This is a genomic window from Mesorhizobium sp. M1342 (assembly GCF_040317955.1).
GTDB lineage: Bacteria > Pseudomonadota > Alphaproteobacteria > Rhizobiales > Rhizobiaceae > Mesorhizobium.
The window spans coordinates 1-57,671 of the sequence record NZ_JAMYLI010000029.1 but is presented as its reverse complement, the minus strand read 5'-3'; the positions used below and the strand labels follow the sequence as shown (position 1 = coordinate 57,671).

46 protein-coding genes (1 of these 46 running past the window's edge) are annotated in these 57,671 nt (G+C 63.3%); 14 read left to right on the top strand and 32 right to left on the bottom strand.

What is annotated here, in order from left to right; genetic code table 11:
- The 11 genes from NKH06_RS25890 to NKH06_RS25840 all read right to left on the bottom strand — a co-directional run.
- Positions 1-122, bottom strand: partial view of a hypothetical protein gene (locus tag NKH06_RS25890; RefSeq protein WP_128303451.1) — the beginning only. The gene continues 127 nt to the left of window position 1, outside the view; only the first 122 of its 249 coding nucleotides appear in the window; the start codon lies at positions 120-122; its stop codon lies off the left edge, out of view.
- Positions 123-181: 59 nt separating this feature from the next.
- Positions 182-943, bottom strand: coding sequence for a trehalose-phosphatase (gene otsB, locus NKH06_RS25885; protein WP_502895270.1), 762 nt, complete (start codon positions 941-943; stop codon positions 182-184).
- A 17-nt stretch (positions 944-960) separates the two neighbouring features.
- Positions 961-2,739 carry an alpha,alpha-trehalose-phosphate synthase (UDP-forming) gene (locus NKH06_RS25880; protein WP_352894547.1) on the bottom strand — a complete coding sequence of 593 codons (1,779 nt, stop codon included), beginning with the start codon at positions 2,737-2,739 and terminating at the stop codon, positions 961-963.
- Between the two features lie 141 nt (positions 2,740-2,880).
- Positions 2,881-5,043, bottom strand: coding sequence for an amylo-alpha-1,6-glucosidase (locus tag NKH06_RS25875; RefSeq protein ID WP_352443089.1), 2,163 nt, complete (start codon positions 5,041-5,043; stop codon positions 2,881-2,883).
- 50 nt (positions 5,044-5,093) lie between these two features.
- Positions 5,094-6,155: a glycosyltransferase family 4 protein gene (locus NKH06_RS25870; RefSeq protein WP_352894545.1), complete on the bottom strand. Its 1,062-nt coding sequence runs from the start codon at positions 6,153-6,155 to the stop codon at positions 5,094-5,096.
- 113 nt (positions 6,156-6,268) lie between these two features.
- Positions 6,269-6,646, bottom strand: coding sequence for a DoxX family protein (locus NKH06_RS25865; RefSeq protein ID WP_023813201.1), 378 nt, complete (start codon positions 6,644-6,646; stop codon positions 6,269-6,271).
- Between the two features lie 62 nt (positions 6,647-6,708).
- Positions 6,709-7,167, bottom strand: coding sequence for a carboxymuconolactone decarboxylase family protein (locus NKH06_RS25860; protein WP_023813202.1), 459 nt, complete (start codon positions 7,165-7,167; stop codon positions 6,709-6,711).
- A gap of 43 nt (positions 7,168-7,210) precedes the next feature.
- Positions 7,211-7,714, bottom strand: coding sequence for an RrF2 family transcriptional regulator (locus NKH06_RS25855; protein WP_023813203.1), 504 nt, complete (start codon positions 7,712-7,714; stop codon positions 7,211-7,213).
- A gap of 109 nt (positions 7,715-7,823) precedes the next feature.
- A complete protein-coding gene (gene preA / locus NKH06_RS25850) occupies positions 7,824-9,137 on the bottom strand; it encodes an NAD-dependent dihydropyrimidine dehydrogenase subunit PreA (protein ID WP_027035003.1) in 1,314 nt (437 codons plus the stop codon).
- 2 nt (positions 9,138-9,139) lie between these two features.
- Entirely contained in the window at positions 9,140-10,504 is a 1,365-nt protein-coding gene (locus NKH06_RS25845) for an NAD(P)-dependent oxidoreductase (protein WP_023813204.1), read from the bottom strand.
- Between the two features lie 142 nt (positions 10,505-10,646).
- Positions 10,647-11,363, bottom strand: a complete 717-nt coding sequence (locus NKH06_RS25840; protein ID WP_352894543.1) for a gamma-glutamylcyclotransferase — start codon at positions 11,361-11,363, stop codon at positions 10,647-10,649.
- Between the two features lie 166 nt (positions 11,364-11,529).
- Between NKH06_RS25840 and NKH06_RS25835 the strand changes: the two genes are divergently transcribed.
- Positions 11,530-12,306 (top strand): VOC family protein, encoded by a 777-nt coding sequence (locus tag NKH06_RS25835; RefSeq protein ID WP_352894541.1) that lies wholly within the window; start codon positions 11,530-11,532, stop codon positions 12,304-12,306.
- A gap of 97 nt (positions 12,307-12,403) precedes the next feature.
- Here the strand turns inward: NKH06_RS25835 and NKH06_RS25830 are convergent, their stop codons facing one another.
- Positions 12,404-12,892: a hypothetical protein gene (locus NKH06_RS25830; protein WP_206638022.1), complete on the bottom strand. Its 489-nt coding sequence runs from the start codon at positions 12,890-12,892 to the stop codon at positions 12,404-12,406.
- A 200-nt stretch (positions 12,893-13,092) separates the two neighbouring features.
- Between NKH06_RS25830 and NKH06_RS25825 the strand changes: the two genes are divergently transcribed.
- Positions 13,093-13,485 (top strand): DoxX family protein, encoded by a 393-nt coding sequence (locus NKH06_RS25825; RefSeq protein WP_352551715.1) that lies wholly within the window; start codon positions 13,093-13,095, stop codon positions 13,483-13,485.
- Positions 13,486-13,598: 113 nt separating this feature from the next.
- Here NKH06_RS25825 and NKH06_RS25820 read toward each other — a convergent pair whose 3' ends face one another.
- Together NKH06_RS25820 and NKH06_RS25815 are read right to left on the bottom strand one after the other, a co-directional pair.
- Positions 13,599-16,025, bottom strand: a complete 2,427-nt coding sequence (locus tag NKH06_RS25820; protein WP_352894537.1) for a GcvT family protein — start codon at positions 16,023-16,025, stop codon at positions 13,599-13,601.
- A gap of 57 nt (positions 16,026-16,082) precedes the next feature.
- Positions 16,083-17,621 (bottom strand): trimethylamine methyltransferase family protein, encoded by a 1,539-nt coding sequence (locus NKH06_RS25815; protein WP_352441156.1) that lies wholly within the window; start codon positions 17,619-17,621, stop codon positions 16,083-16,085.
- A 215-nt stretch (positions 17,622-17,836) separates the two neighbouring features.
- On the opposite strand from NKH06_RS25815, the gene NKH06_RS25810 reads away from it, so the two are divergent.
- On the top strand, positions 17,837-18,427 hold the full coding sequence (locus NKH06_RS25810) for a transglycosylase SLT domain-containing protein (protein ID WP_352441157.1): 591 nt from the start codon (positions 17,837-17,839) through the stop codon (positions 18,425-18,427).
- 87 nt (positions 18,428-18,514) lie between these two features.
- Here the strand turns inward: NKH06_RS25810 and NKH06_RS25805 are convergent, their stop codons facing one another.
- From NKH06_RS25805 to NKH06_RS25770, 8 genes are all read right to left on the bottom strand, one after another.
- Positions 18,515-18,952 carry a TA system VapC family ribonuclease toxin gene (locus NKH06_RS25805; RefSeq protein ID WP_023813212.1) on the bottom strand — a complete coding sequence of 146 codons (438 nt, stop codon included), beginning with the start codon at positions 18,950-18,952 and terminating at the stop codon, positions 18,515-18,517.
- Positions 18,949-19,176, bottom strand: a complete 228-nt coding sequence (locus NKH06_RS25800) for a ribbon-helix-helix domain-containing protein (protein ID WP_023813213.1) — start codon at positions 19,174-19,176, stop codon at positions 18,949-18,951. The genes NKH06_RS25805 and NKH06_RS25800 overlap by 4 nt, the downstream gene beginning before the upstream one ends.
- Before the next feature lie 118 nt (positions 19,177-19,294).
- Positions 19,295-21,643 (bottom strand): dipeptide ABC transporter ATP-binding protein, encoded by a 2,349-nt coding sequence (locus tag NKH06_RS25795; RefSeq protein ID WP_128303439.1) that lies wholly within the window; start codon positions 21,641-21,643, stop codon positions 19,295-19,297.
- 67 nt (positions 21,644-21,710) lie between these two features.
- Positions 21,711-22,868, bottom strand: coding sequence for an ABC transporter permease (locus tag NKH06_RS25790; protein WP_128303438.1), 1,158 nt, complete (start codon positions 22,866-22,868; stop codon positions 21,711-21,713).
- A gap of 12 nt (positions 22,869-22,880) precedes the next feature.
- The gene (locus NKH06_RS25785) at positions 22,881-23,915 is read right to left on the bottom strand and encodes an ABC transporter permease (RefSeq protein ID WP_023813216.1); all 1,035 of its coding nucleotides are present in this window, start codon (positions 23,913-23,915) and stop codon (positions 22,881-22,883) included.
- Positions 23,916-24,143: 228 nt separating this feature from the next.
- A complete protein-coding gene (locus NKH06_RS25780) occupies positions 24,144-25,796 on the bottom strand; it encodes an ABC transporter substrate-binding protein (RefSeq protein ID WP_352441159.1) in 1,653 nt (550 codons plus the stop codon).
- 266 nt (positions 25,797-26,062) lie between these two features.
- The gene (locus NKH06_RS25775; protein WP_352894533.1) at positions 26,063-32,116 is read right to left on the bottom strand and encodes a translocation/assembly module TamB domain-containing protein; all 6,054 of its coding nucleotides are present in this window, start codon (positions 32,114-32,116) and stop codon (positions 26,063-26,065) included.
- A 3-nt stretch (positions 32,117-32,119) separates the two neighbouring features.
- Positions 32,120-34,048, bottom strand: coding sequence for an autotransporter assembly complex protein TamA (locus NKH06_RS25770; RefSeq protein ID WP_352894532.1), 1,929 nt, complete (start codon positions 34,046-34,048; stop codon positions 32,120-32,122).
- Positions 34,049-34,320: 272 nt separating this feature from the next.
- Here NKH06_RS25770 and NKH06_RS25765 point away from each other — a divergent pair, with 272 nt between their 5' ends.
- From NKH06_RS25765 to NKH06_RS25735, 7 genes are all read left to right on the top strand, one after another.
- Positions 34,321-39,819, top strand: a complete 5,499-nt coding sequence (locus NKH06_RS25765; RefSeq protein ID WP_352894529.1) for an alpha-2-macroglobulin family protein — start codon at positions 34,321-34,323, stop codon at positions 39,817-39,819.
- Between the two features lie 174 nt (positions 39,820-39,993).
- Complete coding sequence (gene pbpC / locus NKH06_RS25760) at positions 39,994-42,075, top strand: penicillin-binding protein 1C (RefSeq protein ID WP_352722521.1); 2,082 nt, start codon at positions 39,994-39,996, stop codon at positions 42,073-42,075.
- Positions 42,076-42,383: 308 nt separating this feature from the next.
- On the top strand, positions 42,384-43,040 hold the full coding sequence (locus tag NKH06_RS25755; RefSeq protein WP_502895930.1) for a M15 family metallopeptidase: 657 nt from the start codon (positions 42,384-42,386) through the stop codon (positions 43,038-43,040).
- A gap of 220 nt (positions 43,041-43,260) precedes the next feature.
- Positions 43,261-44,286, top strand: coding sequence for a sulfate ABC transporter substrate-binding protein (locus NKH06_RS25750; RefSeq protein ID WP_127271865.1), 1,026 nt, complete (start codon positions 43,261-43,263; stop codon positions 44,284-44,286).
- Positions 44,287-44,307: 21 nt separating this feature from the next.
- Positions 44,308-45,159, top strand: coding sequence for a sulfate ABC transporter permease subunit CysT (cysT, locus tag NKH06_RS25745; protein WP_013530875.1), 852 nt, complete (start codon positions 44,308-44,310; stop codon positions 45,157-45,159).
- Entirely contained in the window at positions 45,152-46,036 is an 885-nt protein-coding gene (gene cysW, locus NKH06_RS25740; RefSeq protein ID WP_127270916.1) for a sulfate ABC transporter permease subunit CysW, read from the top strand. The genes cysT and cysW overlap by 8 nt, the downstream gene beginning before the upstream one ends.
- A gap of 13 nt (positions 46,037-46,049) precedes the next feature.
- Entirely contained in the window at positions 46,050-47,090 is a 1,041-nt protein-coding gene (locus NKH06_RS25735; protein WP_023813221.1) for a sulfate/molybdate ABC transporter ATP-binding protein, read from the top strand.
- Between the two features lie 15 nt (positions 47,091-47,105).
- On the opposite strand, the gene NKH06_RS25730 is transcribed toward NKH06_RS25735, so the two are convergent.
- From NKH06_RS25730 to NKH06_RS25715, 4 genes are all read right to left on the bottom strand, one after another.
- Positions 47,106-47,504: a type II toxin-antitoxin system VapC family toxin gene (locus NKH06_RS25730; protein ID WP_023813222.1), complete on the bottom strand. Its 399-nt coding sequence runs from the start codon at positions 47,502-47,504 to the stop codon at positions 47,106-47,108.
- Positions 47,505-47,777: an AbrB/MazE/SpoVT family DNA-binding domain-containing protein gene (locus NKH06_RS25725; RefSeq protein WP_023813223.1), complete on the bottom strand. Its 273-nt coding sequence runs from the start codon at positions 47,775-47,777 to the stop codon at positions 47,505-47,507.
- Between the two features lie 155 nt (positions 47,778-47,932).
- Positions 47,933-48,418, bottom strand: a complete 486-nt coding sequence (locus NKH06_RS25720; protein WP_128303536.1) for a GNAT family N-acetyltransferase — start codon at positions 48,416-48,418, stop codon at positions 47,933-47,935.
- Complete coding sequence (locus tag NKH06_RS25715; RefSeq protein WP_023813225.1) at positions 48,418-48,699, bottom strand: type II toxin-antitoxin system TacA family antitoxin; 282 nt, start codon at positions 48,697-48,699, stop codon at positions 48,418-48,420. Before NKH06_RS25715 ends, NKH06_RS25720 begins: the two co-directional genes overlap by 1 nt.
- Positions 48,700-48,952: 253 nt before the next feature.
- On the opposite strand from NKH06_RS25715, the gene NKH06_RS25710 reads away from it, so the two are divergent.
- Both NKH06_RS25710 and NKH06_RS25705 read left to right on the top strand, forming a co-directional pair.
- Positions 48,953-49,939 (top strand): sulfate ABC transporter substrate-binding protein, encoded by a 987-nt coding sequence (locus tag NKH06_RS25710; protein WP_023813226.1) that lies wholly within the window; start codon positions 48,953-48,955, stop codon positions 49,937-49,939.
- 256 nt (positions 49,940-50,195) lie between these two features.
- Positions 50,196-50,645 carry an RrF2 family transcriptional regulator gene (locus tag NKH06_RS25705; RefSeq protein WP_023813227.1) on the top strand — a complete coding sequence of 150 codons (450 nt, stop codon included), beginning with the start codon at positions 50,196-50,198 and terminating at the stop codon, positions 50,643-50,645.
- A gap of 120 nt (positions 50,646-50,765) precedes the next feature.
- Here NKH06_RS25705 and NKH06_RS25700 read toward each other — a convergent pair whose 3' ends face one another.
- Together NKH06_RS25700 and NKH06_RS25695 are read right to left on the bottom strand one after the other, a co-directional pair.
- Positions 50,766-51,635 carry an NmrA family NAD(P)-binding protein gene (locus NKH06_RS25700; RefSeq protein WP_023813228.1) on the bottom strand — a complete coding sequence of 290 codons (870 nt, stop codon included), beginning with the start codon at positions 51,633-51,635 and terminating at the stop codon, positions 50,766-50,768.
- A 43-nt stretch (positions 51,636-51,678) separates the two neighbouring features.
- Complete coding sequence (locus tag NKH06_RS25695) at positions 51,679-52,101, bottom strand: DoxX family protein (protein WP_023813229.1); 423 nt, start codon at positions 52,099-52,101, stop codon at positions 51,679-51,681.
- Positions 52,102-52,220: 119 nt separating this feature from the next.
- On the opposite strand from NKH06_RS25695, the gene NKH06_RS25690 reads away from it, so the two are divergent.
- Both NKH06_RS25690 and NKH06_RS25685 read left to right on the top strand, forming a co-directional pair.
- Positions 52,221-53,126, top strand: a complete 906-nt coding sequence (locus NKH06_RS25690; protein WP_023813230.1) for a LysR family transcriptional regulator — start codon at positions 52,221-52,223, stop codon at positions 53,124-53,126.
- Between the two features lie 113 nt (positions 53,127-53,239).
- Entirely contained in the window at positions 53,240-53,470 is a 231-nt protein-coding gene (locus tag NKH06_RS25685; RefSeq protein WP_023813231.1) for a hypothetical protein, read from the top strand.
- On the opposite strand, the gene NKH06_RS25680 is transcribed toward NKH06_RS25685, so the two are convergent.
- Genes NKH06_RS25680 through NKH06_RS25665 form a run of 4 tightly spaced genes read right to left on the bottom strand, consistent with a single transcriptional unit; the run spans position 53,465 to position 57,523 of the window.
- On the bottom strand, positions 53,465-54,013 hold the full coding sequence (locus tag NKH06_RS25680; protein WP_023813232.1) for a gluconokinase: 549 nt from the start codon (positions 54,011-54,013) through the stop codon (positions 53,465-53,467). The two genes, NKH06_RS25685 and NKH06_RS25680, sit on opposite strands and share 6 nt — an antisense overlap.
- A 2-nt stretch (positions 54,014-54,015) precedes the next feature.
- A complete protein-coding gene (locus tag NKH06_RS25675; RefSeq protein ID WP_023813233.1) occupies positions 54,016-55,002 on the bottom strand; it encodes an ABC transporter permease in 987 nt (328 codons plus the stop codon).
- Positions 54,999-55,979, bottom strand: coding sequence for an ABC transporter permease (locus NKH06_RS25670; RefSeq protein WP_023813234.1), 981 nt, complete (start codon positions 55,977-55,979; stop codon positions 54,999-55,001). Before NKH06_RS25670 ends, NKH06_RS25675 begins: the two co-directional genes overlap by 4 nt.
- Positions 55,976-57,523, bottom strand: a complete 1,548-nt coding sequence (locus tag NKH06_RS25665; protein ID WP_023813235.1) for a sugar ABC transporter ATP-binding protein — start codon at positions 57,521-57,523, stop codon at positions 55,976-55,978. Before NKH06_RS25665 ends, NKH06_RS25670 begins: the two co-directional genes overlap by 4 nt.
- Positions 57,524-57,671: the final 148 nt, after the last annotated feature.

Sequence of the window (57,671 nt, the reverse complement as noted above, 5' to 3'; positions counted from 1 at the left end):
ACCGCTTCTTGCCAGCTGAAATCCGCGTCCGACGGTGAAACGTCGGCAATCTCATGGCGGGAGGAGCGAGAGTGCAGCCAGTTCGGGGTGATCTCTCGGACCAATTGTGCAAAGCGTCCCATCGAAACCGTTCCTTTCCTTGTCTTTTCCAGGAGGCGCGATCGCGGTGCGTCAGCTGGACCTAAAGTTGACCTCTCAGCCAGGCTAGCGTCTCGGCAACGCCGACCAGCCCGTACTGCGCGGTGGTGTGCGCCGGTGGCTTGACCCGTATCGATATGCCGCCCGCATCATTGACGGTTTCGAAGCCGTTTTCGTCCGACGTGTCGTCGCCCAGGAAGACCGGGCGACGGCCCGTGAATGGCGCGATCTCCATGAAACGCCGGATCGCGGCGCCCTTGGCGGCCTCCAGCGGCAGCAATTCCACGCCGGCGTTGCCGGCAACCACCCGGTAGCCCTTTGGCAGCGTGGCCAGCGCCTGCTCGACAAGCTGCGTCGCGCGGGGAAGCAGATGGGGGGCGGCGCGCGTGTGGATGGCCAGCACCCTTCCCTTACGCTCGATATAGGCCCCACGACCGAGCTCGGCCTCGATCTCGTCGGCAAGGGCCGCGATATCCGCCGGCTCGTCCGCGACTTCGACGTCGTCGTCCGGGAGAAGCCGGTGCTCCAATCCATACAGCCCGGCCGCGCGCAGTTTCAAAGGCTGAAACAGATGGTCGACAGCCGCAACGGACCGGCCCGTGATGAACGCCAACGCCCCGTCCAGCTTGCGGTCCAGGCCTTGCAGCAAGGAGCGAAGCTCGTCGCTGACCGAGACGGCGTCCGGGTGTTCGGCATGTTCCAGCAGGGTGCCGTCGATGTCGAGGAACAACGCCCATTCGCCGGTCAGCACAGTCTGCGGTTTCGGCATGACGGCCTGCGGCTTTTGCGGGCTTTCGCTGATCATCTTTTGCAGGACCTCGTTCATGACATGACTACCCGTTTGCGCTCGAACATGGACACGACATTGTCGACGCTAGGCGGCCGCTCACCGACACCGGTTACCCGGTCGAGGTCACCGCGCTTGCGCAAACGCGCTGCATCCAGAAGCATGCTGCCGGCCCAGCGATAGACATTGTTGTTGCGGATCGTCTCGCGCATGGGCCGCATGCGCTCGCGCTGTTCGTCTGAAGTCATGATCAGCGCCTGCAGCAGCGCTTCGCTCATCATGGCGGCGTCGTAAGGGTTGACGATCAGCGCCTCCAGCAATTCGCGCGAGGCGCCGGCGAAGGTGCTGAGCATCAAGACGCCCTGTTCGTCGTCGCGCGCCGCGACGAACTCCTTGGCGACCAGGTTCATGCCGTCATGCAGGCTGGTGACCATGCATATGTCGGCGGCGCGATAGATCTCGTAGACCTGTTCCTGTGAGTGATGCTCGGCCACCATAACCACCGGCCGGTAACCCTCGCTGCCATAGCGTTGGTTGAGCTCCTCGGCATAGCGGTGGCATTCGTCGTGGAGCAGCTTGTAAGCCGGCAGCGTGCCGCGGCTGGGGGCCGCGACCTGCAGGAAAACCAGTTTTCCGATCCATTCAGGGTATCGCTTGAACAATTCGTCCAGCGCCTGAAACCGATCCAGAATGCCCTTGGTGTAATCGAGACGTTCGACTCCCACGGCCAGCTTCACATCCGCTTTCAGTCCGAACCTGTTGCGCAGACGGGCCCGGCAGTCATCGACGTCAGGCAATTTTGCCAACAGGTCCGCCGGCCATTCTATCGAGATGGGATAGGCGTGCACCAGCGTCGTCTGGCCACCGTAGGAGATCGCCGCATCGGCCCGCTCGATGCGGCTTTCCAGGAAGCGATCGACGCTTTCGGTGAAATTGTTGGCGTGGAACTGGGTGTGGAAGCCGATGATCGAACTGCCGAGCAGCCCCTCGAGGATGCGTTCACGCCAGGGACAGATGCTGTACACTTCCGAATTCGGCCACGGGATATGCCAGAAAGTGATGACGATCGCCTCCGGCAGGCGCTCGCGGATCATGCGCGGCAGCAGCGCGAAGTGGTAATCCTGGACCAGCACGATAGGCCGCTCGTTGCGCGCTTCGGCAACCACCGTGTCGGCGAACTTCCGGTTGACGGCCTCGTAGGCCCCCCAGTCCGAGGCGCGAAAAATCGGCCGGGTGAAGGCGATATGGCAAAGCGGCCAGAGGCCCTCATTGGCGAAGCCGAGATAGTAGCCCTGATGCTCTTGCTCCGTCAGCCAGACCCGGCGCAGCGTGTAGGACGGATGGCCGGGAGGCACCTGTACCCGGTCGTGGTCGTCGACGGTGAGGCGGTCCGCCGTTCCGCCGCCATAGGCGATCCAGGTGCCGCCACAGGCGCGGGTGATCGGCTCGAGCGCCGACACCAGCCCGCTGGCCGGCACCAGCAATTCGACGCCATCATCCCTGATGTTGTGGATATAGGGTTCCCGGTTGGACACCACGATGACCTGCGCATCGGGCAGATCGTCGGCGAGGATCTTGCGCAATGTCTCGGGCGACCACGTCACCAGCGCCGCATCGGCCGATTGGCCGTTCTTTTCGAACTCACGTATCACCTTGCGCGCCGCCTCCGCGGCCACGTCTTCGCCCGCTGTATGGGCAACCGCCGGAGGGTGGCTGCGGCGCTGCCGCGATAGGGAGAGGAATACGGCAAGAGCGGAAAAACCGAGGCTCGCGAAGATCAGAACCCAGAGCAGTTCCGCACCGTAGTTTGTCATTGAATGTCAACTCACCCGGCCGTCGGCGACCGTTTTTTCGTGTTTCCCGTTTGAAAAGGTCCGCCGACCACGTGGTCGGCGTTCGGACCCGTATTTTTGCAACGCACAAAGCTCGGATCGGTTCCGCCAATTTTGTTCGGATCATGTCCTTACGATGAGCGGCACCAGCCCTTCATGGCGGTCGGCAAGGAAAGCTACGACCCGATCGCCGACGCGCTGGAAGGTGAGATCGACGACCCGGTCGCCGACGCCCAGGTGCCGCAGTGTCAGCGTGTCGATGCCGATCGGCAGCCTCGGGCGGGTGACGCGGATTTCGCCATCCCAGCCGTCGATCTCCAGGCCAAGGCAGGCCTGCATCAGCATGAAGGCCGAGCCCGCCGACCACGCTTGCGGCAGGCAGGCGACAGGATAGGCGATGGGTGCTTCGCCCGGCGCGCGTGTAAAACCGCAGAACAGTTCGGGCAGCCGCATGTTGAAATGGACCGCGGATTCGAATGTGCCGCTCATCAGGCGAACCACGCTTTCACGCTCGCCATAGCGTGCCAGGCCGGCACCGCAGATGGCGGTGTCGTGCGGCCAGATCGAGCCATTGTGGTACGACATCGGGTTGAAGAACACCGCATCGTCGGCAAGCGTCCTCAGCCCCCAGCCGGAATGGAAGGAGGCGGAAAGCAGCTGGTCGGCGACCATCTGCGCCCGCGCCGGCTCAGGCAATCCGACAAAGAGCAGATGCCCAGCATTCGAGGTCCGCACCTTGCAGGGCTCGCCGGCACCGTCGATCGCGAGGGCGTAGAAGCCGAGATCGTCAAGCCAGAAATCGCGTTCCACCGCCACCCGCATCGCCTCGGCGCGGTCCTCCCAGTGATCGGCTTTGTCGTCTTCGCCACGGCGGCGGGCAAGCTTGGCCAGCCCCCGGAAAGCGGCAAAGACATAGCCTTGCACTTCGACCAGCGCGATCGGGCCCTTGGGAATGCGGCCATCGGCATGGAAGACCGAATCGAAACTGTCCTTCCATCCCTGGTTGGCGAGGCCGGACTCGGCCGCTCGCTGGTAAGTCACGAATCCGGTCTCCCGGCCTGCCTCCTCCGTCCATTCGGCCGCGGCGCACAGTGACGGCCACAGGCCGTCGATGAACGCCATGTCACCGGTACGATCGGCGTAGGCGCAAGCAAGATAGATGTAGAGCGGTGTCGTATCGACGCCACCGTAGTAGCGGCCGAAGGGAAGCTCCCGCAGCGCCACCATTTCGCCCTTGCGGGTCTCGTGCATGATCTTGCCCGGCTGCGAATCGCTGAACGGCGATGTCTCGGTCGCCTGGTGCTGGGCCAGAAAGGCCAACACGCCCCGCGCCAGGCCCGGATTGAGCCACAGCATCTGCAGTGCCGAGATGACGCCGTCACGACCGAACGCCGTCGAGAACCAGGGGATGCCGGCATAGGGATAGGGGCCGGTCGCCAGTTCGGTGGTCAGCAGCGCGACATCGGCGCGGGCGCGCTCGACCCAGTCGTTGAAGACGCGGCCCGAGCTGCGCACCGTCGCGCCATGGCGACGTTTGGCCCGCATGCCAAAGCGGGCGCGGGCGGCAGCGGCGCGAAACCGGTCGCGGTCGGGCTTATCGGCCACCTCGGGACCGACCTCGACATAAAGCACCTTCCTGCTGCGCTTGGTGACGGCGATCAGGAAATCGGCACGGGTGGCTGTCAGTTGGTCCGGCGCCTGCGAGAACGATATCGCAGAGAGGCGGGCCAGGCCGTCGAGCCCGTCATAGCGCAGCAGGACGGACGTCGCGTCTGTTTCGGCGGCATGGGCCAGCCCGCGCTTCAGCCGTGTCGAGCCGCGCACTTCGAACATGTCGCGGAAATCGGCGGAATAGTGCAGGGAAACGCTGATCGTCGAGTGTTCCCGGCTGTAATTGGAAAGGGTGATGCGTTCGAACAGCCTGTCCTGCCAAAGCAGCCTGACGCGTTCGATGTGAATGGCTCCCTGCGGGATGTCGCGTCCACCGGCGCTCTGTATCGGCAGATTGGTCAAATTGGTGGTGAACAGCACATTGTCTTGGCTGAGCGAGGCGCCGAGCAGCGATGTCTGCCTGCCGCCGACGGTCAGCCGGAACTCGGAAAGAACCCGTGTGTCGTCGCGAAAGAAACCGTCGCCGGCTCCGCGTATGTCGCCATAGGCGTCGGCAACCGCGAAGCAATCGCCCTGCTTGAGGGCAAACAACCGATGCGGCTCGCGAGGGGCGGTGGCGTCGAGCGATGCAAGCGCAACCGCGGGATCGAGCTGGCGCTCATCGAGTTGGGCCATTCGTCAAAGATCCCTGTTGTTTCGTTGTCGTGGCTCGAGCACGTCGTTGCTCAAGACGCCTTCGCCGCGCTCGGGACGCCGATCAGGCCCGCATAGGCGGCCAGATAATCGCCAGCCATTCTTCGAGCGGAGCACCGCTTTTCGAAAACGGCCCTCACCTTTCGCCTGTCGAGTTGCAGCAAGTCGGGCACCGCGGCGACCGCGCCGTCAACCGTGTCAGCGATGAAACCGGTGACGCCTTGATCGATGATTTCGGGCAGCGCGCCGCAATTCCAGCCGATGACCGGCGTGCCGCAGGCCATGGCCTCGATGGCGACAAGGCCGAACGGCTCCGGCCAGTCGATCGGGAACAGCAGGCCGGCCGCCTTGCCGAGAAATTCCGCCTTCTGGTCCTCCTCGATCTCGCCGACATAGACGATGCGATCGCCGTCGATCAACGGTTCGACCACCTCGTGGAAATAGGCGCGGTCGTCGTCGCCGATCTTTGCCGCGAGCTTGAGCTTGAGCCCCGAACGCAAGGCGATCTCGATGGCGCGGTCCGGGCGCTTGTCGCGTGAGAACCGGCCGAGGAAGGCAAGGTAGGGTTCTTCCGCCGTCGTCTCAAAAGTCGGTTCGTAGAGAGTGGTCGGCAATCCGTGATGGATCGTCGCCAACCAGTTGGCGTTGGCAAAGCCCGCCTGCTGGCTGTGCGAAATGGAAATCAGGGGAAAACGCGGAAACCGTTCATAGGCCGGCGCCAGGTCGACATAATCCAGCCTGCCATGCGGTGTCGTCACCGTGCGGTCGGCGAGATCCTCGAAGAAGGAAAAGTGCAGGAAATGGCTGAGATGGAAGTGGATGACGTCGAACTCCGACGCCCGTTCCCTCACCTGCGCAAGCATCGAAAGATGCGCCGCGATCTCGGATTTAAGCGGACGCGGATCGAGGCGCAGCGCGCGTTCCCGGCTGGGTACCAGCGTCGCGGAAGTCTGGCTGTCGCCACTGGCGAACAGCGTCACCTCATGGCCCAGATCGACCAGCGCTTCGGTCAGATACGAGACGATGCGCTCGGTGCCGCCATAGAGCCTTGGCGGCACCGATTCATAAAGCGGCGCGACATGGGCGATTTTCATATTCCATCCTGGATGCTGGGCATGCAGGTGTGAATGCGTCAACGGCTCGATTGGTTCCGATTTTATGATCGAGCCGTGGGCACCAGAGGCCGCAGTCGGCATGGAACTGTGCGTCAAACAGATTGCGCGATCAGGGTCAGAAAGCCACCGCTCAGCGCGACATTGCCGACGAAGCCGTTGATGCGGGACGCACGGTCCTGGCCCTGATGGTCCCAGAAATTGTGAAACATCGGCGTGGCGACGATGAGGAACAGCAGCAGCACCGCGGCCGCGAGTGCCGTCCACAATCCTGCGATGACCAGCACGCCGGCGGCGATCTGAAGCACGATGCCGAGCCACAGCGCCAATCTTGCCTGCGGCACACCGCGCGCGGCCATCAGCTGGGTCAGGAAGGCCGCGTTCTGGATGTTGCGCAGGCCGGCGAAGACGAAGGCGCCGCCGAGCAACAGGCGAGCGAGAAACAACAAGGTCGAAGGCAAATCGGCAGGCATCAAACGCTCCCTTTGAAAGTGGAGCGCCGCCTTTCGACGGCGCTCCCAACATAACCGGACAATCAGGCGGCCTTCGCCGCCGGCACCGGGTGAATGGCCTGGAACGGGATGCACAGCCGGTTCCAGGTGTTGATCATGCCGAGCGCAACGGAAAGCTTGACCAGTTCCTCTTCCGAGAAATGCTCGAGCGTCTTTGCATAGAGTTCGTCCGGCACGCCATTGCTGGCGATCAAGGTGACGGCTTCGGTCCAGGCCAGGGCAGCGCGTTCGCGCAGGGAAAACAGCGGCGATTCCTTCCAGGCTGAAACCAGATAGAGCCGCTGCTCGGTCTCGCCGTCGCGCCTCGCCTCGCGGCTGTGCATCTCGACGCAGAACGAGCAGCCATTGATCTGCGATGCCCTGAGCTTGATCAGGTGCAGCAGGCTCACCTCGAGCCCGCATTCGTCCACCGCCTTGTTGAGCGCCGACACAGCCTTCATGATCTCCGGCGCCTTGGCGAAAAATTGCAGCCTCTGTTTCATCTTCCTGTCCTTTCAAATCTGCTTTGGGTTTGGGTCTACGGGGTTAACTGGATTTCTGCGGCCGCTGGTGGCGCTCGACGAAGGCGCAGCTCGCAGCAAGCGACCTGGGATCGCCTTCTGCCGCATAGGTGGCCACGATATCGGACAGCTTGGTCTCGGCGAGCGCGGCGCGATAGGCACGCTCGGCCTTCAGCATCGCGGCGTTGATGCCGCAGGGTTTGACATAGGCCGAAGCATCGAGCTTCACCGGACCGCGCTGGCGGATCTCGCCGCAACGGAAAGCCGGCTCGCGCCCTTCGATGGCCAGCACGATGTCGAGCAGCGTGATGCGCTCGGCCGGCCGCGCCAGCCGATAGCCACCGGCAGGCCCGGGCACCGATTCCAGGATGCGCGCCGCGCTCAGCATGTTGAGATGCTTCAGCAGATAGCTAGGCGACAGGCCAAAGGACTCGGCCAGAGCGGCGCCAGGCATGGTGCTGTTCCCCTCCACACTGGCCAGCGTGGCAGCGCAATGGATAGCTGCCTCAACGCCCTCGCCCAGCTTCATTGGATCGGCTCCTTTATCATGGATATATACTATCGTGGATAATTATTATCTGCAATAGGAAAATTAAAAACGGCGCTCGAAAGCGCCGCTCTTTTGTTGGGGTAAGTCCCTATTCCGCAGCCACCTTGGCCATCGGATTGTTCGGGTGCGTCGTCCAGTTGGCATAGACCGGCGATACCGGCCTGCCGGTGCGCTGGTCCATCACGCCTGCCGCCAGCGGTTCCATGGTGATGCAGTTCTCGACCGGGCAGACATTAACGCACAGATTGCAGCCGACGCATTCGGCCTCGATCACCTCGAAGTGCCTGACGCCGTCGACCATGCTGGTGATCGCCTGGTGCGAAGTGTCCTCGCAGGCGATGTGGCAGCGGCCGCATTTGATGCAGGCATCCTGGTCGATACGCGCCTTGGCGACGTAGTTCAGGTTGAGATACTGCCAATCGGTGACATTGGGCGTGGCGCGGCCGACGATGTCGTTGAGCGAGGCGTGCCCCTTCTCGTCCATCCAGTTTTCGAGGCCCGCGATCATTTCCTGCACGATCTTGAAGCCATAGGTCATTGCCGCCGTGCAGACCTGCACATTGCCGGCGCCGAGCGCCATGAATTCGGCAGCATCGCGCCAGGTGGTGATGCCGCCGATACCGGAGATCGGCAGGCCGCGGGTTTCGGGATCGCGCGCGATCTCGGCCACCATGTTCATGGCGATCGGCTTCACCGCCGGGCCGCAATAGCCGCCATGCGAGCCCTTGCCGTCGATTGTCGGCTGCGGCGCGAAGCTGTCGAGGTCGACACCGGTGATTGAATTGATGGTGTTGATCAGCGACACCGCGTCAGTGCCGCCGGCATGTGCCGCCCGTGCGGGCTTGCGCACATCGGTGATGTTGGGCGTCAGCTTGGTGATGACGGGCATGCGGGTGTTCTGCTTGCACCAGCGCACCACCATTTCGATATATTCCGGCACCTGGCCGACGGCGGCACCCATGCCGCGTTCCGACATGCCGTGCGGGCAGCCGAAATTGAGCTCGATGCCGTCGGCCTCCGTCTCCTCGACCACCGGCAGGATCGCCTTCCAGGCCTCCTCGACGCATGGCACCATCAGCGAGACGACGATGGCGCGGTCGGGCCAGTCCTTCTTGACCTGCTTGATCTCACGCAAATTGACCTGCAGGTCGCGGTCGGTGATCAGCTCGATGTTGTTGAGGCCGAGCAGGCGGCGGTCGGCGCCCCAGATCGCGCCGTAGCGCGGGCCGTTGACGTTGACCACCGGTGGGCCTTCCTCGCCCAGCGTCTTCCACACCACGCCGCCCCAGCCGGCCTTGAAGGCGCGGATGACGTTGTAGGCCTTGTCGGTCGGCGGCGCCGAGGCCAGCCAGAACGGATTTGGCGATTTGATGCCGACGAAATTGTTTCTGATATCTGCCATGCTCATGCCCTCCCGTTCGAGGTCAGTGCCCGATTGATGCTCTCCGCAGCGTCGCGGCCTTGCGCGACCGCCGAGACGGTCAGGTCGTCGCCACCGAAGATGCAGTCGCCGCCGGCCCAGACCCTGGCGAGAGAAGTGCGCCCTTCCGCATCGACCTTGATGCGGCCGGCTTCAAGATCGATCGACGCACCGCTGCCATTAAGGGCGACCGGCACAAAACTCTGTCCAATCGCCTTGAACACCTGGTCGGCAACGAGCGTCAGTGTCTCGCCGGTGCCGGCAAGCCTGTCGCCGTTCAGCGCCGTGTATTCGAGTTCGACGGCGGTGACCTTGCCGCCTTCGGCGATCACCCGCTTCGGCTGCAGCCAGTGGCGGATGCTGACGCCGTTGGCTGCCGCCAGATCCTGTTCGAATTCGGAAGCGTTCATGTGCTCCTGGCCGCGCCGGTAGCAGATCGTCACCTCCTCGGCGCCGAGCAGCTTCGACTGTACCGCGGCGTCTATGGCCGTCATGCCTCCACCGATGACGACGACACGGCGGCCAACCGGCAGGCCGGAAAGGTCGCTGGCCTGGCGCAGTTCGGCAATGAACTCGACCGCGTTGATGACGCCGTCGGCCTCCTCGCCATCAGCACGCAGCGCGTTGACGCCGCCAAGGCCCATGCCGAGAAACACCGCATCGTAATTGCGGATCAGGTCCGACAGCTGATAGTCGCGGCCGAGCGCCTTGCCGTTCTGGATGTCGATGCCGCCGATCGCGGTCACGTAGTTGACTTCGGCTTGGGCGAAATCGTCGACACTCTTGTAGGCGGCGATGCCGTATTCGTTGAGGCCACCGGCCTTCGCGCGCGCTTCCAGGATGGTCACGTCATGGCCGTGGCGGGCGAGCCGGTGCGCGGCGGCAAGGCCGGCCGGCCCGGCGCCGACCACGGCGATTGTCTTGCCGGTCGGCTCGGCGCGCGGATAAAACTGCTTGTTCTCGCCCATGGCGACATCGGTGGCGTAGCGCTGCAGGCGGCCGATCTGCACCGGCTTGCCTTCCGCCACCTCGCGCACGCAGACTTCTTCGCACAGCGTTTCGGTCGGGCAGACGCGGGCGCACATGCCGCCCAATATGTTCTGGTCGAAGATGGTCTTGGCCGAACCGATCGGATTGCCGGTCGAGATCTGGCGGATGAACAGTGGAATATCGATCGAGGTCGGGCACGCATTCATGCACGGCGCGTCGTAGCAGAAATAGCAGCGATCGGATTCGACCAGCGCCTCGTGGTGATCGAGCGGCGGATGCAGGTCGGAAAAATTGTCCGCATACTGGTCGGCCGAGAGCCTGCCGCCCGCAATGCCTTCCCTGAATTGGCCTTCTGGCATCGTCAGTTCCCCATGTTTTCTTTTGCGGAAGGCTAGCACGTTTTATTTTTTTATCAATTGGTCAATTTTCGGCGCAAGCCTCTGAAAAGGCTCGACAATAACATGATTTTTTTAGTCATGTTATTGGAGGCGAGGGCCACTTTTACAGTGCGCGCGAATGGCCGGGTTCAAGCTTACAGCCATGAATGGTCTTGACCTCGTCGGCTACCAGTTGCTGCAGCCGCCACAGATTGCGGTCATGGATGCCGAATTCCTCGAGATGGCTGACCGTGTTGTAGAGATATTCGGCGCCGGATCCAATATGCCCGCAGGCTCTGGCCAGCACGCTCGCCACTCTGTCCAGCGGCTGGTTCAGCGACGTTCCCCTGCCCTTCACGCCGACCCAGAAGCCAAGCGCGCGCAGCGTACCTTGCGGCGTATGCACCGGCAGCCACCGGACCGTCTCGATGCTTTCGTGGTCGCTGATCTCGCGTCGCAGCAGCCTTTCGATCTGCGCCGGCTTTTCGCCCTCCGGCAAGCGGTAGATCACGCCGTTGCAGCGTCCGCCCCGTTCGAGCGCCATCATCAACCCCGGCTGCTCGGCGCTGCCCCGCCAACGCACCATGTCGAGGCAAAAAGAGCGGTGCCAGCCAAAGGCCGTGGCGAGCTGTTGCTCGACCGACTCGAATTCCGGCTTCCAGATCAGGGACCCGTAAGCGAACACCCATAGTGGTCCCTCATCGGCTTCATTGGACAGCTGCAAGGCAAGGGTGCGGAAATCCTCGTCGTTCATGTCTGTCCAACTCGGGTCCGGGCCGGGATCGGCCTCTTCCCGATGGCACAGTGCGACAAGCTCGGGCGTGAGCGACATCAAGCGCATGGACGACAACCCCTCATGACCGCAGAGAAATCGAAAACCAGCGCGCGTGCAACCAGGGAACGCTTGGCACGCATGCCCATTGTTGTCCGGGCGGTGTCGGATTTCCGTCGTGAGGATCGTCCTATGATGGACGACGAACGATCCATGAAAGGTGAGGAGACCGAAAATGCCAAAAACCCCGATGCCCTTCTTCTGGTACGAACTGACGACATCAGATCTCGACGCCGCCGAGGCGTTCTACACCCAAGTGGTCGGCTGGACGGCGCAGCCCTTCGATAAGGCACCCGGCATGCCGCGCTACATCGTGATGAATGTCGGCGAACGTGGCGTCGGCGGGCTGATGACCTTGCCCGAGGATGCCGCCAAGATGGGCATGCCGCCGGCCTGGCTTGGCTATATCCACACCAGGGATGTCGACGTCGCCACGGCATCGCTGGAGACAGCCGGCGGCACCGTTCACCGGCGGCCCGACGACATTCCGGGCGTCGGCCGCTTTGCCGTCGTCGCCGATCCGCAAGGCGCGACCTTCATGTTCCTGCAGCCGAACGGCCCGGACCAGCCTGTCGTGCCGGCCAGCACGCCGGGCCACATCGGCTGGCACGAGCTTTATACGAGCGACTGGAAAGCCGCGTTCGATTTCTATTCCGAGCAGTTCGGCTGGGTCGACGCCGGCGATTTCGACATGGGTCCGATGGGCACTTACCAGACTTTTACGGCTGGCCCCGAATCCGGCGGCGGCATCATGAACAAGCCGGAGCAGATCCCGGTGCCGGTCTGGCAATTCTACTTCAACGTTGCGGCCATCGACGCGGCGGCAAAACGGGTCACCGACAATGGCGGCAAGATCCTGATGGGCCCGATGGAGGTCCCCGGCGGCAGTTGGATCGTCCAATGCCAGGACCCGCAAGACGCGCACTTCGCCTTGATGGCGCCAGTCCGCTGACCGCGATCGAACACCGCTGAAACAAAGCGCGGGTTTTCATCAGACCACCGATGAAGGCCTCTACCCCTGGCGCCTTACCCCCCTGCCTGGCGCCGTCTCATTCCGGCGCCAGCACCGCAACCTTCAACTCAGCTTTTTTCGCGCCGCTGAACTGGACGGTGGCCGGGCCGGGCGCAAGCTTGAAGCGCACGCTCTTGCGGATGCCAGGGCATGTTTTCACGCCACTATAGCCCGCCGACTTGATGGCCTGGCCATCCTGGATGACATCGATCCAGGCCTCCCCCGAGAGACTGATCTGGATGGCTCCCTCGGATGGCACTTCCACGCTGGCGACGGCCCCAAACGTGTCTGATGCCGGCGCACGTTCGGGCGCCACCGCAAAACCGGCTTTCTCTACCGGCACCAGCGCCAGGTCCGCAGCCGCACCAACCGCCAGCGCCGCTCCGGACGGCGTTGCCGGTGCCGCCGCAAACAGGGTCTGCTCCCGCGTCACCGGCCATTTGAAGGCCTCACAGCCGGCGTCCTCGGCCATGGCGAAGCTGGTGCCTGCGACGATCGCGAACAGGCTGATGACGACTTTTTTCATGGCAAGACCCCCGCACATTCAGATTGTTGTACACGCATTAATACAACCATAGAGGTATTAATGCAACCCTGGCGAGAAACATTTGAAGGGAATTGGGAACATTCCCAATCACTGATTGTTGATGGCAAACCAGGGGAAAGGAATGGTCCAATGCCGGGCGATAAACTATGGCCGATCCCGGAAGCTAAAGGGAGTTTTAGATGAAGCTTTTCGACGGCCTTGCCAAATATCAGCCGCAGGCACTCGGCATTCTGCGCATCGTGACCGCGCTGCAGTTCATCGAACACGGCACCCAGAAACTGTTCAATTTCCCGATCAGCGACCACGCCGGTGCTTTGAGCGGGCTGTCACTCACCGCCGGCATCCTCGAATTCGCCGGCGGCATCCTGCTGGCGCTGGGCCTGTTCACCCGGCCGGTCGCGTTCCTTCTGGCCGGCGAAATGGCGATCGCCTATTTCATGGCGCACGCGCCGCGCGACTTCTTCCCGGTCAACAATGGCGGCGATTCGGCGATCTCGTTCTGCTTCATCTTCCTCTATCTGGTGTTTGCGGGCGCCGGCGCCTTCGCGCTGGACAACCGCCGCAGCGCCTGACGCCCAGAAGAAGGGGCGTGCCTAGTGCATGTCGCCCAAAAGTGCCCAGCGGTTTTGGGACAACGACATGCACAAAACAGGAATCTGAAGCGCATCAGCGAAGCCGAAGCGCTTCAGGCACGCATCCGTTCGAAATTGGCGTCGAAAAGCGGCACCGCCTGAATGCGCGCCGCATGGCGCTTGCCCAGCAGCTCGATTTCGAAGCCGTCGCTCTCATCGGCGATCTCCTTCGGCACATAGCCGATGGCGACGGATTTCTTCGAATGATGCGCATAGCCGCCCGACGTCACCCAGCCGCGCACCGCACCATCGAACCAGATCGGCTCGTCGCCAATGACATCGGCATCGTCGGCATCGACGATAAAGGCGCGCAGGCGCAATTTGCCGCCCAGCTTGCGCTCGGCCAGCGCCGCGGCCTTGCCGATGAAATCGGCGTCCTTGCCGTAAGCAACGAAACGGTCGAGCCCCGCTTCCAGCGGTCCGTAGATCGGCCGGTACTCGCGCCCCCATGAGCCGTAATTCTTGTCCAGCCGCAGCGCATTGAGGGCGCGCGAGCCGAACAGGCCGATGCCGAATTCCTCGCCCGCCGCCATCAGCACTTGATAAGCGGCGCGCTGGTATTCCGGCGCCACCCAGATTTCGTAGCCGAGATCGCCGGTATAGCTCACACGGCCGACCAGGCACGGCGCCATGCCGATATCCATCCGGCCAATGGCCATGAAGGAAAATGCCGCATTGGAGACATCCGAACGCGTGGCCTTTGCCAGCACATCCCGCGCCTTCGGGCCGGCGATCGACAGGCCGGTGAGCTTCGCGCCCAGCGCTTCGATGCGGACTGATCCATCGTCAGGCAGGTGCTTCTCGAACCAGCGCATATGGTATTGCTCGGCGATGCCGGAGCCGGCGAGGAACCAGCCGTCCTCCCCCAGATTGGCCAGCGTGAAGTCGCCGATCAGCCTGCCGTCCTGCTTCAGCATCGGCGCCAGCGTCATGCGGCCGGGTTTCGGCAGTTTGCAGGCAAGCATCCGGTCGAGCCAGGCGGCCGCCCCCTCACCCGTCACCTTGTATTTGGCGAAGCTCGAAATCTCGGACAGGCCGACACCGTCACGAACCGTCGCGACCTCCCTGGCGACGTGCGTGAAGTCGCTCGAGCGGCGCCAAGAGAATTCGTCCTTGACGCCTTCCGGCGCGTACCACAGCGGCACTTCCAGCCCATAGGCAACGCCCCATTGCGCACCCCCAGCAGACAGCAGATCATAGATCGGCGTCGTCTTCAGCGGCCGCCCGGCGGGCAACTCCTCATTGGGGAAGCGGATCGAAAAGCGCCTGGAATAATTCTCGCGCACCTTGGCGTTGGTATAGGCCATCGTCGCCCAGTCGCCGTAGCGCGCGACATCCATCGCCCAGATATCGGCGCCGGGATCGCCCTCGATCATCCAGTTCGACAAAGCAAGGCCGACGCCGCCGCCTTGCGAAAAACCGGCCATGACACCGCAGGCGACCCAGAAGCCCGGCAGGCCGCGCACCGGCCCGACCAGCGGGTTGCCGTCAGGGGCGAAAGTGAAGGGGCCGTTGATGATCTGCTTGATGCCGGTGTTCTGGAAGGCCGGGAAATGCCGAAAGCCGACCTCCAGCGATGGCGCTATGCGGTCGATGTCGGGCGCCAGCAATTCATGGCCGAAATTCCATGGCGTCTGGTACTCGGACCACGGCTTGTTGGCCTTCTCATAGGTGCCCATCAGCATGCCGCCGCGCTCCTGGCGCAGGTAAAGCTCGCCATCGAAGTCGACCGCGTGGATGATCTCGGTGCCGGTCTTGGCGTTCCAGGCGGCGACCTCCGGCATATCCTCGGTGATCAGGTACATGTGCTCCATGGCCAGCACCGGCAGTTCGAGACCAACCATGCGGCCGACCTCGCGCGCCCACAGGCCGCCGGCATTGACGACATGCTCGGCCACCACCTCGCCCTTGTTGGTGATGACGCGCCACAGCCCGTCAGGACGCCGCACGATGTCCTCGACCTTGGTGAAACGCTCCACTTCCGCCCCAAGTTTCCGCGCGGCCTTGGCATAGGCATGGGTGACGCCCGAGGGGTCGAGATGGCCGTCCTCCTTGTTCCTGACGGCGCCGACGAACTGCCTGGGGTCGAGAAGCGGCATCAGTTCGGCCGCCTCGTTGGGCGAGATCTCCTCCAGCTCGATGCCGAGATAGCGGCCCTTGGCGACGACGCCGCGCAGCCAGTCCAGCCGCGCCTCGGTTGCCGCCAGAAGCACGCCGCCGGTCAGATGCACGCCGGTCGCCTGGCCGGAAAGCTCCTCGATCTCCTTGTAGAGGTTGATCGTGTATTTCTGCAGCTTGGCGACGTTAGGGTCGCCATTGATGGTGTGCATGCCGCCGGCCGCGTGCCAGGTCGAGCCGGACGTCAATTCGTCGCGTTCCAGCAGGACAACATCGGTCCAGCCGTGGCGGGCGAGATGGAACAGCACGGAGCACCCGACGACGCCACCGCCAATGACCACGACCTTTGCATGCGATTTCATGAGTTTTGCTCTGTTATCAGTGAGTTGGATGGGTGAGTGGATTCAAGCTGGGAACGATCACGGCTCGCCCTGCCCGATCGCTTCCTTGCGCCTGGCCATGTAAGCCTCCAGCGCCTCGCGCACGGCGATATCCATCACCGGCTCGACATAGTCTTCCAGCGCCTTCTTCCACAGCCGCGTCGCGCGCGCCGTCGCGTCGAGCCCGCCAGCCTCCTGCCACGCCTCGTAATTCTGCCAGTTGGACAGCATCGGCTGGTAGAAGGCGGTGGCGTAGCGCTCCAGCGTGTGCGGTTCGCCGAAGAAATGGCCGCCGGTCGGCACCGCGCCCAACGCCTCGACGGCGAGCTCGGCCTCATTGACCTCGATCGGGCGCAAGAACTCCATCATGTGCTGGATCATCTCGACATCGATGATGAATTTTTCGAACGACGCCGTCAGCCCGCCCTCCTGCCAGCCGGCGGCGTGGTAGACGAGGTTGCCGTGGCCGAGCACCGCGCCCCACAGCGCCATCAGCGTCTCATAGGCGCCCTGCGCATCGGCAGCGTTGGAAGCCGAGCCCGGCGTCGTGCGGTACGGAAGCCCGTAGCGCCGCGCCAGTTGCCCCGACGCAATGTTGGCCTTGGTGTTCTCAGGCGTGCCGAAGGCCGGCGCGCCGGACTTCATGTCGACATTGGAGGTGAAGGCGCCATACATGACCGGCGCGCCTGGACGGACAAGCTGCGTCAGCACGACGCCGAACAGCGCCTCGGCGTTCTGCTGCGCCAGCGCGCCAGCCAGCGTCACCGGGCTCATCGCCCCCATCAGCGTGAACGGCGTCACCGCCACCGACTGGCCGAACTCGGCCATGGTCATCAGTCCTTCGGCCATCATCTCGTCGAAGCGGCGCGGCGAGTTGACCGAGATGATCGTGGTGATGCCGGGATCGTCGCGCATCTGATCGAGCGTCAGCCCGCGCGAAATCGCCATCATCTCGATGCCGTCAAGCGCCCTGCCCCTCCCGATCGCCGAGACATGGAAACTCTTGTCGGTCAGCGTCAGATTGGTGAAATAGGTGTCGAGATGGCGGGAATTGGCCGGCAGTTCCACCGGTGCGCAGACCTGGTTGCCCAGCATGTGGATGCAGTTGAAATGCTGCGCCAACCGGGTCAGATCCGCATAGTCGCGCAAATTGCCGGCGCGGCGGCCGCGCTCCATATCGTGCACATTGGGCGGTCCGGCAACCAGCGTGAAATTGATGGTGTTGCCGCCGAGATGAACCGCGTTGGCCGGGTTGCGCGGCGTCAACACATAGCTGGACTGCGTGGTCTTCAGCACGTCTTCGACCAGGCCGCGATCGATGCGGACATTCGCCGAGGCATGATCGACTTTGGCGCCGGCCTTCTCGAACAGCGACAGCGCCCGCGGGCTCATCACCTCGATGCCGAAATTCTCCAATATGTGCATCGACGCCTGATGGATCTGCTCGATCTGGTCGGGCGACAGCATCGCCATTGGCGGATAGGGATTTGTCACCCGCCTGAGCGACAGTTGCGGGATGGCCGATGGCCCTCTGTTGCTGGTGCGCTCGGCGCCGCGTTTGCGTCTTGGTTCGTTCATGCCGGTATCAAAGCCCCGGCAAACCGGGCAAGCTGTCAGAAATACGTCGTCTGCGGGCGCGATTTTAGCCACGGCGGCATTTCTGCAATGTCTGTTTAGAAAAAGCGACGAAGTGCGTCGGATTATCGATACTGGATTTCCTTAGAGACTGCGCCGGCGAAGCGTTAACGGACGCCGCAAGATTCCCTTTATGATTTCGGCCTATTGCTCTGCCCATGCGTAGTTCGAGTTTTAGTAAAATTGGTGCGGTTTGCGTGCTGCTGGCGCTTTCGGCCTGCGCCACGCCGCCCAGCCACATCAACAATGTCTGTGCCGTCTTCGACCAGAATGACGGCTGGTTCGACAACTGGCAGTCGGCCGCCGAGCGCGCCCAGCAGAAATACGGCATCCCCGTTCCCGTGCTGATGGCGACGGTGCGCAAAGAATCCGGTTTCAAGAGCAATGCACGGCCGCCACGCACCAAGCTGCTCGGCTTCATTCCGTGGAAGCATGTCTCGTCGGCCACCGGCTTCTCGCAGGCGCTGGACGGCACCTGGTCGCAATATCAGCGCGAGACCGGCAACTGGGCGGCACGGCGGACGAAATTCGCCGACGCCGTCGACTTTGTCGGCTGGTATCATTCCAAGACCGCAGACAGGTATGGCGTTGCCCGCAACGATACCTACAACCTCTATCTTGCCTACTATCTCGGCTGGACCGCCTATGGCCGCGGCAACCGGGGCGATGCCGGCGTCCAGGGCTATGCCCGGGCCACCGACAAGATGGCGCGGGACTATGCGCAGCAACTGAGCGAGTGCGGCAACTGACTTTGCCGGAGCATTACGCAGCCAAGTGAAATCACTTGGCGCTGCGAAAAGCGATGTCGCCCCTCGAGCAGAAAAGATCTCAGCGATTCACTTGCTTGGGATCAGATGAAGGATTGCCTTCCCTGATTTTACCGCCGTCGTCGATAGCTTTCGGTCGAACGTCGCCAACTCGCCGTCATGCGACTTGGCCAGCGCCAGCAGATAACTGTCGGTTACTTGCGTCGAAGTCAGGATCTTGCCCGCGTCGATCTCTCTGGAACTGACAAGGCTAATGTCATCGGGCCAGAACTGGTGTCCGGCAAGTGCGTGCAATTTGCCGACGATCGGCGCGACGACGGCAGGGGAGCCAGGAGAGTTGGGGTATTTGGGGTTGCCCACGATCCTGATAACGCCATTCTCGGTGATGGGGCATGTGGCCCATGAGTGATGCCCGGTGGATTCGAACCACCGATGGGCATCGTCATGCGCGACATGAGCCGGATCGATCAGCGCAATCAACACATTGACGTCGAGCAGGAAGGTCACGGCAGCTCGTCGCGAAGCGCATTGACCGTTTCGAGATCGACCATCGGCCCGCCGGGCCGCGACGAAAGCAAGGGAATGCCGTTGCGCTCACCGCCCGCCTGCGGCCGACGCAGCGAACGGCGAACCAGATCGGAAATGACTTCTCCCACGCTGCGATCCTGCTGCCGCGCCATAGCCTTGGCGGCAAGAAGGACATCATCATCGATTGCAAGTGTCGTTCTCACAATTCGTCCTCCTTTCCAAGCATCAAACATCACGCATCACATAGAGCAACAGACTGAGATTCTCAAGGGACGCATGTTTTGCGCAGCATATGAAATTGATGGCATTGCCTGATGCCGGTCAGTTCGGTTTCCTAGAAACGCCCGGCTTTGGGGTATCGCCGGTTTCCGAAACCTCGTCGCGGACCTCGTGACGGCGGGCTTTCGAAACGGCTTCCGTCTCCTCGCCGGCCTGCCTCGCTGCATCGGCTTCCGCGCTGCCCGTCTTGCCGCGCGGACGCTTCGGTGGCGTGCCGGCAAAACCGGGGCCATCGCCATGCGGCGCGTCATCCGGCACGCCTTCGTGCGCGGCGTGCTCCTTGTCGAACTTGATCACCGGCTCCATCGTTGCCAGCACGTCGTCGGAGAGCCAGCACAGGCTCATATGGCCGCCGCCGAGATGCTTGACCGGTGGCACCTTGGTCTCGCACAGATTGTCAGGCACCAGCTTCTTGTAGCCGCAGCGGGTCTGGAACGGGCAGCCGGACGGTGGGTTCATCGCCGAGGGAATGTCGCCCTCCAGCACGATGTGCCGCTTGACCACGCTGGTGTCAGCGATCGGGATCGCCGACAGCAGCGCCTCGGTATAGGGATGGTAGGGCGGCGCGAAGATCTGGTCGGTCGTGCCTTGCTCGACAATATAGCCGAGATACATGACCACGACGCGGTCGGCGATGTAGCGCACGACCGACAGATCATGGCTGATGAACAGCATTGTCGTCTTGTTCTTGCGCTGGATGTCCATCAGCAGTTCGGTCACCGCCGCCTGCACCGACACGTCCAATGCCGAGACCGGCTCGTCGGCCACCACCACCTTGGCGTCGCCGGCAAAGGCGCGCGCCACGCCGATGCGCTGCTTCTGGCCGCCCGATAGCTGGCGCGGCTTGCGGGTTTCGAATGCCCGCGGCAGCTTCACCAGGTCGAGCAGTTCCAGCATGCGCTTGCGGCGATCGGCAACCGTCTTGCCGACATTGAACTTCTCCAGCGTGCGGATGATCTGCGAACCGACCGAATGGCTGGGATTGAGCGTGTCGAACGGATTCTGGAACACCATCTGGATCGACGACACCGTGTCGACGCTCCGCTTCTCGATGCCCGTCGACTGGATTTCCTTGTTGCCCAGCGTCACCGTGCCGGCACTTGCCGTCTCCAGCCCAAGCAGCACCTTGGCCAGCGTCGACTTTCCGCAGCCGGATTCGCCGACGATGGCAACCGTCTCGGATTCCCGCGCCATGAACGAGATCGTCTCGTTGGCCTTGACGACGCGGCCCTCGCTCGAGCCGAACACCTCGCTGCCGCCGACCCTGTAGTATTTTCTGAGATCCTCGATCTTGAGCACCGGAGCGCCGGGCACGACGCGCTCATTGACCTTCTTGGCGCCGGGCGGCAGCGCCTCCCAGTCGATCTCGTTGAAGCGCACGCAGCGCGAGAAATGGCCTTCGTGGCCCGCGACCTCGATCATCGGGATTTCGGCGGCGTTGCAGACGCCCTCGACGAAATGGTGGCAGCGAGGGCCGAAATTGCAGCCCTTGGGCCGCTCGTGCGGCAGCGGTAGCTGGCCGGGGATCGAAATTAGCGGCCGCGAATTCTTGTCTGCGCCGGGCAGCGGGATCGAGCGGAACAGCCCTTGCGTATAAGGGTGGCGCATCCGGTCGAACACGTCCTTGATCTTGCCCGTTTCGACCGCTTCGCCCGAATACATAACCGTGATGCGGTCGCAGGTTTCCAGGATCAGGCCGAGATTGTGCGACACGAAAATCATCGACGTGCCGAACTTCTCGCCGAGCCCCTTGACCAGGTCGACAATGCCGGCCTCCACCGTCACGTCGAGCGCCGTCGTCGGTTCGTCGAGCAAAAGCAGCGCCGGCTTCGACAGCAGCGCCATGGCAATGACGATGCGTTGCTGCTGGCCGCCCGAGAGCTGGTGCGGATAGGAGCGCATCATGCGCTCGGGATCAGGCAGCTTGACCGCGCGCACCATGTCAAGCGCGCGTTTATGGGCCTCTTCCTTCGACACCTTGTCGTGGATCAGCGGCACTTCCATCAATTGCTGGCCGACCTTCATCGCCGGGTTCAGGCTCGCCATCGGCTCCTGGTAGATCATCGCGATCTTGTTGCCGCGAATGGAGCGCAACTCCTCGTCGGAGAGCTCGCCCATGTCCTTGCCCTGGAACTTGATCTTGCCGCCGACGATCTTCCCGATGTTGGAGAGGTCGCGCATGATGCCGAGCGACACGGTCGACTTGCCGCAGCCGGATTCGCCGACGATGCCCATCGCCTCGCCGGGCATGACGGTGCAGGAAAAATCCATGACCGCCGGGATCTCGCCCTTGCGGGTGAAGAAGGAGATCGACAGGTTCTCGATCTCGATGATCGGCGCGTTGGCCGGCCCATTGGTTGGCGTCGCGGGATTTCGAACTGCCTCGTTCATGGGTCGCTCCAATCCTGGTTCTTCTAGGCCTGTTTCTATCAGGCGCATCGGGTCGAAACCCGCGAGATCAGTCTTTCATCGATTGTTCGCGCAGCGAGTCGGCGAGCAGGTTCAAGCCCAGCACGAACGACATCAGTGCGATCGTCGGCGGCAACGCCGGGTGGATGAAGGAGCGCAGCAGGCGGCTGGCGTCCTTGATCGCAGTGCCCCAGTCCGGACTTTCCGGCGCCAGGCCAAGGCCGAAATAACCGAGCGTGCCGAGCAGGATCGTGGTGTAGCCGATGCGCAGGCAGGCGTCGACGATCAGTGGCCCGCGCGCATTGGGCAGGATCTCCCATAGCATGATGTACCAGGGCGATTCACCGCGCGTCTGCGCCGCCGCCACATAGTCACGCGTCTTGATGTCCATCACCAGGCCACGCACGATGCGGAACACGCCGGGGCTGGACGCGAACACCACCGCCACGAAGATGTTGAGCTGGTTGGGATCGATGTGCACGATCTTCAGCGGATCGGCGTCGAAGACAAGGCCGGCATAGATCCAGCCGCCGAGGATCAAGGTGATGCCGAGCAAGATGTAGAGCCGGTCGGGGCGGTTCTTGTAGCGCGTCCAGAACAGCACCGTGAAGAAGATGATCGGGAACAGGAAGAAGACGCCGGCCATGCCATAGGGGATCGGCGTGTCCATGATGCCCGGCGTCACCAAAAGATAAAACAGCAGGATCACAGGGAAGGCCAGCACGAGATTGGCGAGGAACGACAGCACGGTGTCGATCTTGCCGCCGTAGTAGCCGGCGGGTAGGCCGAGCGTGATGCCGACCATCAGCGCGAAGCCGGTTGCCGCCGGCGCGATGATCAGCACGATCTGGCTGCCATAGACCATGCGCGAAAACACGTCGCGTGCCAGCTTGTCGCCACCGAACAGATAGGCCAGTCCCGATTTCGGTTCGACGGCGCCCGGCAGCACATCCTTCATGATGGGAATCTGGGCCAGCGGATCGAAGGGAGAAACGGTCGCGGCGAAGATTGCCGTGAACAGCCAGAACAGGCAGATGCCGACGCCGACGATGCCGACACCGCTGTCGAACAGCTGGCCGTAGAGCGCCAGCTTCTTCTTGTAGGCGAAGCTCGCGCCCATGACGATGACGAGCGCGATCCAGACCGGCCAGAAGCGCGACAGCACTTCGAGAACGACGGTGAAGCCACTGATGTATTGAACCGGCATCCGCTTCGCTCCCTACTGGACTCTGATACGCGGATTGAGAAACGCGTAGCCGACATCGGAAATGAGCTGCGTGATCAAGACGATGAACACCGAGACCAGCGAGCAGCCGAGCAAAAGGTCGATGTCGTTGTTGCCGGCCGCCTCGACCAGCGTGTAGCCGAAGCCCTGGTAACGAAACATCACCTCGACGATGACGACGCCGGTGAGCAGCCAGGGAAACTGCAGCATGATGACGGTGAACGGTGCGATCAGCGCGTTGCGCAAGGCATGTTTGACCACGACGCTGCCGAAGGAAAGACCCTTCAACCTGGCAGTGCGGATATATTGCTGCGTCATCACTTCGACCATCGAGGCACGCGTCATGCGGGCGATGTAGCCGATGCCGTAAATCGCCAGCGTCATCACCGGCAAAGTGAAATTATAGAAGGTGATGCCCTGGCTGGCCGAAGCCGCCGAGCCGTTCAGCCAGCCTAGCCATGAGGCGAAGATGACGGTGAAAATGACGCCCGACACATATTCAGGCGTCGCCGTCGAGGCGATCGATGCCACCGACAGCACGCGGTCGGTTCGCGACCCCTCGCGCATGCCGGCCAGAATGCCGATCAGCAGCGAGATCGGCACCATCACCATCAGCACCCAGAACATCAGGATGCCCGTAGCGCCAAGTGCCGGAAACAGTTTTGAGGCGACGGTCGCCTTGAACTTGGTCGAGCAGCCGAAATCGCCCTGGAAAACGCCGGCGAAGGTCGGGACGAGCGGATCGTTGCAGAAGGAGAAACGCTGCGCCGGCTTGCCGGTCGCCGGGTCTGTCACAGGTTGCTTGGGCACCACGCCCAGCCACTGCCCATAGCGGACGAAGAAGTTCTGCCGATAGCCATGGTTGACCAGCCAGCTCTCGAGCTGCTCGGCCGACGTATGCATTTCGGTCTGGCTGATCGCCAGCTTCTTCAGATTGGGTTCGAGGTTGATCAGGAAGAAGACGACCATGGTCAGGCACAGCATCGTCAATGCCATGGTGCCAAGACGCCTGATAACGAAGGAAAGCATGGCGGCCCCCTGCCGATGGGTTGGGGTTTGAGCCGGCTATGAAAGCCAACCCTGCCGTAACCGGCGGGGCTGGCTGTCAAACAGGCCTTCGGATGCGATCAACCCTGTTTTTGTTGCATGGCCTTGCCCGCGAGTCCGCAATTTTTTTGAGAAAGTGCGGACCAGCAGGGACGGACGATGCAAAGAGCGGGGGAAGGGAGCGAGCCTCTTCCCCCAATGTCGGTGCGATCAAGCCTGGTCGAGCCAGATCTTGCCGTAGTCGCGCTCGAAGGTCGGGTGCATCTTGTAATTCTGCACCGCCTTGACCGAGTGGCTGTAGAGCTTGCGCCAGTACGGCTGGATCATGATGCCGGAATCCTGCAGGATCTGCTCGATTTCCTTCATCATCTCCTTGCGCTTGGCGGCGTCGGCAACGGCGAGCGCCGCATTCAGCTTGGCATCCCAGTCCGGATTCGACCAGCCGGCCTCGTTCCAGGCCTCGCCGGTGCGATAGGCGATGGCCAGAACCTGGACGCCGAGCGGGCGCATGTTCCAGTTGGTCATCGACAGCGGATACTTCGTCCAGTCGTTCCAGAACGTCGAACCCGGCAGAACGGTGCGCTTCACCTTGATGCCGGCGTCGCGCAGCTGGGCGGCGATCGCATCGCCGGTGTTCTTGTGCCAGTCTTCATCGACAGTGATCAGCTCGTGTTCGAAGTCGGCCTGGCCGGCTTCCGCCATCAGCGCCTTTGCCTTGGCCGGATCACGGGCAACCTTGGGCAGCTCGTAATATTCCGGATGGATCGAGCAGACATGGTGGTTTTCGGCGACCGAACCGGCATTGCCGTAGCCGAGCTGCAAGACGACATTGTTGTCGACCGCAAGCTGCAGCGCGTTGCGCACCTTCTGGTCGCCATAGGGCTTGTTGTTGACGTTGGTGCGGCAGACGATGGTCGACGCGGTGACGATCTCCGACTTCACCAGGTCCATGCCGTCGAGGATCGACACATAGTCGGCCGAAGTCTCGAAATTGGTGTGCACTTCGCCGGCTTCGAAAGCGCTGACCATGGCTGCCGGATCGGTGCCGTAGTCGATGAATTCCAGGCCATCGAGGAACACTTCGCCATCCCACCACTTGTCGTCGGTGCGGCGCTTGTAGACCACCTTCTGACCGACATCGTAGGAGACGAGTTCGAACGGACCGGTGCCGATCGGGCAGGCCTTGAAGTCGCCGCCCTTCTCGTCGAAGGTCTTGTGGACGATAAGGCCGGGATAGTCGCACATGTTCGGAATCAGCGCGATGTCCGGCTTGGTGAGCTTCAGCACGACCGTGTGGTCGTCCGGCATGGTCACGGCGCTTTCGTCGAGCTTGTCGTCCTTGACCAGCGAGCCAAGACGGCCTGGCATGGAATTGCCTTCGGCTTTCTTGTCGGCCCAACGCTTCAGGTTGAAGACGACGTCGGCGGCGGTGAAGGCATCGCCATTCGACCAGGTGACGCCCTTGCGCACATGCAGCGTGTACTGCGTGGCATCGTCGTTGACGTCCCAGCTTTCCAGCAGATAGGGGCGGAACGTGTATTCGGACGTGTACTTGACCAACGGCTCGAGCGCCTGGCGCTCGGCATTGGCGATTTCCGACCAGTCGGCCTTGCGCGGGTCCTTGGGATCCTTGATCCACTGGGCGATCTTCAGCGTGCCGCCCTTCTTGCCCTTTACCTCTTCGGCCTTCGCCGGCGTCGGATCGGCGAGCCCGAGCAAGCCGTAAGCCATTGCCGTCGATGCGCCGAAGACGCTGGCCATGGCCAGGAATTCGCGGCGGTCCACCTTGCCTGCCTTGGCTTCTTCGGCCATGGCCAGGATGTGATCCGGAACGCGATCGCCATTACTCTTATAAATTGTCATGACTTAACTCCCATTGTTGGCTTTCCGCCTTTTAACATTCCGCATCCAGGCCATGATGTCAAAGACGGCGTGGATTGAGAACATGTTAGGGAATGTGCAACTTTGAAAGGGGAGCGGTTCGCGTGATAACGACAGTCTTGGCGCAAATTTGCTACTGTCCGATGGATTCTTCTGGAATCTCGATAGTCGATTAAACTGAGACATTTACTCCAGCCCGAACAGCGCCAGAATCGATCCATCATGAGGCCAAAAGCCCTGCCGAATTATCAGTATTCCTTCTCGTAGAAGATGCCGCCCTTGGCTTCGCCGGCATCGTTGGCCTCGCCGCGCAGCTTGACGCCGCGCCCGACATTGAGGTCGATCGTAGCCTTGCCCGAGCCCGGCTTGTCGCCCTTCTGGATCGTGACATAGGTGCGGTCGTTGAGGTATTTGCCCGCCGAAACCGCCGTGCCGCCCTGGTCGTCGGTGGTGACGTCGAGATCGTCGACGCCAATGGCGCTGCGCAGGTTTTCCAGAAGCGACGTCGAGCCGCCGACGCCGGCCAGTTGCCCGGCGGCCTCGGCTAACTGGGCGATCTGCAGCGGCGACAGGTTCGACATCGAGCGGCCGAAGATCAATTGCGCCAGCACCTCGTCCTCGGGCAGCGCCGGCACCGAGGAGAAGGTGAACTTCGGATTGGTCGCTTCGCCCGACACCACGATGGTGACGGTGGCGCTGGTCGTCGTCGTGGTCGCCGTCAAATTGAGATAGGGCACCAGCGAGCCGGAAAACCCGACCGTGCCTTCGGTGAAGGTCAGCCGCTTGCCGAGGATCGACAGCCGTCCGCGCTGCAAGGTGAAGGTGCCGACCGCTTGCGGCGACGAGGCCGGGCCGGTCAGCCTGAGCGAGCCGCCAAGTTCGGCATCGACGCCCCTGCCCTGGATGAAGATCTGGTTCGGGGCGTTGACCGTGACATCGAGCGCAAGGCCGCTACCGCCGCCCTTGCCGCTGGTCGTCGGCGGCCGCAGCGCCTTGTCCTGTGCCTTGACCGCAGCTGGCGCGTTCTTGTGCTTGACGTCGAGCGCCGCCAGCGAGCCCGGCAATTTGTCCGGAACCGTGATCACCGTCTTGGCGAGATTCACGGTGCCGGCAATGACCGGTGCGGAGGTCAGCGGTCCCTTGATCGTCAGGTCGCCCCCGAGATTGGCGGTCACCACCCTTCCGTCCGTATAGCGGCCGTCGACCAGCTTGATCGACAAATCGGCCGGAAAACCCTGCGCCGGGTTGATGCCGACCGTGCCGCTGGCCGACAGGCTGCCGCGCGTCGACAGCGTTCCGGTCAGCCGGTTGATCCTGGCGACGCCGCCGGCAATCGTGACATCGGCGGCGAGATCGTTGACGGCGAGGCCGGAGCGCGCATCGACAAGGCGCGCACCGGAGGTGCTGACGCTGCCACCGATGACGGGCGATGTCGCGGGACCGCGCACCTGCACGTTGACATTGGCGGTTCCAGACAGCGACAGGCCCTGCGCGGCAAGCTTCTGGCTGAGCAGGCCGAACGGCACGGCTCCATTGAAATCGAGCGCCAGCGTCGGCGTGCCTGCCGTCGTCACCGTGCCGCCGCCCTTGAGACCTAGGCCGGCTGCACCGCTGACATTGGCGTTGAAGGTCAGCTTGCTGGCGGCAAAGGTGCCGGATGAGGAAATATTCACCGCGCCGACACCAGCACCTCGGGTCTGCGAGGTCTGCACCCCGGCCGCGTCGATCTTGAAGGCAATGGCAGGGTTCGCCGGCGCGCCCGTCACCTTGACCGTGCCCGAAATCGAGCCGGCGGCGTCGAGCCCCGGCGAGAAACTGTTGGCCAGCGACATCGGCACCCGCGCCAGTGTCGCATTGATGTCGAGCGCCGTGCCGACCTTGCCGGTCACCGTCGCCGTGCCACCCCCAAGGTTGAGCACCAGCCTGTCCAGCGTCGTCGTGCCATTGGCGATGCTGACGGTCGAGGCTTGGGCAATGGCCGCCTTGATGCCCTGGACGGTCGCCTGGCCGGAGGCAAGCTCGATGGTCGTCGTGCCGTTGGCCACTTTCACGCGGCCAGCAGCCTGTGCCGGAATGCCCTTGACTGTGGCGCCGCCGGAAAAACCGGTCCAGTCGCCGTCGCGCTTCAAATCGACATCGATGCCGCTGATCACGGTGCCGCCCGACGTGACGGTGTCGGCGCGGATCTTTCCGGAGATCACGGGCGCCGCCAGATAGTTGGCGACCAGCGCATCGATCGAGACGGCTTTCGCCTGCAGGTCGCCGCGCGTAATCGACGCTGTCGCCGCCTTGATGGCGACCTGGGGTGCTGCGCCATTCTTCGAGAAGGCAATCGTGCCGCGTACGTCGCCTTCGGCCTTTTCCAGCGCCAGTGCCGCCAGCGGTCCGATATCAGGCAGGTCGAGCGCGATGGTGCCGACCGGCACGAACTTCTCGTCCAGTGCCAGATCGCCTGAAATCCTGTTCTTGCCGAGCGACAGCAGCAGCCCGTTGATGGCGCTCTTGCCGTCAGCCGTCGCCAGCACCGCGCTGCCTTGCAGCGCCTGGCCGGCGACATTGCCGGTCAGTTGCACGTTGGCTGCCGGATTGGCGGCATCGGCCTTGCCGGTGGCGGTCAGCTTCAACCCGGTGATCTCTCGCGCCGCCACCAGCAGCCTGTCGCTGTCGACCGTCAGTGACAGGTCCGGCGCGGTGGCCGGCCCCTGTGCCTTCAACGCAAAGGCGATGGCGCCCTTGGCATCCTTCGACAGCAGAGAGATGTCGCTCAGCGCGCCCTTGATGTCGGCGGCCACCTTGTTGTCGGCAAGGCTGGCTTGCCCGTCGGCGGTCAGCGCACCCGAGGTCAACTTCAATCCGCCTATGTTGATGCTGCCCCTGGGATCGCGCTTCAGCGTGGCGCTGATCTCAGCGCGTTCGCCAAGGATGCCGCGCGCCGCCGCCGGCAAGGCCGACGATGGGGCATCCGCCTTGAGATTGAGGTCGATGGCACCGTCTCGCAGCGATACCTGGCCGGCGACCTGGCTGTTCAACGCATCGCTCTTCAGCGAGCCGCTGTCGATGGCAAACAGGTCGGCCGTCAGGCGGCCGCTGACGGCTGCCGTGACCTTGCCGGCGATCAGCGGCGCGATCACCGGATTGTCGAGACCGACCTTGTCCACCGACACTGTGCCGGAAACCGGCCCTGCACGGTTCTTGAGATCGAACGCATCCGAATGCAACGCCAGGGCAAGCCCGTCCACCCTCGCCGGACTGGTGACGATCGAGGGCAGGATCGCGGAGACATCCAGGCGGGCCCGCGTGCTCTCGCCCGCCACCTTTGCCGACAAGGACTGAACCTCGATCTTGACCGGGCTCTCGGCGCTGCCGACAGTCAGGGGCAAGCTGGGGCCGGATGATATGAGATCGAGCACAAAATCGCTGGCGCCGTTCGGGTTGAGGGTGCCGGTCGCCTTGCCGGAAATCTTGTCGCCGGTCAGCGTCGCCTGATCGAGCATCACGCCGCCGGCAATCGTGTAGCTGCCGGCCGCATCGACGGCGAGCGGTCCGAGCCCGGCCTGCCGGGTCTGGCTGGTTTCGATTCCGGCCAGTTGCGCATTGAAGCGGACATCGGGCGCGGCCGGCGGTCCGGTCACACCAGCCGTGCCGCTGAGCGTTCCCACAGCATCGAGGCCGGGCGAAAATTCATTGGCGAGCGCCGCGGGCAGTGCCGAAAATTGCGCCGCGAGGTCGAGCGTCTGGCCGGCGGTACCCGACAAGGTCACCGAACCGCCGCCGACATCGAGCGCCAGCCTTTCGATGCTGGCCGTGCCGTTGGCAATGCTCAGTGTCGACGCCTGGGCGATTGCCGCCTTGATGCCGCGAACAGTGGCTTCGCCCGAGGCAATCTCGATGCTGGTCGTGCCGTCGGCGATCTTCACCCGGCCGGCAGCGGTTGCCGGAATGCCAGCTATGGTGGCGCCGCCGGTGAAATTGGTCCAGTCGCCATCGCGCTTCAGGTCGACGCCGATATCGCCGATTTCGGTGGTTCCCGAGGTGACGCTGCCGGCCTTGATCGAACCGGCGATCGCAGGCGCCTTGAGATAATTGGCGATCAGCGCATTGACAGTGATGGCCTTGGCCGTCACCTCACCGCGCGCGATCGACGTGCTCTTGGCATCGATCGCAACGGAGGGCGCGTCGCCCTCCTTGGCAAAGCGGATGGTGCCGTCGATATCGCCCGTCACCGCTTGCCCGGCCAGTGCGGCCAGCTGGTCGATGGCAGGTGCATCGAGCGTCAGCGTGCCGAGCGGCATGAATTTGTCGTCGAGCGCGAGATCGCCCGAGACCTTGTTGTCGCCCAGCGAGACCAGGAATCCGTTGATCGAACGCTTGCCTTCGCTTGTCACCAGCGCTGCTTTGATGTCGAGCGGCTGGTCGTCGACGGAGCCGGTCAGCGATACGTTGGCGGCGGGACTGTTGATATCGGCCTTGCCGTTTGCCGTCAGCTTGATGGTCTTCACCGTGCGGCCCGATGCCGTCAGGCTGTCGCTATCGGCGGTAACCGTGAAATCCGGCGCCGTCATGGCGCCACTTGCCGACAGCGCGAAATCGACGCTACCGGCAACCGGCACGCCGACTGTCGGCGACAGCACGGAAACATCGCCCAGTTTGCCCTTGATGTCGGCCTGGATGTCGGTGCCTTGCATGCTGGCCGTGCCGGCGGCGCTGAGCGTGCCGGACGTGAATTCGATCGAGTTGGCGGCGAAGGATCCCTGCGGATCGCGGGTCGCGCTGGCTGAGAATTTCACCCGGGCGCCTAGCACCGAGGCGATCTGCGGCGGAAAGGCCGTCGCCACGGCATCCGCGTTCATCTTCAACTGCATCGACAGGTCGGCAAGCGCCACCGTCGCCGTCAGCGAGGCGTTGAGCGCGTCGGAACGCAGCGTGCCCCGGTCGATGGCAATGGCATCCTTGCTGACCGACCCGGCCAGAGCGACATCGATCTTGCCGGTGATCAGCGGCGCCAGCGTCGCCACGTCGGTGTTGAGGCCGCCCGCCTCCAGCTTGACGGTGACCGGCCCGGCGCGGTTCTGGATGTCGAAGCCGTCGGAATGGATCTGCGCCGCCAGATCATCCAGCCGCGTGCCGCCGGCGACGATGGAGACGAAGGAGGCGCCGATGTCGATGATCGGCGCCTTGCCGTCGCCGAAGGCGCGGGCGGTGGCATTGCTGATCGCCAGCGTGATCGGCTGCGCCTTGCTGCCGACGCTGATCACCACGGGTGGACCCTTGGCGGCGAGTTCGACCGAGAGGTCGCTGGCGCCGGCAGGATCGACAATGCCGGTCGCGGTGCCGTGCACCGCATCGCTGTCGATGTTGGCGCGGTCGACACTGACGCCACCGGCCGATGTGGCGGTGCCGGCAACGTCGAAACTGGTCTTGCCGGCAAACAGCGGCTTCAAATTCTCCGGCAGGAAGCGCGCGAAATCACCGTCGCCCTTGGCCTCGATATGATTGCCCTTGTCGGTCAGTTGATGGCGACCCGTCAGCTGGGTGACGATCTTGCCGTCGACTGAGAACGTGCCGATGCCGTTCCAATTGGCGAGCGGCCCGGTGCCCGAGACATTTATGTCGACCGGCGGCGTGTCGGGCAGCTTGAGCAGGTTGGCGATGATACCGCCTGCCGGCTCCGAGGCCTTCAGGTCGAGATCGAGCCTGTTGTCCGCCGGCGCAAAGTGGATCTTGGCGTCGACATTACCTTGCTTGCCGTCATGGCGGGTGATGTTGAGCACCGTCTCGACCGCCAGTGGCGCGGCATCGGCCTTGACCGATCCCTTGGCCGCAAGCTCTGCGATGCCGCTGCCGGCAAGGTCTTGCCCCAGCGCGATTTCGGGCAGGTCGATCTGCTTGATGTCGATGGAAACCGGCAGCGTCGTCGTGCCGCTCGGCGCCGGCTGTTGCGTGCCGGCCACCGGCAGGCGGGCCAGTTCGATGCGCTCGGCAGCGATACGGTCGGCGCTGAAGCTTTTCGACAGCAGCGCCAGCGGCGACCAGTCGACGGCCACCTTGCGCGCCACCAGCCAGGCGCCCTCGCGATCCTCCAGCACGACATGATCGACGCTGAGCGCCCCGGACCAGATGCCGTCTATGCCGCTGACCGTGATCTTGCGGTCGTCGTTCGAGGCCAGCCGCGAAATGATGCCGGCGAGATTGTCGCGGCCGCGCTCGGTCTTGGTCAGCACCACCAGCGCGCCGATCGCTCCCGCAACCACGATCAGCAGCGTGTAGAGAACAATGCGGAGGATGCGCCAGACTGTTTTCATCGCTCAGAATGCCTGTCCGATGCCGGCATAGATGCCGAAATGCGGGTCACCCGGATCGCGGTTGAGCGGCACGGCGGCATCGATGCGCAACGGCCCGAACGGCGTGACATAGCGCAGGCCGACGCCGGCGCCGACCTTGACATCGGAGAAATCGGGGACCGACTTGGTCGACACGGTGCCGGCGTCGACGAACGGCACGATGCCGATCGTATCGGTGATGGCGATGCGCATCTCGACCGAGGTTTCGAAGAATGACAGGCCGCCGATCGGCTGGCCGGTGAAATCCTTCGGACCGATGCCCTGATAGGCGTAGCCGCGCACCGAGCCGCCGCCCCCGGAATAAAAGCGCCGGTCGGCCGGCACATGTTCGAGGCTGGTGCCGACGATCGAACCGATGGCGACACGTTCGGCCAGCACGAACTTCGAAGCCGAATCCAGCGACTGATAGGCCGACCCTTCGCCCTTCAGCTTCAGGAACGCCGCACCGCTCAAAATGTCGTAGCTCGGCTCGGCATAGGCCAGCACCCGGAAGCCGCTTGTCGGGTTCAGCCGGTTGTCCCGGTTGTCGTAGACATATTGCAGCGGAATGCTGGCGATCAGGTATTTGTGCTTGCCAAAAGCATCGTGGATGCGGGAATAGTCGAGCGCTACCTCGGCGGAAACCGTCTGCTTCTTGGTCAGTTCGTAGGACAGGCCGGTGCTGCCCTTGACCGAGAAATGGTCGTAGGCGTCAGGATGTTCGAGCACCGTCTTGACGCTGGCGAAGAACTTCGATGCCGGCCCGATCACGCCCGGCTTTTCGAACATGATGCCGGCATTGTAGTTGAGCTCGCCGAGATCGTTGCTGCCGATGCCGCTGATCTTGCCCTCGATGCGCAGCTTCTCGGCCCGGCCGAACAAATTGCGGTGGCCCCAATAGCCCTCAAGGCCCAGCCCCTCGGTGTTGGAAAAAGTGCCGCCGACGCCGAAATAGCGTGGCTTGCGCTCGCTGACCTGGACGCCGATCGGAATGTTGCCGTCGGCATCGAGCGTGTCGGCTTCCTTGAACGTCACGCTGTTGAAGACCTCGAGCGCCAGCAGCCGGTCGCGCGCGTCGTCGATTTCTTGCGGCGAGTATTGCCGGCCGCGCTTGAGGCCGGTCATGTATTCGGTGAAGTCGCGGTCGACCTTTTCGGTGCCTTCCACAGTGGTGTCGCCATAGCCGGCGACCGGCCCGGCGGCGACCGTCAGCGTCACGTCGAGCGTCGAGGTGGCATGGTCGGCGACGATCTGGCGGTCGGTCACCTTGGCCAGCGGCCTGCCTTGCTCTTTCAGCGTCCGCACGATCAGGGCTTCAGCCTTGAGCACAGCGCCGGATCCGGCATCGCCGCCTGAAATCAGGCCGTAATCGGCGCTCATCAGCCCTGCCGCATCGCCCTCAAGGTGGATATTGCCCAAGGTGAATTTCGGCCCGGTGACAATGTCGATGACCACGGGAACCGGCTTCGGCCCCTTGAATTCGGCATCCGGCGGCAAATCGTCGAGCGGCTTGCCGTCGATGGTGACGGTGACGACGCCTTCGTAACGGGCATCGGCATAGAGCGCGGCGACAAGCTGTTCGCGGTCGCTGCGCGCTTTGGCCATCAGTCCGAGCGAACCGGAAACCGGACGCTCCTCGTCACTCTTCAGCGCCGAGGCATTTTCGAGCTTCTTGACCAGATCCTTGTCGGCGTCGGGGGCGGAAATGGTCACGGCGTACCGCAGAGGATCGACGATATCGGCATCCTCGTCGCTGGACGACCCCCACAGCTTGATGCCGAAAAGCTCGAAAGCGGCCGCCGGGCGCGATTCGGCGGCGAGCACGGTCGAGCACATCATGGCCAGCAGCAGGGCGCGCGGAAGCGCACGCCCTGGCGCGCGACCTCCTGACATCTGCTCTTCATGCGCCGGCATTAAGACAACCTAGATTACAAAACTAAAATTGGAATGAAGTTCTGAAGCGCTCGTAAAGGGGCCACAATCCAATTGTCTGAAATAGGGCGGGCTTGGAATTCACACCTTTTGCGTCGCCGCAAGAAAGCGTGATCCCCTGTCCTATGGAGGTACTACCGGTCATCGGCCGGAAAGGAAACCGTTGGCAGGCGGAACCCTGCCGCGTCCTCGTGTTGACAAGCCTGACTGAAGCTTGATCATGCCCGGACGTCAGCTGTGTCTGGAGGGGTGTTATGGCAATGCGCGCGGCTCGTGGTCTTTCGATTCTGATTCTCGTGTTTTTTGCCTGGGCCAATGTCCTGGCCTGGAGCAGCGCCGCGCAAGCGGCCGAGGCCCGGCGAATAGCGACAACTGACAATTCCGATTATTTCGGCTTTGATCTCAGGTCCGACCAGAATGTGACAATCGACCAGTGCAAGACGACATGCCTGGGAGACCCGGCCTGCCGCGCCTTCACCTACAACAAAAAAGCCAAATGGTGCTTCCTCAAATCCGACTACAACCATTTGAAAACCTTCAACGGCGCGGTCGCGGGCAAGGTCGTCAACATCGATGGCGACCCTGATATCGGCGCGCCGCCGGAACTCGCCTTCTTCCCCAACTGGATGTCCGATCAGGCCCAGCAATACCGCAACAAGCTGCTCGGCCCGGCCTATGACAGACCGACAGAAGGCATGGCTGCCTTGCTGAGCGCCGCCGAACAGGCCGTGCTGACCGGCGATCACCGCTCCGCCATGCTGAAATACGAGGCCGCGGTCTCGGTGCTGCCCGATGATGGCCAGCTCTGGCTCGACCTGGCGCGTGAAACGCTGGCCGTTCAGCCCGCCGCAAGCACCTCCGAAGCATCCACTTTGCCGGCGAACGGCACGTCGGCCGCTTTCAATGCCTATAAATTGCTGCGCACCACCAAGACGCGCGCCGAAGTGCTGGCGCTGCTCGGCAACGGGCTCGACAAGCGCGATCTCTACCGGCCGGCGCTGCAGGCCTATGAGGCCAGCCTTGCCCTGAACCCTTCGCCGGCGGTCCAGGCCGACTATGCCGATCTCAAGGCCCGCAAGGGTTTTCGCGTCATCGACCATACCGTCGACGCCGACACCAGCGCGCCGCGCATCTGCGTGCAATTCTCCCAGGATCTGGTCAAGACCGGCGTCGACTACGCGCAGTTCGTCACCGTGGACAATGCACCGCCCAAGGGCGTCGAGGCCAAGGACAAGCAAATCTGCGTCGAAGGACTGGAGCATGGCCAGCACTACGACGTCACCTTCCGCGCCGGCCTGCCGGCGGCAATCGGCGAAGTGACCGCGGCCCCCGTGGTGCTGTCGATCTATGTGCAGGACCGCGCACCGTCCGCCCGCTTCACCGGTGACAGCTTCGTGCTGCCGGCTGGCGCGCGCCGTGGCATTCCGATCGTCACCGTCAACATGAACGCCGCCGAGATGAAGCTCTATCGCATCGGCGATCGTTCGCTCGCCCAGCTTCTGTCGGGCTACCAGTTCCTGCACCAGCTCGACGGCTATGACATCTCCAACATTTCCGAGCAGATGGGCGCGCCGGTCTGGCAAGGCCAGCTCGACATCGCCAATGATCTCAACAAGGAGGTCACCACCTCCTTCCCGGTCGACGAGGCGGTGCCGCAGCGCAAGCCCGGCGTTTACGTGCTGACCGCCCAGGCCGTCAACGACAAGAGCGACGACTACAATTCGATGGCCACGCAATGGTTCGTCGTCTCCGACATCGGCCTGTCGACTTATACCGGCCAGGACGGGCTCAATGTCTTTGCCCGTTCGCTGGGCAGTGCCAAGCCGATAGCAGGCGCCGAACTGACCCTGGTTGCCAGGAACAATGAGGTTCTCGGCACGGCGACATCGGATGCTGACGGCCATGCCGTCTTCAACCCCGGCCTGACGCGCGGCGACGGCGGCATGGTGCCGGCCGTGCTGATGGCCAAGCAGGGCGACAATGATTTCGTCTTCCTCGACATGGGCCGGGCCGGCTTCGATCTGTCCGACCGCGGCGTCACCGGGCGCGCGGCGCCCGGTGCGCTTGACGTCTATGCCTGGACCGAACGCGGTATCTACCGCGCCGGCGAGGATGTTCATGTCGCGGCCCTTGCTCGCGACGGCGCCGCCAAGGCAGTCGAGAACCTGCCGCTGACCTTCATCTTCTCGCGCCCCGACGGTGTCGAAAACCGCCGTATCGTCAGTGACGGCGCATCCGCGGGCGGCCATGCCGTCGACCTGCCGCTCGAACCCAACGCCATGCGCGGTACCTGGTCGGTGTCGATCTACACCGATCCCAAGCAGCCGGCGGTGGCCAGCCACATGTTCCTGGTCGAGGATTTCGTACCGGATCGCATCGAATTCGACATGAAGGCCGACAAGCAGGAAATCGCCCTGGGCGAAACCGCCAATATCGACATTGACGGCCGCTTCCTCTATGGCGCTCCGGCGGCCGGCCTGGCGCTGGAAGGCGAGCTGACGCTGTCGACGTCGCGCGACTGGGACCGCTTCCAGGGCTTTTCCTTCGGTCTCGCCGACGAGCAGTCGGCCGAACCCACGGTCACCCCCCTCGCCGATCTGCCGGTGGTCGGCGATGACGGCAAGGTGACCTTCCCGGTCTCCGTCGACCAACTGCCCTCGACCACCAAGCTGGTCGACGCCAAGGTGACGGTGAGGATGCGCGAATCCGGCGGCCGCGCCATAGAGCGCTCGCTCAACATCGGCATCCGCCCGCAAGGCCATATGATCGGCATCCGTCCGGATTTCGCCGACAATGAAGTGCCGCAGGGTGGCACCGCCAAGTTCAGCCTGATCGCCGTCGATCCCGACGGCAAGCGCGAGGCGCTGAAAGGCGCGCAGTGGACGCTGGTCAAGGTCGAACGCAATTACCAGTGGTACCGCTCCAACAATTCCTGGAACTACGAGCCGGTCAACTTCACCAAGTCGATCGCCAACGGCCAGGTCGACCTCAGCGCCGACGGCGACGCAACGGTCTCCGTGCCGGTCGACTGGGGTCAGTACCGCCTCGAAGTCGAGACATCGGATCCCGAGGGACCGGCGACAAGCTACGAGTTCGATGCCGGCTGGTATGTCTCCTCGACCACCACCGAAACGCCTGACGGCCTCGAAATCGCCCTCGACAAGGACAATTATGCCGCCGGCGAAGTGGCCAGGCTGAAAGTCTCGCCGCACTTTGCCGGCGAACTTCTCATCAACATCGGTTCCGACAAGCTGTTGAAGACCGTCACGGCATCCGTGCCGGCCGGCGGCAGCACGGTCGACATCCCGGTCGGCGACGACTGGGGCGCCGGCGCCTATGTCACCGCAACCCTGTTCCGGCCCGGCGAGGCGCAGGAAACGCGCATGCCGGCGCGCGCCATCGGCGTGAAATGGCTGAAGGTCGATCCGGGCTCGAAGAAGCTCGCCGTCACCTTGACGCCACCGGACAAGACCATGCCGCGCCAACAGCTGTCGATCCCGGTTTCGGTCGCCGGCGTGCAGCCGGGCAGCAATGCCTATGTCATGGTTGCCGCCGTCGATGTCGGCATCCTCAACCTGACCAACTACAAGGCGCCGGATCCGGAGAACTGGTTCTTCGGCCAGCGCATGCTGGGCATGGAAATCCGCGACATCTACGGTCGCCTGATCGACGGCTCGCTTGGCAACACCGGCAAGCTCAGGACCGGCGGCGACGGCGCCAACATGCAGGCGCAAGGCAGCCCGCCGACCGAAAAGCTGGTCGCTTTCTTCTCCGGTCCTGTCGAGCTCGACGCCGACGGCAAGGCGCGGATCGACTTCGACATCCCACAGTTCAACGGCACCGTGCGCGTCATGGCCGTCGCCTGGACCAAGGAAGCGGTCGGCCACGCCCAGTCCGACGTGATCGTGCGCGATCCCGTCGTCATCACCGCCGGACTGCCGCGCTTCCTGGCGCCCGGTGACGCCGCCGTCATGCGCATCGATGTCGCCGACACCGATGGTCCGGCCGGCGACTACGCCTTCTCGATCGAAACGACGGGCGACCTGTCGACGGGCGACAAGCCCCTGCCCCAGAAGCTGACGCTCGCCCAGGGCAAGCGCCAGACGCTGACCGTGCCGCTGATCGCACAGACGGCCGGCAATGCCTCGCTTACCATCAAGCTCGCCCATGCCGACGGCACCAAGGTCGAGCAGACGCTCTATGTACCGGTGCGTCCGGCGCAATTGCCGGTCACCACCCGGCTGGTGGTCGACCTCAAGGGCAATGGCGGCGCGCTGCGCGTCGACAAGGAACTGCTGGCGGCAAGCCTGCTTGACGGCGCCTCCGTCAGCGTCGGCGTTTCGCAGGCGGCAGCCTTCGACGTGCCGTCGCTGCTGATGACACTCGACCGCTACCCCTATGGTTGCGCCGAGCAGACCACCAGCCGCGCCATGCCGCTTCTCTACGTCAATGAGTTGGCATCCGGCATCGGCATGGCCAGCGATCCCGATATCCATGGCCGCATCCAGGACGCCATCTACAAGGTTCTGAGCTATCAGGCCTCGGGCGGCAGCTTCGGCCTGTGGGGTCCGGGCTCCGGCGATCTGTGGCTCGATGCCTATGTCACGGACTTCCTGACCAGGGCGCGCGAGCAGAAATACGACGTGCCGAGCCTGGCCATGAACCAGGCGCTGAGCAATCTGCAGAACTCGCTCGGCTACGACCAGAGCGTCCAGGACCGTGGCAGCGAGATCGCCTACGCCCTCTACGTTCTGGCCCGCAACAAGAAGGCCTCGATCGGCGACCTGCGCTACTATGCGGACACCCAGCTCGAAGCTTTCTCAAGCCCGATGGCCGTTGCCCAGCTGGCGGCAAGCCTGGCGCTCTACGGCGATACACCGCGCGCCGAAGCCACCTTCAAGACTGCCTTGCAGTTGGCAAAGTCCACCACCGACTACGACTACTACCGCTCCGACTACGGCTCGCGGCTGCGTGATGGCGCGGCGATGCTGGCGCTGGCGGCGGAATCCAAGCCGGTGCCGACAATCGTGCCGGAACTGATCAAGCTGGTGACCAGGGAACGCGCCGAAGCCCGCTGGACCAGCACCCAGGACGAATCCTGGATGCTGCTTGCGGCCCGCGCGCTGAAGGAAGGCAATGATTCGATCACGCTGGCCGTCAATGGCGCGGCGCATTCCGGCGGCTACTCCAACCAGGTGGAAGGCTCTGACCTGGCCGACAGCCCGCTGACCATCGCCAACACCGGCAAGACCCCGCTGCAGGCAGTCGTTACCACCGTGGCGTCGCCGGTCCAGCCCTTGCCGGCCGGCGGCGACGGCTTCACCATCAGCCGCACCTACTACAAGCTCGACGGCACCGAGGCCAATGTCACCGAGGCGACGCAGAACGAACGCTATGTCGTCGTGCTCAAGGTCAACGAGCAGAACAAATGGCCGTCGCGCCTGCTGGTCACCGACCTGTTGCCGGCCGGCTTCGAGATCGACAATCCCGGCCTGGTCTCCAGCGCCCAGCTGACGAACTTCTCCTGGCTGGCGCAGACCGATGCGGCCCATCTCGAATTCCGCGACGACCGTTTCGTCGCGGCGTTCAACCCGGCCGATGGCGATCATGACCACAATCTGACACTCGCCTATGTCGTGCGCGCGGTGACGCCGGGTACCTATGCGCACCCGGCGGCAACGGTGGAGGACATGTACCGGCCGCAATATTCGGCCCGCACCGCCACCGGCATGATGGAGGTCAAGGCGCCGTAAGGCTCCGATGGTGATGGACGCGATAAGCAAAGTGCCCCCTCACCCGCCCTCCTCTTCGCTCGGTCGACCTCTCCCCGAGGGGAGAGGAGACGACCAGCGCCGGCGCCAGTCTCTTCTCCCCATCGGGGAGAAGGTGGCCGCGAAGCGGCCGGATGAGGGGGCGTCTTTCCAGCCATGAAGATACTTCGCAAACTCGCTATTGGAGCCGCAGGGGGCGCCTGCCTTTTGGCGCTCTCCGCAGCCAGCCTCTGGGAACTCGACCGTGCTTTCCCACCCCCGCTTCCAGCCGAACTCACGGTCTCCACCGAAGTCCAGGATCGCGACGGCGAATTGTTGCGCGCCTTTGCCACGCCGGACGGGTACTGGCGGCTCGAAACCCGCCTCGACCAGGTCGACAAGCAGTTCGTCGACATGCTGGTCACCTATGAAGACAAGCGTTTCTGGGACCATGGAGGTGTCGACGTGCTGGCGCTGGCCCGCGCCGCCGGCCAGTTCGCCACCAGCGGCCACATCGTCTCCGGCGGCTCGACGCTTTCGATGCAGCTTGCCCGGCTGATCGAGCCGCGCGAAAGCCGCAGCCTCGGCTCCAAGGTCAGGCAGATGCTGCGCGCCATCCAGATCGAGCGGCGATTGTCGAAACGCGAAATCCTCGAACGCTACCTGACGCTGGCGCCTTATGGCGGCAATCTGGAAGGCGTGCGCGCCGCCTCGCTCGCCTATTTCGGCAAGGAGCCGAAACGGCTCACCGTTTCCGAATCCGCCCTGCTCGTCGCTCTGCCGCAACTGCCGGAAAAGCGCCGGCCCGACCGCAATTTGAAGATCGCCCACGCCGCCCGCGACCGGGTGCTGACCCGAATGGTCTCCTCCCGCCTGCTCGGCGAGCGCGAGGCCGCACGGGCCGCCCTCGACGATGTCTCGGACCTGCGCCGCACGCTGCCGGCGCTCGCCGCGCACGCCGCCTATGCGATGTTGCCCAAGGCCGTCCCCGGCCAGCCCTTGCAGCTGACGATCCGCAAGAGCGTCCAGGAGGGGCTGGAACAGGTGGCGAGGGACGCGGCCACCAAGCTCGGCCCTCGCCTGTCGGTCGCTATGGTGCTGGCCGACTCCCGCACCGGCGACATCCTTGGCGAAGTCGGCTCGGCCAATTTCTTCGACGCCAGCCGCTCCGGCTGGATCGACATGACAAAGATCGTCCGCTCGCCCGGCTCGACGCTGAAGCCCTTCATCTACGGTCTGGCCTTCGAACAGGGCCTGGTGGCGCAGGAAACGCTGATCGACGACAGCCCCGTCGATTTCTCCGGCTACCGACCGAAGAATTTCGATATGGGCTACCAGGGCGATGTCAGCATCCGGCAAGCGCTGCAATTGTCGCTCAATGTGCCGGCGATCCGCGTGCTCGACGCGGTCGGGCCAACGCGGCTGATGGCGCGCTTCCGCCAGGCCGGCGTCAGCCCCATACTGCCGGTCAACGAAGCCCCGGGCCTGGCCATCGGTCTTGGCGGCGTCGGGGTGACATTGCGCGACCTCGTCCAGCTCTACACAGGGCTCGCCAATGGCGGCAAGACGCACACGCTGCATGATGGCACCGAGCCTGCCAATGCCGAGCGCACCAGCGCCACCATCCTCGACGGTCAGGCCAACTGGCAGATCATCGACATATTGTCGGGCGTCAAGCCGCCCGAGGGTGCCTTGCAGCGCGGCATCGCCTACAAGACCGGCACGTCCTACGGATACCGCGACGCCTGGTCGATCGGCTTCGACGGCCGCTATGTGCTGGGCGTCTGGGTCGGCCGCCCCGATGCCGGCGCGGTGCCCGGCCTTTCCGGCTATGTCTCGGCCGCTCCCATCCTGTTCGAGGGTTTTGTCCGCTCGGGCATCGCCACCGTCCCCTTGCCGGGCAAACCGCCCGGCATGTTCAGCCCCAGGCGCGAGGACCTCCCGGTGACGCTCGCCCGCTTCGGCGCCGGGTCGGACGGACTGGTGCAGGCGACAGTGACCGAACCCGCACCGACCATCATCTTCCCGCCCGACGGCGCCCGCGTCGATCTCGGCACCAGCTCTGCCGACGCCTCGCCGCTTGTGCTGAAGCTGCAAGGCGGCCGCGCGCCGTTCCGCTGGCTGGCCAACGGCAAGCCGCTCACTGGCATCGACCGTCGCCGCACCGCGACCTGGCAGCCCGACGGCGCCGGCTATTCGACACTGACCGTCATCGACGCCGCGGGGCGTGCGGCGAGTGTGAAGGTGTTTGTCGAATAGATCGCGCCAAGCGATTCATGGAATTGGCTTTCCACAGGCTCAGCGGATAGCAGGATACTCACCCCATGCCTGTTCCGAGGCACCCCCCTCTGGCCTGCCGGCCATCTCCCCCGCAAGGAGGGAGATCGGATGTCCTTTCCGCTTTCGCCAACTGTCAAAGACAATACGCAACGGCAAAGCTGCCAATCTCCCCCCTTGCGGGGGAGATGCCCGGCAGGGCAGAGGGGGGTGCCTCGCGCCATCTTCTATCGTCAGCAGCCTCAGCACTGGCAGCAACAATCCTTATCGCGGCAACCACACTCCCCGCTTTGGCCGATGCCCTGCCCGCCGGCTTTGTCCGGCTCGCCGATGTCGATCCCTCGATCCGCCAGGACATACGCTACGCCGGATCGGATAATTTTCTGCATCGCAAGGTGGACGGCTATGACGCCCCGGCCTGCATCCTCACTGGGCAGGCGGCAAAGGCACTGTCCGCCGTCCAGAAAGCGATCGCCGCCAAAGGCTTGACCCTGGTGTTGTTCGATTGCTACCGCCCTGCCCGCGCCGTCGCCGACATGAATGAATGGACGCGCGAGGGCGGGCCGCCCGATCCGCAATGGTATCCGAAGGTCAGGCGCAGCGACCTGATCGCCAACGGCTATGTCGGAGAGCTGTCGACCCATTCACGAGGCTCGACCGTCGACGTCGCCATCGCCCGGACGGACCGCAGGTCCAGCCCCAACCCGGCCTGTGGCGCGGTTGATGCCGACACGCTCGATTTCGGCACCGGCTTCGACTGCTTTGATCCGATGAGCGAAACCGCCCACCGCGGCCTTGCCAGTGAAGCGGCGGCAAACCGCAAGATGCTTGTCGACGCCATGCGCGCTGGCGGCTTCAAGAACTATGCAAGGGAATGGTGGCACTTCACGCTGAAAAGCGAACCGTTCGCCAGACAGCGTTTCGACTTTCCCATCACCGCCGATTGATGCACCGGACCAAATTCCACACCTTGCCTCGGCACCGCCCCTTGCTAGATAGGCTGAGTGGCCGGGCCATGGATTCTTCCTTTGGCCGCAAGAGGAAAATATTTCTCCTAACGGCGAAATGGCGTCGAACATTTTCTCAAGAGGGGCAAAAAAGGCAACATTGAATGCATCTAATTTCTACCAATTCGGTAGATTTGGCGCGGGTTCAACGGAGGCAGAAATGACCAAACCTCATTTCAGGAAACTGCTCGGCGCACTGGTCGCCACATCTGTCCAGTTCGGCACGCTCGGTTTCGCGTTTGCCGATACCACCATTCTCAACGTGTCCTACGATCCGACACGCGAGCTCTACAAGGCCTATGACGAAGCTTTCGTCGCGCATTGGAAGGCCGAGACCGGAGAGACGGTCACCGTCCAGCAGTCGCATGGCGGATCGGGCGCCCAGGCCCGCGCCGTGATCGATGGCCTCGACGCCGATGTGGTGACGCTGGCACTTGAAGGCGACATCAATGCCATCGTCTCGAAGGCGAAGAAGATCAATCCGGACTGGCGCACCAAATTCGAAAACAATTCAGCGCCTTACACCTCGACCATCATCTTCCTCGTTCGCAAGGGCAATCCCAAAGGCATTCACGACTGGAGCGACCTCGTCAAGGACGGTGTCCAGGTGATTACGCCTAATCCTAAAACCTCCGGCGGCGCGCGCTGGAACTATCTCGCCGCCTGGGCCTACGCTAACGCCAATGACGGCGGCGACGAGGCCAAGACCAAGGAGTTCGTCGGCAAGCTCTACGCCAATGCCCCGGTGCTCGACACCGGCGCGCGCGGCTCGACCGTGACCTTCGCGCAAAAGGGCTTGGGCGATGTGCTTATCGCCTGGGAAAACGAGGCCTATCTGGCGCTCGACGAGTTCGGTGCCGACAATTTCGACATCGTCTACCCGCCGACCTCGATCCTGGCAGAACCGCCGGTGGCGGTGGTCGACGCCAATGTCGATGCCAAGGGCACGCGCAAGGTCGCCGAAGCCTATCTGAGCTGGCTCTATTCCAAAGAAGCGCAGACGATCATCGCCAAGAACCATTATCGTCCTGCCAAGCCCGATCTGGTGCCGGCCGAAGACCTCGCCAAGCTGCCGCCGATCAAGCTCGTAACCATCGACGATCCACAGTTTGGTGGCTGGAAAAAAGCACAGCCTTATCATTTCGGCGATGGTGGTATATTCGACCAGATCTACAAGCCCCAGTAAGCAGTCGATATTCAGGACGACATGACCACAGCACCCGCCCAGGCGGGGTGGCGATTCAGGCAGCCGAGCGTAATTCCGGGTTTCGGATTGACGCTCGGCTTCTCGCTTGCCTACCTCACCCTCATTATCCTCATCCCGCTATCCGGGCTGCTCTGGCGCTCGGCCGCCCTTGGCTGGCCTGAATTCTGGGCGATCGCCACCGATCGCCGCACCATCAATGCGCTGAGAATCAGCTTCGGCACCGCCTTCGTCGCAGCTGCGGTCAACGTCGTCTTCGGCACGCTGGTCGCATGGGTGCTGGTGCGCTACCGCTTCCCCGGCCGCCGCATCGTCGATGCCATGGTCGACCTGCCCTTCGCCCTGCCGACGGCTGTGGCCGGCATCGCGCTGACCACGCTCTACGCGCCGAACGGCTGGATCGGCAAATTGCTGATGCCGCTCGGCATCAAGGTAGCCTATACGCCGCTCGGTATCGTCATCGCGCTGATCTTCATTGGCCTGCCCTTCGTCGTGCGCACCGTGCAGCCGATCATGGAGGAGATCGACAAGGAAGTGGAGGAAGCCGCCGCCACGCTTGGCGCCAATCGCTTCCAGATCATCACCCGCATCCTGTTTCCGGGCCTGGCGCCGGCCATCGTCACCGGCTTCGCGCTCGCCTTCGCGCGTGGCGTCGGCGAATATGGCTCGGTCATCTTCATCGCCGGCAACTTGCCCTACAAATCAGAAATCGCACCGCTGCTGATCGTTATTCGGTTGGAGGAATACAATTATCCGGCGGCAACCGCGATCGCGGCGATCATGCTCGCTTTGTCGTTCATCATGCTTTTGGTCGTCAACCTCGCACAGTCATGGAGCCGCAAGCGCTATGGCTGACCCGGAGATCAAATCCTACGAACCGCATCATGAAAGCCAGTCGGCGGCGGTCACGGAAAGCCGCCCTGCGCGCCTGGCTCTGATGGCCGTCGCCTTCGCCTTCCTCGGCATTTTCCTGCTCTTGCCGCTGATCATCGTCTTCAACGAAGCCTTCGCCAAGGGCATCGGTGCCTACACCGAAGCGCTCGGCAGTGCCGACACCCGCTCGGCGATCCGGCTGACGCTGCTGGTGGCGGCGATCTCGGTGCCGCTCAACATCGTCTTCGGCATCTCCGCCGCCTGGGCGATCGCCAAGTTCGAGTTCAAGGGCAAGGCCTTCCTGACCACGCTGATCGACCTCCCCTTCTCGGTCTCGCCGGTCATATCGGGCCTCGTTTATGTGCTTCTGTTCGGCGCCCAAGGGCTGCTCGGCACCTGGCTGAAAGCGCATGGCATCGTCATCCTGTTTGCCGTGCCGGGCATCGTGCTGGCCACAATCTTCGTCACCTTCCCCTTCGTCGCCCGCGAGTTGATCCCGCTGATGCAGGAACAAGGCAATGGCGACGAGGAGGCAGCGCTTTCGCTCGGCGCCAATGGCTGGCAGACCTTCTGGTACGTGACCTTGCCCAACGTCAAATGGGGGCTGCTCTACGGCGTGCTCCTGTGCAATGCGCGTGCCATGGGCGAGTTCGGCGCGGTATCGGTGGTGTCGGGTCACATACGCGGCCTGACCAACACCATGCCGCTGCATGTCGAAATCCTCTACAACGAGTACAACGCCGTCGGTGCCTTCGCCGTCGCTTCATTGCTTGCGGGCCTGGCGCTCGTCACGCTGGTCTTGAAAACACTTCTCGAGATGCGCTACGGCGCCGAGATCGCCGCAACACGCGGGCACTGACAAAGGGACCACTATGGAAGTTCGCGTTGCCAACGTGCGCAAGGAGTTTGACCGGTTTCCGGCGCTTCACGACGTCTCGCTCGACATCAAGTCGGGCGAACTGATCGCGTTGCTGGGACCGTCCGGTTCCGGCAAGACGACGCTGCTCAGGCTGATTGCCGGGCTGGAGCGGCCGACACGGGGAAAGATATTCTTCGGCGACGAGGACGCCTCGCACAAGTCGATCCAGGAGCGCAATGTCGGCTTTGTCTTCCAGCACTATGCGCTGTTCCGGCATATGACGGTGGCGGACAATATCGGCTTCGGCCTGAAGGTCCGGCACGGACCGTCGCGCCCGCCGGCGCAGGAGATCCGCCGTCGCGCCTCCGAGCTTCTGGACCTCGTCCAGCTTTCAGGGCTCGAAAAGCGCTATCCGGCGCAGCTCTCCGGCGGCCAGAGGCAGCGCGTGGCGCTGGCGCGCGCCATGGCGATCGAGCCCAAGGTGCTGCTGCTCGACGAGCCGTTCGGCGCGCTTGACGCGCAGGTGCGCCGGGAATTGCGCCGCTGGCTGCGCGAAATCCATGACGCCACCGGCCATACCACCGTCTTCGTCACCCACGACCAGGAAGAGGCGCTGGAGCTTGCCGACCGCGTCGTGGTGATGAGCCAGGGCCGCATCGAGCAGGTCGGCACCGCCGACGATATCTACGACACGCCGAACTCGCCCTTCGTCTATGGCTTCATCGGTGAATCAAGCTCGCTTCCCGTCAAGGTCGAGAATGGCGAGATCTGGCTCGCCGACCGTCCGATCGGGATTGCCGCGCCCAACGAGCCCTCGGGCGATGCGACGCTCTATTTCCGCCCGCATGATGTCGAACTGCTGGACGGCTGCAGCGGCTGTATCGCCGGCACGGTCGCCGCCAGCCGCCGCGTCGCCGGCACGCGCCGGGTCGAGCTTGAGATCGGCGGAGAGCGCCAGCGGGTCGAAATCGAACTGCCCGTCGACCACCCCGCGGCGCAGAAAAGCCGGGTGGCGTTTCGCCCCGGACGCTGGAAACTTTTTCCGGCGGCTTGATCCTCTGGTCGAGGGCTACGCCAGCCAGTTCTCGACCTTCAGGCCTTTGATCCGGTTGAACTCGCCCGTGTTGGCGGTCACCAGCGTGGCGCCCAATGCACAGGCATGAGCGGCAATAAAAAGATCGTTGTGGCCAATGGTCTGGCCTGCCGCTTCAAGCTCGGCGCGAAGTCCGCCATACTCGGCATCCACCGGCACATCGAGCGGCAAGACAGGAATCTCGGCCAGCAAGTCTTCAACCTTCTTGAGCAGCTTGGCCGATCCCTTCCTGGCGCAGCCATATCGCAATTCCGAGGCGACCACGATGCTGGTGCAAACCGCGTCATCTCCCTCGCGCGACATTGCCCTCGCGGCCTTGCCAGCCGGGTTTCGGATCATGTCGCTGATGATGTTCGTATCCAGCATGAACCGCATCTAGAAAATGTCCTCGGATTTGACTGGCGTGTCGTCGATCTCGGGGAAGTCGTCTTCAGGATCGAGCGGCGGCTCTTTCGCCCACTGGGCGAGCAACGCGGTGAGGCCAGGTTTGCGAACCGGCTCGATGACAAGACGATCGCCTTCCCGGCTGATCAGGACTTTTTCGCCGGGAAGCTCGAACTCGACAGGAATGCGCACCGCCTGGCTGCGGTTGTTGCGAAACAGCTTCGCCTCCTTGGGCGGCGTTGTTGAATGACGGTTCTGGGGCATGTTGCAGCTCTTTTGTATATGCCATTTGTATATGCCAAACAGCGCCACGGTGCAAGGCCCGGGAAAACTCGGCACAGGAGACATCGCCTGCCATCGCACCCCGGAACGTTTCGGTCTGATGGCGGTCGGCTTAATTCATGCTTCGAGCGACACGACTATCCTTTCGTCACGCCTTTCAGCGACAGCACCAAGGTCATTGGGTTTTTCGGCGAAGCCGCAAAACCGTAGTGTTCGTAAAAGGCTTTCGCCTCATCCGATATGGCATGAACAAATATCCCGCGAATCCCGAGGATCGTCGCGGCGCGACCTGCCCGTAAAACGGCGTCTTGCAGCAGCGCGGCACCCAGCCCCTTGCCTTGCCAGCCCGCGTCGACGGCAAGACGCCCGAGCACGACCATCGGAATGGGATCAGGCATGTTGCGACGAATGGCGCCGGGTGCCTGCGCGAGATCAAGCCCGCCCGAAGAGAGGCAGGAATAACCGACAACGCGCGCGTCTTCCGCCACCACATAGGTACGCGACGCGCCGCTGACCTGGTTGGCTCGCGCCCTCAGGCGAAGCCATTGGTCGAGACTTTCCGTCCCGCTTCGAAAAAGGTCGAGATCGTGATTTTCGGCCAGAGGCGCGGGCGCCGATAGTATCATCCCTGCCACGGCCTGGGCACGTTCATAAGGCGTGCAAAACCTTCACCGCTTGGCGTCTCATCGAGGATGTCGAGATAGTGCCGATAGCTCTCGGGATCCACCTTGATCAGTGCCTGGTCGAGCAGCGTGTCCTCGGCCGCACGATATGCAGCATCGATCATAAAGTCGGAGCGGGTCTTCCCGCGTATTTTCGCAGCACGGTCGATCAATATGCGCACATCCTCTCGGATGCGCAGATTGACAGGCTTGGCGTGGGTCTCGGGTGTGGTCTTTGTCATGGCAGCGCTCCTTGTCGCTCCCGTAGCACACCTGCATACACAATGTGTATCTTTTTTCGGAACAGTCAAACGAATTGGAACGATCGGCGTCCACCGAGGCGAAGTCGCACTTGAAAGAAAAAACTACGAACCTTCTATTCCGGGGATAGGTTTTCTAGAAGCGATGCATTGATCCCCGGACCCATGCCTCGTCGCACACCACGCACCCCGGCTATGGTCCGACCATAAACACATTGCATCGGAGCCTCTTTTCATGAAGCGATTTTTCCTCGGGCTTGCCACCGTCGCCGGCCTGTTCCTCGCATCCTCCCCGGCCTGGTCGGCTGACAAACTGCTCAACGCATCCTATGATGTCGGCCGCGAACTGTTCGTGCAGGTCAACAAGGCTTTCATCGCTCAGCATCCGGGCGTCACCGTCGACCAGTCGCATGCCGGCACTTCGGCGCAGGCGCGCGCCATCGCCGAGGGCCTTGGCGCCGATGTCGTTACCTTCAACCAGGTCACCGACATCGACTTCCTGGTCAAGAAGGACCTCGTGTCGGCAGACTGGCAGAAGAACTTTCCCGACAACGCCTCGCCCTTCTATTCGCTGCCGTCCTTCCTGGTACGCGCCGGCAACCCCAAGCATATCAAGGACTGGAACGATCTCGTGCGCGACGACGTGCAGGTGATCTTCCCCAATCCGAAAACCTCCGGCAATGCGCGCTACACCTATCTGGCGGCCACCGCCTACGCCAAGGAGGCCTTCAAGGGCGACGACGCCAAGGTGAAGGAGTTCATCACCAAGCTGTTCAACAACGTGCCGATTTTCGACACCGGCGGCCGCGCCGCGACCACCACCTTCGTGCAGCGCGAGATCGGTGATGTGCTGATCACCTTCGAGTCGGAGACGCGCGGTATTCGCAAGGAGTATGGCGACGGCAAGTTCGAGCAGGTCACGCCTTCGGTCAGCCTGCTGGCCGAATTCCCCGTCGCGATCGTCGACAAGGTTGCCGACGAGCACGGCACGCGCGATCTGGCCAAGACCTATCTCGACTTCCTCTACACGCCGGAGGGCCAGGACATCGCCGCCCGCAACGGCCTCAGAGCCCGCGACGCCGCTGTGGCGGCAAAATACAAGGCCGATTTCCCCGATATCCGGCTGCTGACGGTGGAAGACGTCTTCGGCGGCTGGGACAAAGTACAGAAAGAGCATTTCGCCGCTGGCGGCCTGCTCGACCAGACCTACGGCAGCCGCTGAAGGCCGCGATATCTGCGGAGTAGACGGAAAAGCCGGCGCCCTGCCGGCTTTTTTCGTTTTTGAACGCCGAAAACCTGGTTATCAGCAGAATATCCGCCTTCTCAGTGCAAAACGTTACAAAGAATCAACGCGTTTATGCCTAACGTGCAATTTGGTGGCTGTTTGCGAAACATCATCGCAGGGCGAAGACGTCATTATTTGCACACAAACAGCCGGCAGATGCGAGTGGTTGGGGCTTTTATGGGTTGATCTGGGCATGCTGACAAAAAAAGGCAAATACGGCCTCAAGGCCCTCGTGCATCTGTCTGGCCTGCCGGCCGGCCAATTGGCCTTCGTCAATGACATCGCTGTGGCCAACAATATCCCGAAGAAATTCCTCGATGCCATCCTGGGCGAGTTGCGCAATGCCGGCTTCGTCCAGAGCCGCAAAGGCAAGGAAGGCGGCTACCGCCTTGCCCGGTTGGCTTCCGAAATCAAGATCGGCCATGTCGTGCGCGTGCTTGACGGGCCGCTGGCGCCGATCCCTTGCGCCAGCCGCACGCAGTATCAGCGCTGCGAGGATTGCGACGAGGCGACCTGCCAGGTCCGCCACATGATGCTGGAGGTGCGGCAGGCTATCGCCGAGGTGCTGGACAATCGCAGCCTCGCCGCCATGCGCGATGCGGACAATGACGATTTTCCGGTCGAGCTGACGTCGCAGATCTAAACCACCGACTGCAAGCTGACCGCGCTCAGACAGACATGAGATTCTTCCATTGAAGAGGGAGTTCTCCAAATCCCGGGTTGCGAAGACCTGAAATCACAGGAGAACCCCATACAGTTTGGCCTACCCGTTCAAATTGGACGCAGCCTCGAATACATCGCGTGCGGACGTCGTACCCGCCACGTGCTCCGTACCCGCCACACCGAGGTCCATCCATCCCGCATTCACGGCCTCGTACATTTCTTCGGCAGGTCCGCTGTGGCCCTTCGGGATGCCGAATTGCTCGAGCGCCTCCGCCCACCCCGCACGCGGGATTGCAAAGGCTTTCACGTCGAGATTCAGGACTTCGCCCAATTGCTCGGCGACGTCGTCCGCGCTAACCATCGAACCAAGCTCGACGATGCGCTGCCCTGACCACATTGGCCCGGTCAAAAGCGTTGCGAATTCCGCGCCGATGTCGTTCGTCGCGACCATTGTCGATTTCCGGTTTGTCGGATTGTAGAAAGCCGGCAGCGTTCCGCCCTGCGCGACCTGCAACCCGAAAAGAAAATTCTCGAAGAATCCGCCTGCGCGCACAAAAGCAACTGGCGATGTCAGGTCGCGAAAACCTTGCTCCAGAAGCGACAAGGCCGCGATTACCCCGTGCCCGCTGGTTCTGTTCGCCCCCATAGACGAAAGCGCAACCACTCGCGGCGGCGCTGTCTTGGTGAGCGCCTCGACATAGCTTGCAATCACGCCCTTTGCTTCCTTGTAATCGGGCGAAGGCGCCCAGACAGGGGGCAGCATGACGAACGCGCCTTCGACGCCTTCGAGCGCTCGCTCGATGGCTGCCGAATCGTTCCAATCGCCGTCAACGAGCTCCACGCCCCGGTTCGCCCAGCTCAACGCCTTCTCGCGGTCGCGAACCAGCGCGCGCACCTTCTTGCCTTGCGCTAGCAAATGCCTTGCCGTCGCGCCGCCCACGTTTCCCGTGATTCCCATTACTAAGAACATGTGTTTTCTCCTGATGTTTAGGGACAGAGCTGCCCCTGTTGGTTCAATGGATGAGCGGCAGAATGGCCCGGATACGGGGATCGCGCAGATAGAGGCCGCCCCAGGTCATCGCGCCCAGAAGCAGGGAAATGATTTCCGGCGGCGACCCCAACTCACCGATGCGGAGATGGGCGCAGATGGCACCTCCCAGAAAGCCAGTCACCAGGATCGCGCCGAGGACGGCGGTGACCGGGATGGCATAGAGGATGGCGCAGGCGAGTATGATCGGACCCACGACACCGGTCAGGTCCATCGCGAACCCGGTTTCCTGCAACATGCTCGCGATCCGTGCCGGCGCGAAAAGCTGAACAGTGCCGTCTGCCATCAAAGCGATAACGACAAACGCGCTCATTATCCGGCCGGCCCACAGGGCGCGATGCAAGGTCATAGTTTCAGGTGTCTGATGCAGGTTCACGGTTTCCGACACTTGTCATTCTCCATTGGGAAGATCCCATGTTCCAAGCTTACTGTGCCCCCAAGACGTGATAAACACCGAGGAAATGAACCGACTGTTCTCTTTTCGGGAAACAATACCGGGGCACGAAAATGCAAAATCTCGAACCCATCCTCATTTTCATAACGGTAGCGGAAATGGGGAGCTTCACCCGCGCAGCCGACAGCCTGGGCATCCAAAAGGGGAGAGCCTCAACGGCGGTCCGGAAGCTGGAAGAAGATCTCGGTGTCAGGCTCCTGCACCGGACGACGCGCAGCGTGCGGTTGACGGAAGACGGACGCGCATTTCATGCCCGTGCCCGCGATCTGCTTGCTGAAGTCGATGATCTGCACTCGATGTTCGCCGGCGATCGCGTGGCACTTCGCGGGCGTTTGCGGGTCGACCTTCCAACCGAAGTGGCGCGCACAACGATCGTGCCGGCCTTGCCGGATTTCATGGCGGCGCACCCCGAGTTGGAGCTGGAGGTGTCGAGTACGGATCGGCAAGTCGATCTGGTTCAAGAGGGGTTCGATTGTGTATTGCGGCTTGGACCCATTCGGGACGAGACGCTGATTGCCCGCCCACTGGGCCTGTTGCGCATGGCCAACGCTGCCAGCCCCGCCTATCTGGCGCGCCATGGCGTCCCTCGGTCGCTGGAAGATCTCCGGCGTCAGGAACATAGGACAATTCACTTTTCGACGGTGCTGGGCGCGAGACCCTATGGATGGGAATATCCGGACGGCGACAGCTACGCGACGCTTCAGTTGCCAGGTGGGCTACACGTCAACAGCGCGCAGACCTACGAAGCCGCCGCCCTCGCCGGCCTTGGTGTGATTCAGGCGCCACTCTTGGGCATTGGCCGATACTTGGAGAGTGGAGCGCTTGTCGAGATCATACCCGATTTTCGTCGCCGGGCGCTCGCCGTGTCCCTCGTCGTTGCGCATCGGAGCAATCTGTCGCGCCGAGTCCGCGCATTCATGAAATGGATCGAAGATGTGCTGACGCCATATATGGAATAGCGACACGAATATCTTCGTCCGACCCTCGAAATCAACATTTCTGAAGTTGTGTCTGCCGATCGGCGGTCCGGCGTCGCGGGCGCCGGCTCAAGCACGGACATGAGTACCGGGCCGTGCTCAGCCCCGCGCTGGCGCCGGAGGCGTCTGTCACCCCGGCAACGGACACCGCCAGGGATGGCGCCAAGAACATGGCCGTGCAGGCTCACTACATCCTGCTCAAGCGTGACCGCCTGCTGGAGGCGCTGAGGCTCTACCCCGAGCAGATGCTGACGTGGTCCCGCCGGCAGCGGCTGACCGAGGCCCAGGACAGCACCGGCATCGGCACTGACGATGAAAGTTCATGACCGGCGTATCAGTCGGACCGCGGCAGCGACGAGCTCACCGACCGGGCGCGTCGCATCGAGCGTCAGGGCCCGCTCCTCCACTGCCGGCGGCTCGAGGATGGCGAACTGGCTGTCGACCAGGCTTGCCGGCATGAAATGGCCCTTGCGGTTGCCGACACGCTGCCTGGCCGTGGCAGGGTCGATCTCCAGATAGAGGAAGACGATTTCCGGGCAGAAGCCGCTCAACCGGTCGCGGTAGCTGCGCTTCAGTGCCGAGCAGGCGGCAACCACGCCCTGTCGGCCGCCCACCGACTCCGCGATGCGCTCGCCGATCGCGTTGAGCCAGCCTTCGCGCAGTTGATCGGTAAGGGGTTCGCCGCTTGCCATGCGTGCGACGTTTTCCGGCGGGTGCAGCCTGTCGCCCTCGATAAAGGTAACGCGCAGCGCGGCCGCCAGCGCAATACCGACGGCCGACTTGCCGCAGCCGGCGACGCCCATCACCACGATGGCCGGAGACACCGAGCCGGGAGCGCCCGCTGGCGCCTGTGCTGCCTTTTCATCCACTGTCAGCGGCTTGCCGGCGCGCGGCCGTAGAGCAGCAGCATGGCGACGATGACGACACCATAGATGATCTGCCGCCCCGCCTCCGGCATCTGCATGACCGACAGGATGGATTGCAGCAGCGTGATCAGGATGACACCGGCGACAGTGCCGAGATAAGAGCCGCGTCCGCCCAGGATCGAGGTGCCGCCAAGCACCACCGCGGCGATCGACGGCAGCAGATAAGCGTCGCCCATCGACTGCGCCGCCTTGGAGGCATAGCCCGCCAGAAGCACGCCGCCGAAAGCCGAGAGCCCGCCGGAGACGGCGAAGGCGATCATCACCACGCGCCGCGTATCGATGCCGGAGAGATAGGCCGCGCGCTCGCGGTTGCCGATGCCGTAGACGGTGCGGCCGAAGCTGGTACGGGTCAGCACGAACACCATCGCGGCCCCGATCAGCGCCCAGATGATGACCGCGTTGGGCACGCCAGGAATGGCGAAGCCGGTCGCCAGGTAGCGCATCGCGCCCGTCGCCGAATCCTGCGGCGAGAAGCCGCCGGTGTAGACCACCATCAGCCCTTGCGCGACGGCGTTGGTGGCCAATGTGATGATCATCGAGGGGATGCGCAGATAGGCGACGCCGATGCCGTTGACGACGCCGATCAGCATGCCGCAGAAAATACCGAACGGAATGGCCAGCGCCACGCCGACCGGGCCGTAGGCCGCCGCAGCGCAGGCCATCATGGCGCCCGCCGCCACCGCCCACGGCACCGACAGGTCGATCTGACCGAGCAGGATGACCAGCATCATCCCGGTGGCGATGACGCCGAGGAATGAAGCCACCTTGAGCTGCTGCAGAAGATATTCAGGCGACAGGAAGCTTCTGGAATAGAGGCTGCCCAGGAACAGCAAGAGAACGATGCAGGCAAAGGCCGTCAGCACCGCCGGATCGGCACGGCGGATGAATCTGGGCACGCGGCCGGCAATGCCGCCAAGCGTCGTTTCGCTCACAGGAACCACTCCAGCCGGTTGCGGACCCGAAACAGGGCGAAGGCGCCGAGGCTGACGGCGACCAGCAGGATAACGCCCTGGAACAGCGGCTGCCAGAGCGGATCGAAATCGAAGACGAACAACAGGTCGCCGATGGTGCGGAAGGCCAGTGCGCCGAAGATGGCGCCGATGGCGCTGCCCTTGCCGCCGAACAGCGAAACGCCGCCGAGCACCACCGCGGCGATCGAAAACAGCGTGTAGGAGTTGCCGCTGGCATAGGCCGCTTCACCCGTATAGGTGAAGAAGGTCAGGAACAGTCCGCCGATCGCCGCCAGCAGGCCGGCCAGCGTGTAGGCGGCGAACTTGCCGCGCCGGATCGGCACGCCGGACATGTAGGCCGCCGTCTCCGACGACCCCGCCGCATAAGCCGCGCGGCCGAGCACCGAGCGGCTGAACGGCACCCAGATCACCAGCACGACGGCCAGCAGGACGACCAGGCTCGCCGGCACCACGCCGAACGCACGGCCGGTCAGCGCGTCGGCCAGATCCTCATTGACCGAGCCGCCCGGAAATGGCCGCAGCAACAGGCCGATGCCGTAATAGACGGCGCCTGTGGCAATGGTGGCGACGATCGGCTGCAGCCGGCCATAGATGACGATGGCGCCGTTGATCGCGCCGCACAGCAGCCCTACCGCCAGCACGGCGATGACACCGAGCGTCGTCTGCATCGGCGTGCCGACCACCAGCCAGGAGGCGAGGCAGTTGGTGAGCAGGAAGATCATGCCGACGGACAAGTCGATGCCCGCGGTGATCACCACCAGCGTCTGCGCCATGGCGACGAAGGCGAGCAGCACACCCTTGTTCGACGCCGTCTGCACGACATTGGCGGTGAAGCCCGCCGGATGGTTCGAGGTGTAGATGACGAACATGACGATGAAGATGCCGAACGCCAGCAGCGTTCCGCGCTGCTCGGCCAGCCAATAGCGCCAATCTTTCACGCGCTTGCTCCCAGGCCCACTGGGCTCTCCTCGCCATGGATGTTGAGCGCGCTTGATATCAGCGCCCGCTCGGTGATCTCGGCACCGACCAACTCGCGCTTGACCGCCCCGTCATAGAGCACCAGCACGCGATCGCAGCAGCCGATCAGTTCGTCATAGTCGGTCGAGTAGAACAGGATCGCCGCACCCGCGTCGGCCAGTTTGCGCATCAGCTGGTACAGTTCCTGCTTGGTGCCGACGTCGATGCCGCGCGTCGGATCGTTGAGCAGGATGATGCGCGGCTGGCGCATCAGCCATTTGGCGATGACCACTTTCTGCTGGTTGCCGCCCGAAAGCGCGCCGACCGGAATGTCGAGGCCCGCCGTCTTGATCGCCAAGAGGCCGACCATGTCGTCGATCAGCCGCTGCTCGGCGGCGCGATCGATGATGCCGGCCTTCGACAGCCGGTCGAGCGCCGCGAACGACAGGTTCTCGCGCACCGTCATCGGCAGCATCAGCCCTTCGGTCTTGCGGTCCTCGGGAATGAGCGCCATGCCGATGCCGTCGTCGCGCGCAACGGATGGACTGGTGATCGAGACAGACTTGCCGTCGATCAGGATCTGGCCGCTGAGGCCCCGCAGCACGCCGAAGAAGGCGAGCAGCAATTCGCGCTGGCCCTGGCCGTCGAGGCCGCCAAGGCCGACCACCTCACCTGCCCTGACGGTCAGCGAGATATCGTGCAGCCGGTCGGCCCATGAGAGCTTGCGGGCCTCGAGCCTGGGGGCCGCGGTGGCAGGCACGGCCGCCGGCTTGGGCGGAAAGATATGGCTGTATTCGCGGCCGATCATCAGTTCGACCACCTCATTGTCGCTCTTCGAGCCGGCTGCATAGCTGGCGACATTGCGGCCGTTGCGGAACACCGTGCACTGATCCGCCAGTTCGGCGATCTCGTTCATGCGGTGCGAGATGTAAAGCAGCGCCAGCCCTTCCGAGCGCAGCCGCTTGAGCACCGCGAAGATCTTCGAGACATCCGCGGCGGTCAGCGCGGAGGTGGCTTCGTCGAGGATGAGGATGCGCGGCTTGCGTGCCAATGCCTTGGCGATCTCGACCATCTGGCGGCGCGACAATGGCAGGTCCTTGACCAGCGCCAGCGGGTGGATGTCGGCGGCGCCGGCGCGAGCAAGTGCTTCTTCGGCGATGCGGCGCTGCGCCTTGCGGTCGATCATGCCGAAGCGTTTGGGCGGATCGGAAATGACGATGTTGTCGGCCACGCTGAGCTCAGGGACCAGCGACAGTTCCTGGAAGATGCAGACGATGCCGGCCTTGTTGGCGGCCCCCGGAGAAGCGAAGGTCGCCTCGCGCCCGTCCAGCGTCATGCGGCCCTCATCGGGCGCCACGACACCTGCCATAACCTTGATCAGCGTCGATTTGCCGGCGCCGTTTTCACCGAGAATGGCGTGGATGCTGCCGGCTTCGACGACAAGCTCGGCCTTCTCCAGCGCCCGTACGCCGCCATAGCGCTTGGATATGCCTTCCATACGAAAGAGCGGAGCCGCACCGTCCATCGGCCCTCCCAGGGCGATTGTGGGATTGAGACAAGCGCCCCGGCGCCAGCCGCGGCGGCCGGTGGCCGCCCGCGGTGGTTTTATGGGTTTTCTTTGGGTGGGCCATGTTTTTATGGGGGGGGGAATTGATTGCCGAGGGGGGGGTGGT

Bases quoted from the DNA above. Each gene is read 5' to 3' on its own strand.
- otsB (WP_502895270.1), bottom strand. From the start codon at position 943: ATGATCAGCGAAAGCCCGCAAAAGCCGCAGGCCGTCATGCCGAAACCG.
- NKH06_RS25880 (WP_352894547.1), bottom strand. From the start codon at position 2,739: ATGACAAACTACGGTGCGGAACTGCTCTGGGTTCTGATCTTCGCGAGC.
- NKH06_RS25875 (WP_352443089.1), bottom strand. From the start codon at position 5,043: ATGGCCCAACTCGATGAGCGCCAGCTCGATCCCGCGGTTGCGCTTGCA.
- NKH06_RS25870 (WP_352894545.1), bottom strand. From the start codon at position 6,155: ATGAAAATCGCCCATGTCGCGCCGCTTTATGAATCGGTGCCGCCAAGG.
- NKH06_RS25865 (WP_023813201.1), bottom strand. From the start codon at position 6,646: ATGCCTGCCGATTTGCCTTCGACCTTGTTGTTTCTCGCTCGCCTGTTG.
- NKH06_RS25860 (WP_023813202.1), bottom strand. From the start codon at position 7,167: ATGAAACAGAGGCTGCAATTTTTCGCCAAGGCGCCGGAGATCATGAAG.
- NKH06_RS25855 (WP_023813203.1), bottom strand. From the start codon at position 7,714: ATGAAGCTGGGCGAGGGCGTTGAGGCAGCTATCCATTGCGCTGCCACG.
- preA (WP_027035003.1), bottom strand. From the start codon at position 9,137: ATGGCAGATATCAGAAACAATTTCGTCGGCATCAAATCGCCAAATCCG.
- NKH06_RS25845 (WP_023813204.1), bottom strand. From the start codon at position 10,504: ATGCCAGAAGGCCAATTCAGGGAAGGCATTGCGGGCGGCAGGCTCTCG.
- NKH06_RS25840 (WP_352894543.1), bottom strand. From the start codon at position 11,363: ATGCGCTTGATGTCGCTCACGCCCGAGCTTGTCGCACTGTGCCATCGG.
- NKH06_RS25835 (WP_352894541.1), top strand. From the start codon at position 11,530: ATGCCAAAAACCCCGATGCCCTTCTTCTGGTACGAACTGACGACATCA.
- NKH06_RS25830 (WP_206638022.1), bottom strand. From the start codon at position 12,892: ATGAAAAAAGTCGTCATCAGCCTGTTCGCGATCGTCGCAGGCACCAGC.
- NKH06_RS25825 (WP_352551715.1), top strand. From the start codon at position 13,093: ATGAAGCTTTTCGACGGCCTTGCCAAATATCAGCCGCAGGCACTCGGC.
- NKH06_RS25820 (WP_352894537.1), bottom strand. From the start codon at position 16,025: ATGAAATCGCATGCAAAGGTCGTGGTCATTGGCGGTGGCGTCGTCGGG.
- NKH06_RS25815 (WP_352441156.1), bottom strand. From the start codon at position 17,621: ATGAACGAACCAAGACGCAAACGCGGCGCCGAGCGCACCAGCAACAGA.
- NKH06_RS25810 (WP_352441157.1), top strand. From the start codon at position 17,837: ATGCGTAGTTCGAGTTTTAGTAAAATTGGTGCGGTTTGCGTGCTGCTG.
- NKH06_RS25795 (WP_128303439.1), bottom strand. From the start codon at position 21,643: ATGAACGAGGCAGTTCGAAATCCCGCGACGCCAACCAATGGGCCGGCC.
- NKH06_RS25790 (WP_128303438.1), bottom strand. From the start codon at position 22,868: ATGCCGGTTCAATACATCAGTGGCTTCACCGTCGTTCTCGAAGTGCTG.
- NKH06_RS25785 (WP_023813216.1), bottom strand. From the start codon at position 23,915: ATGCTTTCCTTCGTTATCAGGCGTCTTGGCACCATGGCATTGACGATG.
- NKH06_RS25780 (WP_352441159.1), bottom strand. From the start codon at position 25,796: ATGACAATTTATAAGAGTAATGGCGATCGCGTTCCGGATCACATCCTG.
- NKH06_RS25775 (WP_352894533.1), bottom strand. From the start codon at position 32,116: ATGAAAACAGTCTGGCGCATCCTCCGCATTGTTCTCTACACGCTGCTG.
- NKH06_RS25770 (WP_352894532.1), bottom strand. From the start codon at position 34,048: ATGCCGGCGCATGAAGAGCAGATGTCAGGAGGTCGCGCGCCAGGGCGT.
- NKH06_RS25765 (WP_352894529.1), top strand. From the start codon at position 34,321: ATGGCAATGCGCGCGGCTCGTGGTCTTTCGATTCTGATTCTCGTGTTT.
- pbpC (WP_352722521.1), top strand. From the start codon at position 39,994: ATGAAGATACTTCGCAAACTCGCTATTGGAGCCGCAGGGGGCGCCTGC.
- NKH06_RS25750 (WP_127271865.1), top strand. From the start codon at position 43,261: ATGACCAAACCTCATTTCAGGAAACTGCTCGGCGCACTGGTCGCCACA.
- cysT (WP_013530875.1), top strand. From the start codon at position 44,308: ATGACCACAGCACCCGCCCAGGCGGGGTGGCGATTCAGGCAGCCGAGC.
- cysW (WP_127270916.1), top strand. From the start codon at position 45,152: ATGGCTGACCCGGAGATCAAATCCTACGAACCGCATCATGAAAGCCAG.
- NKH06_RS25735 (WP_023813221.1), top strand. From the start codon at position 46,050: ATGGAAGTTCGCGTTGCCAACGTGCGCAAGGAGTTTGACCGGTTTCCG.
- NKH06_RS25730 (WP_023813222.1), bottom strand. From the start codon at position 47,504: ATGCGGTTCATGCTGGATACGAACATCATCAGCGACATGATCCGAAAC.
- NKH06_RS25725 (WP_023813223.1), bottom strand. From the start codon at position 47,777: ATGCCCCAGAACCGTCATTCAACAACGCCGCCCAAGGAGGCGAAGCTG.
- NKH06_RS25715 (WP_023813225.1), bottom strand. From the start codon at position 48,699: ATGACAAAGACCACACCCGAGACCCACGCCAAGCCTGTCAATCTGCGC.
- NKH06_RS25710 (WP_023813226.1), top strand. From the start codon at position 48,953: ATGAAGCGATTTTTCCTCGGGCTTGCCACCGTCGCCGGCCTGTTCCTC.
- NKH06_RS25705 (WP_023813227.1), top strand. From the start codon at position 50,196: ATGCTGACAAAAAAAGGCAAATACGGCCTCAAGGCCCTCGTGCATCTG.
- NKH06_RS25700 (WP_023813228.1), bottom strand. From the start codon at position 51,635: ATGTTCTTAGTAATGGGAATCACGGGAAACGTGGGCGGCGCGACGGCA.
- NKH06_RS25690 (WP_023813230.1), top strand. From the start codon at position 52,221: ATGCAAAATCTCGAACCCATCCTCATTTTCATAACGGTAGCGGAAATG.
- NKH06_RS25665 (WP_023813235.1), bottom strand. From the start codon at position 57,523: ATGGACGGTGCGGCTCCGCTCTTTCGTATGGAAGGCATATCCAAGCGC.